This window comes from Streptomyces sp. NPDC008079, from assembly GCF_042957385.1.
GTDB lineage: Bacteria > Actinomycetota > Actinomycetes > Streptomycetales > Streptomycetaceae > Actinacidiphila.
Map to the genome: position 1 here is coordinate 230,372 of NZ_JBIBIC010000003.1, position 57,671 is coordinate 288,042.

Sequence of the window (57,671 nt, forward strand, 5' to 3'; positions counted from 1 at the left end):
GCCCGTGGCGTGCAGCTCGGTCGCCCATGAGGAGGAAACAGCCGTAAGTCCGACGCACCGCAACTGCAACGCGGGGGCCATGACGTCTCGTCTACTAGATGTTCGACGAGGAGGAGCTGCGTGGAGTTCGAGGAGTTCGCCCGCACGGAATGGGCTGCGCTGCGGCGTACGGCGTTCTGGCTGTGCGGCGACTGGCACACCGCCGAGGATCTGGTGCAGGCAACGTTTATCAAGGTGTACGTCCGCTGGTGGACGCTACGCCGGGCCGCCCGAGCCAACGCTTTCGCACGTACAACACTGACCCGCACCTGGATCGACTGGCAACGCAAAGGATCAGCAGGGGAACTCCCCGCCGAAGACTTTGCCGACCAGCTCCTCGACGACACCGACATAGCACTGCGTCAGACGCTGCTGACCGCACTGCAATCACTGCCCGCGATACAGCGCGCCGTCGTGGTGCTGCGGTACTGGGAGGACATGCCGGTGGACGAGGTCGCACGAATCGTGAACCGCAAACCCGCCACCGTCCGATCGGACGCGACGCGAGGCCTGGCCGCGCTGCGGGTAACGCTGGGGGAGAAAGGAACCGTCAGGTGATGAACGAGAACGACGTGAAGAACGCGATGCGGCAGGCCCTGAACGCCGAGCCCGACGGCGGACCGGACATGGAGGAGATCATCCGGGGAGGCAGGAAGCAGCGGCGCGCGATCGTACGGCAGGTCGCGCTGGGCACCGCGGTCCTGGCCGTTGCGGGGCTCGGCGTGGGATACAGCCTGACGCACGCCCAAGCAGGCTCGAAGGATCAGAGCGTGACAACGGATCTGGCGGGTCAGGCCCGAACCCCCTCGCTCCCGCCCCACGACAACAGCCGCGCCAACCTCGACAAGGCACACGCCGATTTGCGCGCGGCGCTGGTCGGCCGCTTGCCGGCGGGAATGACACTCGAAGACGGCTCCGGGCCAAGTGACTTCAACTTGGTGCGCTCCGATGGAACGGTGACAGAACTGGGGACGCTGGTCGGGCTGCAGAACCTCGCAGGCGCGAAGAACCCGTGCACCGATTCCCAGATCAACAGCAACTGCCAGCCCGTCTCGCTGGCGGACGGCTCCCGGGGCTGGGCCTGGGAAGCGGCCGCTCAACAGGACGGGTACACCGTGACAGTGCGGGTATACACCCAAGACGGTCAGGCATGGGGTCTGTCCAACGGCGCCACGGCGGTGAATCCCAAAACGCTGTCCCTGGAGAAGGGCCAGCCTCTTACCGCTGCCCAACTGATTTCCCTCGTCTCCGACCCCGAGGTGATGGCCGCCCTCAAGGAGGTCCCGACCGACCAGATCACCCCCACGCAGGCCGGACAGCCCTACCACCTGTAACAACTCAAGTCATGCGCAAACGGCCCCGCACACTCTGTGCGGGGCCGTCACCTGGACCTGTCAGTGCCAGGGTGTGCAGATGTACAGGCCGTGCTGGTAGTCCGTCAGGCACGCGCGGGAGACATAGGGCGGGCCGTCGAAGAGATAGCCGTTCCACTCCGTGCCGTTGATGATCTCGCTGATGTGCCCGGTCCAGGTGCTGCCGCCGTCAGCACTCCTGTCCAGGTACACCCCCCAGTTGTTGGAGTTTTTGCCCCCGCCTTGGGATTCGGCGTACTCGTGGCTGCCGCTGCCGAGGACGGTACCGAGCTTCACCCAGCCGATGGTGCTTGTGGCCTCGTAGCAGTAGTAAAACCCGCTGTCGCCGCAGTTGTTGAACATCGGTTGTGCTACGGCCGCGGACCTCGCCCCACTCTGGGTGAGAGCTAGCTGTTCCTTCGCTTGCGCCGAATCCTTCTGCTGCGCTTCTGTTAGCAGCGGGGATCCACCCCCGAGGATTATCGGGTTGTCAGCGCTCCCCAGGGGCGCACTGGCGTCGTAGGCATGAATTCCTTCGGCCGGATGCGTCGCGGCAGCGCTAGCAGTAGCAGCAGGGGCGACAGCAAAGCTGACCGCATATATCGCACAAGCAGCCAATAGCCCCGCCAGGTATTTTCGTGTTTTTTTTGCACGACTCATGTCGCCTCTCACTCCTCCCCCACGGTGCATCAAAATTGCACCGCAGTGTTAAATTTCTCGAATATCGAAGAACGGAATCACCGTCTCCGCTTCACAGGAAAGCCCCCCGGCTTTCACTGCGCCTCCACAATCATTTACAAGGCCAGCAGGTGAAGCAATAGTGCACCGACCAAACCGCGAGATCACGCCGCGCTGATGACCTCCAACAAATAACAAAGACGGACATATCGCCAGGGAGGTTGGCTCAAACGCGAAGCATGCCCGCACGGGCGCGGCGCGTACCGCCAGAGGGCAACCCACTCCTGGTGGTCCAGACGCAGCAGCTGGGCGACTTCGTGCAGGAGGTTCTGGCTGGTCCTCGTGCCGTTCTCCAGGCGGTCGCACGTACCTGGCTGCCGTCCCAGGAGAGCGTCGACCTGCATCTGCGAGAGGCCGCCCCGGCTGGCGCGTCTGCCCCGTCGGTCGCGCTGTTCCATCGCGGCGTGAAGGGCCGGGAACCCGGCAGGGTCGGTCCGGGCCCTGGCCGCACGCAGCAATTCGCGCAGGGCCGCCGGGTCGGCGGCCTCGCGTTCCACCGTCCGCCTCGCCGTGGCCGGTGCGGCCTGCGTGGTCAGGCAGACGTAACCCGAACCACACTCCTGCTGAGAAGTGGGCTTCTCAGGTATAGGTATCTGAAAGTTTGACAGTGATGGCAGCGCCGCTGTTATCGTTGGCCTTGGTCGAAGTGGTGAACGTCGCCCAGCCTCAACGGCTGTGTTCCGGGATACAGCTATGCCCCGGAGTCCGCCTGATCGCTGCGGGCGGACCTCGGGGCAGGGAGCCAGATCGTGCTTATTGCCTCGGGCTGTGTGCAACCACGTGCAGTGACAGAGGTTCCAAGGCGTACGCAGAAGAGCTTAGCACAGCTACCTGCCATCTGCGTCGGACACAGGGGGCGTAGCCATGCGAAGCGATGAGCAGGAACTGGTACGGGCCATGTCGGCCGAGCGTTTTCAACCGTTCCTAGCGGTATCCGAGCACGACGCCACGGTGGCGCTGCGCCTGTACGCGTGGGATGCCGAGGTCAGCCGGGCTTTATATAGCGTCTTGCGGGACCTGGAGATCTGCTATCGCAACGCCGTCCACCGACAACTCACGGGCAAGTACCGCCGGGACGATTGGTGGAATGACCGGCGCATCCGACTGCACCAGGTCGGTCAGGGCAACATCGCCGATGCCCGAGACAAGCTGCGCACGTTGCGCAGGCCGGATGCTCCCTGCGACATCGTGGCGCAGTTGTCGTTCGGCTTCTGGGTCGGCCTCTTCGCCAGGGGTGAGGGGCGCCATTACGAGATGCAGCTGTGGAACGCGTCGCTCCAGCACCTATTCCGGGCGCATGGCGTCCGCCGCGACACACTGCACCGTGACTTGAAGAAACTTCTGGAGCTGCGCAATCGGGTCGCCCACCACGAGCGCATCTTCCACCTACCGTTGGAGGCCCGCTTCGCCGCCGCACTCACGCTGATGGGTTACGTCAGCCCCGAGACGGCCGCGCTGCATGAGAAGTTCGGCCAAGTGCCGCAGGTGCTGGCCCGTAAGGCGCGGGTCCTGTCCGGAGAGGAGGAGATTCGGCTGTGAGCCAGGTGAGCGAGGCGGGCGAAGGGGCCCGGCAGGCGCGTACGCACCGGTTCGAGCCGGTGACCCTCGGCGAGATCAAGGAACTCGCCGGTGTGGGCCGCCCCACCGTCAGCAACTGGCGCCGCCGCCACGTGTCCTTCCCGGCCGCCATGGGCGGCACCGAGAGCAAGCCGCTCTTCGACGCCGAGGAGGTCGCCGAGTGGCTGGACGCCCGGCCCGTCCCCGAGGCCGAGCGGGAGGACGACGGACGTACGCCGACGTACGGCGACCGCTTCCGCGCGGCCCTGCGGCTGCGGCGGCTGGTCGCGCTGAAACACGACGGCGTCCCGGCGGAGACGCTGATCAGGTCCGCCCTAGCCGTGATCGCCGACAGCGCCGCGGGCGACCGGCCGGACCCGACCGCGGGCCGGGAGCCCGGAGGGCGCGAACAGGCCGGACAGCTCGAACAGGCGGTGGCCGAGCTGCTGGCCGGTACGCCGACGCCGGGCGCCGCCGCCGACGCCGTACTGGGCCTGGCCGGCCGGCTCGAATCCGACCTGGCGATGGACGCGACCCCGGCCGTGGTCGCGGACCTGGTCGCCGCCCTGGTCCGCCGTACGGCCGCCGGCTCCTCCGTGATCAGCCTGGACGCCGGAACGGGCGACCTGCTCTTCGCCCTCGACCACGCCCGGCACGGCCGGATCACCGCGGTCGAGCCGGACGGGCTGCGCCGCGAACTGCTCGGCCACCGCCTGCGGGCGCACGGCGTCCGGAGCATCGGCCTGCACACCGACGTCCCCACCCTGCGGGCCGAGGGGTGCGCGGCGGCCGACGTCGTCGTCGCCGACCCGCCCTACGCGGCGGCGGAGCGCGAGACGGCCGATGACGGGCCGCTGAACCGGGCCGTCGAGGCGGTGCGACTGCTCGCGCCCGGCGGCACCGCGTATGTGGTCGTGCCGTCGTGGACCCTGGTCCGCCGGCGGACGGGCGTCCGCAGCCCGAACGTCCACCTGCGGGAGTACCTGCTCCTGGAGGACGCGGTCGCCGGGATCGTCCAGCTCCCGCGCCGCATCCACCCGTTCCGCACCGGCGCGGAGCTGGCCCTGCTCGTCCTGCGGCGGGACGCCGAGCCCGGACGCCGCGGCCGGGTGCGGCTCGTGGACGGCGACCGGATCGCCCTGCGCACGGGGCTCGGGGAGCGCTGGACGCAGGGCGTCGCCGAGGCGCTGGGCGCGGCGGACGCCCCGGCGTCCGAGGAGGCCCGCGACCTTCCCGTGGCGGCCGCGGGCCCGCGCGACGAGCACCTGCTGGACGGCGGTTCGCTGCTGCCCGCCCACCGGCTGGCCTCCCCGGAGCGGGGGCTCGACCACTTCGGGGCGTCCCTGGACGCGCGCCGGGAGGCCGCGGCGGCGCTGCCTGACCTGCGGGAATGGATCGGCGGTCTGGGCATCGCCAAACGGGAGGGCCCCGTCCTTCACCGCAGGCTCGACGAGCACGTACGGGCCGGCCAGCTGAAACTCCTCCCGGGCCACCGCATCCGGGCCGAGGACGTCACCGACACCGGCCTGGTCGTCATCGGCCGGGAGGAGATGCTGGGCACCCTGCCCATCGGCCGGCGACGGATCGCCCTGGAGACGCTCGGTGGCTACCCGCAGGCCGCGGTGACCGAGCGCGGCGACGTCCTGCTGCTCACCGAGCACGGGGTGCGCACCCACGTGGACGACGCGGGCGGCTGCGTCCTGCTGGCACCGGTGCAGGGCTTGCGCATCACCGCCTACGCGCAGCACCAGGAGCAGCGGGCGGCGGGTGGGCCGGTCCGGCCGGGCAGCCTGTGGATCGGCCCACACCCGCTGGCCCGGCTGCTGGCCGCACCCAGGAACCAGCAGCGCGGCAGCGGTTCGCTGGTGCGGCGGGTGAGCGTACGCGACATGGACCTGCCGCAGTTGCCGCCCGAGGAGATCACCGAACTGGAGGCCGTCCTCGTCGAGACCGACCGGCATCGCGCCGAGGTGCGGCGCCAACTGGACGCGCTGGACGCGCTGGCCGAGCGCCTGGCCGCCGGGGTCGCCGACGGCGCGCTGGCGTTGCGGCGGCGGCCGAGCCGGTAGCCGGTGGTCCCATGGGGGAAGCACGACGTCGGACACGAGAGAAGCGAGGCACCTGTGCCGCCACGAAAGAAGCGATCCCCGGAGGAGATGAAGGACATCCTCTGGCGTGCCGCCGACAAGCTGCGCGGCAGCCTGGACGCCGCCGAGTACAAGCACTACGTGCTCGGCCTGGTCTTCCTCAAGTACGTGTCCGCGGCGATGGCCGAGAAGCGGCGGCAGTTGGAGGCCGAGCTGCGTGCGGAGGGCGGATGGGAGGAGGCCGATCTGCTCGCGACCCTGGAGGAGCGCCGTGAGTACACGGGCTCCGGTGTCTACTACGTACCCCCGGCCGCCCGCTGGGAGAACGTGGTGGACCTGGCGAGGGGCACGGGGGGCGGGGCCGGCATCGGCGAGGCGATCGACTCCGCGATGCGCGCGATCGAGGGCTACAACCCGGCCCTGCTCGGGACCCTCCCGAAGATCTACGCCGACAGCAGTGTGGACGGGCGGCGCCTGGCCGACCTCGTGGAGCTGCTCGACCGCGTGGTGTTCCAGGAACAGGCCAGCGGTCCCGTCGCCACGGACCTCGTCGGCGAGGTCTACGAGTTCTTCCTCGTCCAGTTCGCCGCCTCGGAGGGGCGCAGGGGCGGTGAGTTCGTCACCCCGGACAGTGTGGTCCGGCTGCTGGTGGAAGTCCTCGGCCCCCGGGAGGGCGAGCGGGTGTACGACCCGGCGTGCGGCTCCGGCGGCATGTTCGTCCAGGCGGCGCACTCGGTCAGCCGCCACGGCGGCGACCGGCTGAACGTGGCGTTCTACGGCCAGGAGCGGAGCGCCACCACCTGGCGGCTGGCGCACATGAACCTGGCCGTCCACGGGATCGAGGCCGGTCTCGGCAGCGGGCCGGCCGACGTCTTCCGCGACGACCGGCACCCGGACCTCAAGGCACAGGTGGCGCTGACCGCCCCGCCGTTCAACCTCTCCGACTGGGGCGGCGACTTCCTCGCGATGGACCGGCGCTGGGTCTACGGCACTCCGCCGGTCAACAACGCGAACTACGCGTGGCTCCAGCACACCGCGAGCAAGCTCGCCCCGGGTGGGCGGGCGGGCGTGGTGCTCGCCAACGGGTCGCTGAGCAGCAGGCAGTCCGGTGAGGGGGACATCCGCCGGGCGATGCTCGAAGCGGACCTGGTGGCCTGCGTGATCGCGCTGCCGGGCCAGTTGTTCCGCACCACGGCGATCCCGGCGTGCGTGTGGCTGCTTGCCGAGGGCAAGGGGCGGGGCGCCGGCTGGGCGCGGCAACGCGGCGGCGAGGTGCTGTTCGTCGACGCCCGGGAGCTGGGGTTCATGGCGGCCCGCACCCTGCGGACGCTGAGCGACGAGGAGATCGTCCGCATCGGCGACCTCGTCCGGGCCTGGCGCGGCGAGCCCGGCGCCGGCCCGTACGCGGACGTGCCGGGCCTCTGCGCGACCGTGCCGCTGTCCGCCATCGCCGAGCAGGACTTCGTGCTGACCCCCGGCCGGTACGTCGGCGCGGCCGAGACGGCGGCGGACCCGGACGCCGAGCCGCCGGAGGCGAGGGTCGCCCGGCTGACCGCCCTGCTGCGCGAGCAGTTCGCCGAGTCCGAGCGGCTGGCCAGGGCCGTCGACGCACAGTTGCGGAGAGTGTCGTGACGGCCGTCCGCACGCGACCCCTGAAGGACTTCGCCGCGCCGGACGGCCTCGTCGGCGGACCGCTCGGCTCCCGCCTCGGGAAGCGGGACTTCGTACCGGAGGGGGTTCCGGTCATCCGCGGCCAGAACCTGGCTGGCGACGGGTACTTCGCGTCGGCCGGCCTCGTCTTCGTCCCGGCCGCCGCGGCGGACGGGGCACTCGCCCGCCACCTCGCCGTTCCCGGCGACCTCGTCCTCACCCAGCGCGGTACGCTCGGCCAAGTGGGAATCGTGCCCGCCGAAATCCATGAACGGTACGTCCTGTCACCGGCCCAGGCCCGGATACGGGTGGACCCGGACCGCGCGGACACCAGGTTCCTCTACTACTGCTTCCGGGACCCGGCCATGGTGGCGCTCCTGCATTCCCGTGCCGTGAACACGGGCGTCCCGCACGTCACCCCGGAGGTCCTCGGCGGTCTCCCGGTCCCGGCCCGGCCGCTGCCCGAGCAGCGGGCCGTCGCCGAAGTCCTCGGGGCGCTGGACGACAAGATCGCGGCCAACGCGCGCACGGCCGCCACCTGTCTGGAGCTGGCCGACGCGTCGTTCGCGGTGGCCCCGGCGGGCCCTCCGGCCCGGCTGGGCGAGGTCGCGGAGCTGCACGACGGCCCGCACGCCACGCCGGTGAAGACCGCGTCCGGCCCGTGGTTCCTCAGCATCAGCAGCCTGGACGCCGGCCGCCTGGACCTGACCGCCTCCGCCCACCTGTCCGAGGAGGACTTCGCGCGCTGGACCCGGCGCGTCCAGCCGCGAACCGGCGACGTGCTGTTCTCGTACGAGACCCGGCTCGGCCATGCCGCGCTCATGCCCCCCGGTGTCCGCGCCTGCCTGGGCCGCCGGATGGCACTCCTGCGGGCGAAGACCCCTTCGGCGGGTGGCGCGCTGCTTCTGCACGCCTACCTCAGCCCCGCGTTCCAGGACGAGATCGGCCGCCGCACCCTTCGCGGCGCCACCGTGGACCGGCTTCCGCTGGGGGACATGCCCGACTGGCCCCTCCCCCTTCCGGCCGAGGGCGAGCGGGCCGGGCTGTCCGCGAGGCTGGAGGCCCTGCACGCGAGCGCGGCGCAGGCCGCGGCCGAGAACGACACCCTCGCGGCACTGCGCGACACCCTGCTCCCCGGACTGGTCTCCGGCCGGGTGCCGGTCGGGGACGCGGCCCGTGCGGTGGGGGCGGCCGGATGAGCGAGCGCGGCGCGGGCACCGCCGGGCCGACCGAGCGGGAGCTGGAGGGGCACACCCTGGAACTGCTCGGCGAGTACGGCTGGCGGCCGGTCGACGGGGCCGAGCTGGGGCCGTCCTCCGGGGAGCGGAGCGGCTGGGACGACCTGGTCCTGCGGCCGCGCCTGCACCGGGCGATCGCCAGGCGGTACCCGCACCTGCCCGGGCCGTCCGTGGACGACGCGGTCCGCCGCCTGCTGGAGCGGGCCGCCGGGGACGACCTCGGCGAGAGCCACCACTTCCACCAGCGGCTGGTCAGCGGCGTCGCCGTCCGCTACCAGGACGCGGCGGTCGGCGGGGAGCGGCACGCGGTAGTACGCCCGGTCGACTTCGCCGACCCGTACGCCAACGACCTGCTCGCCGCCCGCCAGGTCAGGGTCCGCAGTGCCCAGGGCCGCGCCGCCGTCTTCGACATCGTGCTGTACGTCAACGGCCTGCCGCTCGCGCTCGTCGAACTGAAACGGGCCGGCACCGGGGACGGCACACGGGACGTGTACGACCAAGTGCAGTCCTACCGAAGGGAACTGACGGAGACCGACATCTTCGCCCACGTCCCGGTGACGCTCGTCTCCGACGGCGCGACCGCCCGGATGGGCACCCCGTTCACCGCCTGGGAGCACATGGCGTCCTGGCACGCCGACGGTGACGGCAGGCTGCTGCGCAGGCACGAACGGGGGGACGGGCGCGCCTTGGAGCGGATGCTGACCGGCGCCTTCGCGCCCGCCCGGCTCCTCGATCTTGTGGCCAACTTCCTCTCGTACTCCGCACGCTGGACGGGCGTGGTGGACACCGTTACCCTCGCCAGGGCCCATCAGTTCTTCGCCGTCAACGCGGCGGTCCGCGCCACCGAGACCGCCGTCGCCACGGACGGCCGGGCCGGGATTGTCCGGCACGCGCCGGGCGCGGGCCGAAGCCAGGAGATGCTGTTCTACGTCGGCAAGGCCGCGCGGGCGCCCGAACTTCCGCATCCGATGTTCGTCGTCCTCACCGACCGGCTCGAACTCGGCGACCGGCTCTACAGCACCTTCACCGCCAGCAGTACCCTGACGGCGGCGGTCGGCGGTGTCGTACAGGCCCAGGACACGACGCAGCTACGGCAGTTGCTGCGGGGCGACGCCCGCAACGGCGTCGTCTTCGCGACCATGCAGAAGTTCCGCCTCACCCACGAGGAACGCGACGCGGGCGCCCGCCACCCCCTGCTGTCCGCCCGCCGTGACCTCATCGTCGTTGTTGACGAGGCGCACCGCGGTCAGAGCGCTCTGCACGCCCTCTACCTGCGCGAGGCACTTCCGAATGCCACCTTCATCGCGTTCACCGGCGCCCTGACGAACGACCGGAACGGCCGCACGCACGCCGTGTTCGGCGACACCATCCACACCTACGACCTGGAACAGGCGGTGGACGACGGTGCGACCGTGCCCGTCTTCTACGAGTCGCGCCTGCTCCCGACGCCGCAGGACGACGTGGACTTCGGCTCCGACCTGGATATCGGCTTCGTTCCCGATGTCGCCGACCGGGCCGCTTCCCCCGCGCGAACTGAGGCGCTGGCACGGGATGTCCTCGCGCATTGGGACGTGCGGCGTACCGAGATGGCCAAGCTCACCGGCCGGCCTGGCAAGGGCATGGTGGTGACCTCGTCACGGTTGGCGGCGGCGCGGCTCTTCGACGCCTTCATGCGGCTGCGGCCGGAGTGGGCTGGGGGGCGGGATCCCGGAACCAGGTACCTTTCCGACACCGAGGGGCGCGTTCGGGTGGCCATCACGAGCCATTCAGGCGACTCCGCCGAGATCACGCCCCGCGTCCAAACGCAGCAAGGGCTGGCGATCATCCAGCGGCGGATCGTAGACCCCGACGACGAACTGGAACTGGTCATCGTCCGGTCGCAGCTGCTGACCGGCTTCGACGCCCCGCCGCTGCACACCCTCTACTTGGACAAACAGATGCGTGGCCCCGCACTGCTGGAAGCGGTAGCCATGGTGAACCGTAGTTGGGACAGCAAACCGTCCGGCTTGGTCGTGGACTATCAAGGCGTCGCCCCACAACTCGCTGAGGTGCTAGCGGATGCCAGTCGGCGGGATGGGGACGGCGGCTCATTTATCACGGACGTCGCGCACGCGGTGGAATCCGTACGGGACAATCACCAGCTGCTCCTGGATGTCCTCGCCAGCTGCCCTTGGCGGGAGAGCCGCGACAGCAATGGCCCGGACGCGTACCGGGAAGCCGTGACGGCGGTACTTGACCACCTCGCCGCCCCCGAGCCCGGCGCGCGGCTGGGAATAGCCCGGCGCGGCGACCGGTTCATGCGGCATGTGAACCTCATGCGGGGCGCGTTCTCGCTCTGCTCGGCGGACGCGGGGGTTCGGGACCTACTCGCGGACATCCGCTTCTTCGAGGCCGTGCGGACCGCGCGAGAGAAGCTGACTGTGTCCGCCGACGACAACGGCGGCCTGGCCGACCTGTACGACGCTGCTGGCCTGACGGAAGCGGACTTCTCCTGCCCGGACGACACGCTGCTGACCCGACTCCGGGCGAGCCGCCGCCCGCACCTCGTCATTGAGGCGCTGCGCCGCACGCTGATCAGGGACATCCGGCGGGCATACCCGGACAACGTCGTCCGACAAGAGGCCCTCACCGCGAGGACGCGGCAGGCCGTGGACCGCTACGCCAACGGCCTCGTGACGGCCGCCGAGGTCATGGCGTCCCTGGTCGCCTTGGCCCGCGAGGTGTCCGACGACCGTGCGCGGGGGGCGCGGTTGGAGCTCACCGAGGACGAACTCGCCTTCTACGACGCGCTCGTGGTCGACCCGCTCGTGACCGACATGATGGGGGAGCCCGTCCTGGCCCGGCTCGCGCGCGCGCTGTACGCCCAGGTCAGGAGCGTCACCACGGTCGACTGGCGGCTGAAGGACCAGGCCCGGGACCGCGTCGTGGCGCGTGTGCTGCGGCTGCTGCGCAGGCACGGCTACCCGCCGGACCGGCTCCAAGCGGCTGTCCAGCGAGTGCTAAGGCACGTGGAGGAGCAAGCCGACGAGTGGACGTGACGCGCCACTCAGGCCGGTTGAGGGCGGACTGGGCCGCGTCCGCCAGTTCTAACAGAAATGCCAGACGTGGCGTTCCTGTTCGCCTTGGCCGTGTAGCTGCGGAGGGTCGACGTTCGCGGAGATGCCGTGGGCCTGGACGGCGTATCCGCCGGCGAGTACGGAGCCGTCCCCGGCTGCGGCCGCCAGGGCGAGCCGGGTCAGACGGGCGTGGAGGTGGTCCATGCGGATCACACTAATGCGGCGGCGGACCTCAGCTGGGGGAATCTCTCCTGCCACAGCGATTTCGCGCGTCCGGGCAGCCAGAGCGAGGGCCACAGGTGCAGCAGCAGTCCTTCGTCAAGAAACCGCCGCAGTTCAGAGACGTCCATGGCTTCGCGGATGACTGTCTCGTAGAGGCGACGCCTGTCCTTGTCGACGCTGAGGTCGTAGCGGCTCTGCTGGGACCAGTCCAGGCTCAGGGGCAGGCTGACGATCCCGCTTGTCGGCCCGGCCAACTCGCTGAGCGACTCGGGAACCGTGTATGGGCGGATGTCCGCGTAGCGCACCCCTGGCTGCATACAGGCAGTATGCCCTGCGCGGCTAGGGAGGGGCGAGCCTGCGGGAGGCGGTCCTGTACGGCGTTGCGCTGAAACCGTTAGCTATTGGATTTTCGCCAGCAGATCGTTTGGTCTGCGGATCCCGCTGACCGGCACGCCTCCTCCGCGTCGATCGTTGAACAGGTAGAGAGGCGGCGAGCGTCATGCGGCGGAATGAGGCAGGACGTGCCAGGAAGGTGAGTGCGGGGAAGCGTCCAGGGAGACCGGGCGCGGTGGGGCGGGGCAGAGGCACGTCGGCGCGTGTCAGGCGCGTTGCCGATGAGCTGGCGGCTGAGCTGGTGAGCGCTGTGAGGCGCGAATCCGGCGCGGGCGGGGGCACTGGGGCGGCCGTGGCCGGTCGTAGCAGTTCGCCTTTTGCTGGTCGGAGTTGGTATGACTTCGCGCTGGAGTACTTGGACGTGCGCTGGCGGCAGACCGCGGCGAAGACACGTTGTGAAGACAACGACGGACTGTGCGCCCTCACTTTGGCCATGATCAGAGGACGGACGCTGCGGCCCGACGAGGAGCTGTTGCGCCGGGCGCTGCGGCGTCGGGCGTTTGTGGTGCCGCGTCCGGCGGACCGGGAGGTGCCGGGCGACGAACGGATGGCGTTGCGCTGGGTGGCTCGGGCGACGCGGCCTGTGGACGATCTTCTGGATCCGGAAGTGATGAAGGGGGTCATCCAGTCGCTGAGCGTTCGAGCGGATGGGTCCGCGGTGCCGGGAAGTACACAACGGTACTGTAAGAAGGCGCTGGTGAATGCGGTCGGCTGCGCGTTCGGCGGGGGCGGCGCCGGTGAGGACCTGGTTCCCGAGATTCGCTGGCAGGTGCCGGCGGACGACGAGGAGGTCGATCCGTGAGTTTTGGTGAATCCGGGCCAGGTTCGCTCTCTGCTGGATGCCCTGTCGTATGTGGGGCTGTACGGGCGGGCTCGGGGGCGCCGGCTGGTGGGGTTCTTCGCGGGGATGTACTACGCCGGTCTGCGGCCCGAGGAAGCCGTGGCCGTGAAGTACCAGGACTGTGTTCTGCCGACTCACGGCTGGGGCAGGTTCGTGCTGCACGAGACTCGTCCCCAGGCGGGCAAGAGGTACACGGACAGCGGCCGTAACCACGATGAGCGCGGTCTTAAGAGCCGGAGACGCGGAGCGGTTCGTGTGGTGCCACTGCCGCCACAATTGGTGACGATCTGGAGGCAGAGCGTCGACACGTTCGGTACGGCGGCCGACGGAAGAATGTTCTTCACCGAGCGGGGGCGAGTGCTGGGTTCCAGCGGCTATTGCACGACCCTGCGAGACGCGCGCGTCTTGGCGCTCCCACCGGATCTGGTGGAATCGCCTCTTGTTGCTCGCGCGTACGACCTTCGGCACTCGGCGCTGTCGACGTGGCTGAACGCAGGAGTGGATCCCACCGAGGTCGCCGAGCGGGCCGGCAACACCGTCGAGACGCTGCTGCGCACCTATGCGAAGTGTCTCTACGGGCGCCAGACGGTCGCGAATGACCGCATCGACAAATTCCTGGGCGAGTACGAGTAGCGCGACCCTTCGCCGCGGCTGACGCCGTCGCACTCCGTGACGATGCGGGCTCCTTTTCCGCAGCAAGAGAGCCGGGATTTCAAAGCGCTCCAGCAGGGTCTACCCGCGGCACGTCTCGCTCGTATACGCCCTGGGCGTCCTGCCCGGCGGTCTTCCTTCCGCGTCACGAATACGCCACAGGCTGCCGAAGTGCCCCTCGCCTGGGTGGTCGATGAACCACTCGCGTCTGAAAGTGCCTGGTCAGCGGCCTGGCCGATTGTGCGTGGCGAAAAGTGCAACAGCCTCGTTGGCCGTGTGTCTTGGCAAAAATAAAAGCCCGTCAGACTTGTGTTTCCGCAGGTCAACGGGCTTTTCCGGAGTGCCCCCGGCAGGATTCGAACCTGCGCACACGGCTCCGGAGGCCAGCGAGGCCGTTGACTGTCGCGGGGCGTTGAGCTGGGCAGGAGCCGTGGCTGTCGCTTGCCGTGGGGAAGATCATCACGTCCCTATGACGTGAGGGCCTGTAGGGGTCCCCGTACACCCGTATCGTCAGTCGCATGGTGTCTGGTGCGGCTGGCGACGGTCAAACAGGTAGTGGAGCCGTGGAGTTCACGGCCGAGACGACCCTCGCCGTGTTGCGTGAGGCATGCGCGTCGATCGGCCTGGACTCGACCGGTGCCCGGTTGCTGAGGCTCGGCTCCAACGCGGTGTACGCCCTTGCCGACCGGCCGGTGATCGTACGTATCGCTGCCGATCCCGATGCGCTGGCAGAGATGGACCGTGCCGTACGGGTAGCCCGATGGCTGGGTGCGGAGGACTTCCCGGCGAACCGCGTGCTGGCGGGGGTGTCGCAGCCAGCGGTGGTCGACGGGCGTGTGGTCACGTTCTGGGAAAGCGTCCAGGACGCGGAAGAGTACGCGACCGTGACCGAGCTGGCCGACCTGTTGAAGCGGCTTCACTGGTTGGAGGAGCCGGAGTCGCTGGGGCTGCCGTACTTCGATCCGATGGCGAAGGTGCGGGCCTCGCTGAATGGTCTCGGTGACGGCGTCCACCCGGAAGACGCGGCGTTTCTCGCTGAGTTGGCCGACCAGTTGGAGAAGGATTACGGCCGGCTCGACTTCGTTCTGCCCTTCGGCCTGATCCACGGCGACGCGAACATCGGCAACGTGCTCCGCGCCCGCTCCGGGCAGGCGGTCCTCATCGACCTCGACGGCTTCGCGCTGGCCCCGCGTGAATGGGACCTGATCCTCACCGCGATTTACTACGACCGGTACGGGTGGCACACGCGGGAGCAGTACGAGTCCTTCGTCCACCACTACGGCTTCGACGTCATGAACTGGCCCGGCTACCCGGTCCTCGCCGACCTGCGCGAGCTGATGATGACGCTCTGGATGGGTGGGAAGGCCGCGGTCGAGCCGAGGGCAGCCGAGGAGTTCGCCCGCCGCGTGAAAGCGATCCGCACAGGCGCCACACGCCGTGATTGGCGTCCCTTCTGACTACGCACTCCTACGCACTTTCGCGGCCGGTCGCCAGCCATAGCCGGTGGTCTGCCGCCTGTTCGTGCAGCTCACGCACAGCGGTGGTCGTGCCATGCGGGGTCAGCGCGGCACGAAACTCGCGTAGGTAACTGACGCACCGGGCGGACCGTAGCTGCTCGCCCAGGTCCAGCGCGTCCAGGGCCACCCGGCACGCCTCCTCGACGTCGCCCGCCCGGAGATGCGCGTCGGCGAGCACCATCGTCACGAAGAAGTCCGGCCGTACGTGGCTGCCGCTCATCGCGTTCCCGGCGTGCTCGACGGCCTGGCGGGCGCTGTTGACGTCGCGGAAGCAGTGCGCGGCCTCGGCGGCGAGTTCAGCGTCATCGAAATAGGTGATCCACTCCGGCTCGTCGCCGGAGTTGCGGCGGTCCAGGAAGCGCGCCGCCTCGGTGAGGGCTTGTTCGCAGCCGCGCTTGTCGCCGGTCCGGGCCAGGGCCCGTGCCTCCATTGCGTGGAACTGCGCCATGAGCGTGGGCGTGGCCACGCCCGAGATGCCCATACGTGCCGCACGGGCAAGTGTCGCCGCCTCCGTATGGCGGCCGAGGAACGTGGCCTGGTGGCTCATCGCCGACAGGATGCTGCCCGCGAGCCGGCGGTCGCCGCCGTCCTGTGCGAAGCGGAGCGCTTGCAGGAAATACCGCTGAGCGAGTCCGTGGTGGCAGGCGTCGTACGACATCCACCCGGCAAGGAGCGTCGCTTCGGCGACCGTGGAGAACAGTGCGCGACCAACGCCCTCGGTGTACCGGCCGCCGAGCAGCGGCGCTACATCGCGGCTGAGGTACTGGATCACCGCATGCCGGGCGTGCTCGCCCCCAAACTGGTCGTCCAGCGAGGCGAACGTATCGCTGGTGGCCTTTACCATGGCTACGTCCGCCAGACCGACGCGCGAACTCGTACGGTCGGCGGCCTGCGTCGGCGCCGGCTCGGGCGCGACCAGCCACCGTAACGACGCGTCGCTCCAGGCATGTTCGGATGGCTCTGAGGTCAACAGTGGCTCGTAGCCGTTCAGATCGGCTCGCCACAGGCGGTCAACGGCCGAGACCGCCGTGTCCGGCGTCGGCGGATAGCGGGCTTCGAGGAGTTGGGGCTCACCGTCGACCGCGCTCGGCCGGAGCCCCAATTCGGTTCCGGTGACGCCGAGCGCATCGCAAAGGAGCGGACCGTAGAAGTCGTCGGGCTGGCTGTGCCCGTTCTCCCAACTCGCAATGCGACGCTTCACGCTGGCGTCCGTAGGAAGTGCGCTTCCACGCTGGTGCGCAGCCCGACGCAGCTCGTTGACGAGCCTCAGTTGGCCCCATCCTCGTTGCTTTCGCGCTGCCCGGATCTGGGCGCCGTCTCCGCCGATCACGTATCCCACCCGGCCTCTTCGCTGCGTCGCGCGATTAGTGGCTGACTCATCACCTTACGTGATCGATGCGTTACGCGCTTGATCTCGCCGCAGACTGAGGGACCGGCGGGGGGACGGCGGATGACGCGTACTGCTCCTGCTCGTCACCTACCGTCATCTGTCGTCATCTGCCCAGCTCAGGGGGCGCGGTTCGAGGCTGGTCGTGGTGGCGGACAGTCCGCGGCCGGACGCTTTGGGGTGATGGCGCGTGCAGATGATGACACGCCGCGGAATCGAATGGCTGAGTTTGGCGTCGGAGGACCCGACGCAGTGCCGGATGATGTGGCTCGACGAGCCGCGACAGCCCCAACTCGTCGCCACCGGAGCGCTTTTCGATGTCCTGGCCGTCGATCAACAGACGGGGATGGAGACGTTCGACCAACTCCGGCGCCGCGGAATGCCGGTCGGCGCGGTGATGGTCGACCGCGGCGCGAGCCGAATGGGCTTCTTCCTCCCGCCCGAGTCCGGCCCGCGCTTCGCGGACTCCCTGTCCCGCGAGACCTCGACCCCGCCCGACTACCGCATCCTCAGCGAGGGTTCGTACGTCGTCGTCCCCGGCCCGATGGCCCTGACCGGCGACCGCTTCGAGTGGCTGAACGCACCCACCCACTCCCAGCACGGCTCGCCGCTGCAAACCGTCGCCCTGGCCGTGATGCTCGCCGCCTCCGCCAAACTTCTCGCCCGCGCTGAAAAGTACGGCCAGGAGACAGCCGATGCCGAGTGACGGGCGACAGGAGCGTGACGCGGCCCTCTGGTCGCCGATCGACAGCCACGAGTGGTACGCGGCCCGCGATGCCGTGACTTCCCTCCGCCGCGTGCTGGTCGCCCTTGGCATGGAACGGGACTTCCCCTTCCTCCGCGCCGACATGAACGCCTTCGGCCACGGCTTCATCGACCTCGGCCGCATCTCCCCAGAAACCGCCGAACGCCTCGCCGGTCTTGTGCGTCGGGCGGTGGCGTCAGGATACAAAATCCCATGCGCTGGAACGTCCTTCGATCCCCCGGCAGGTTCTGAGGAATGGTGGAACGAGGCATGACCGACCCTCGCGGAGTGTGCGCCGAGCGCGCCGAAAGGCTCACGCCTGGAGTTCCCTACGTCCGTGGATGGGCTGCCGCCAAGCGCGGCGCCGACGACTTGGCGCGCGAACTGAGCTTTCTCGGCCTGGCCTCCGATTTTCCGGGTCTCAGACCGGACGTGAACGTATCCGGTGATGGTCTGGTGTGCATCGGAGTCGTCAGGCCGGAGGCGGCCGAGATCCTGGCTCGGCTGATCAGTGCCGGACTGGCCCATGAGATGGCGGAGGGCGTTGCTCCTGCCGATCGTCCGCAGTAGCAGCGGAGAAGACCCTGCGTGTCCGAAGCCGTACGGCGGGCGCTCACTGGTTCCGGTTCCTTTGCCGCCCGGCCGGGACCGGCGCCCCAGCGCCGCAGCCCGGAAGGGCGGCAGGCAGACCGGCGAAACGCGGTACCGCCGATCATGCGCGGCGCGTCGGATGGCGGTGACGCCGCACGCGTCTCAACACGTCGTTGTTCATTCCAGCAGACCTGGCGAGGATCACAGTGACCACACCATTACGACCCGCTGACGCGCGCGTTTACAGTCACGTCGAGATGAGCTGCGAGGAATTCCAGGCATTCGTCTCTCTGTGGAGGCCGTCCGAGACCTGCGCCCCGAAGGTCTACCTGGAGCCCCTGCTCGCCGGCTGGCTCTCGGAGGGTTCTGGAATCGAGTGCACGGCGGCCAACTACGACCACTTCCTCCAGGCGGTCGTGCTGATCATCGACGCGATCCTGTCGGGCCGTCTCAGCCTCGACTACCGCGGCCCCCACGCGGCCCCTTACGCCCGCTCCCTGGCCGGACTGCACGACCCCAACGTCGGCGGCAACGTCCTCAGCCGTATGGGCTTCGACTACATCGTCCGGCAGACCGCGAAGGACCGCTGCTCGAAAGACTCCTGAGGCTTGGCGCGTTAGACAACAAACTGCCCATTTACGTATCGGTTCCCGTGACCATCGGTGATCGGGGTCACGGGCCAGGGCCAATGTCCACGGTTGTCTGTGGTTGTCCAGCCGAATCCGTGGCCGTTGATGTCAGCCGTAGATGTCACACTGCCGCAAGGCCGCGACCCTAGATCATGTGGCCAGTATGGCCCGGTCACCCACTATGTGACACCCGTACGTCCAACCACGACGCTCCCGAGCCGAGCGGAGCGCCCCCACCGGCCCCGGCCCCATCGCGGCAGCAGAAAGTTCCTCCACAGTCACGGACGGTGGCACGATGCGGTCATGAAGAAGGTGACCGAGGTGCTCGCCGAGTGGACTCCCCCGCCTCGCCCCACGTATGACCCTGGCCTGTATCCCCACCAGTACGCCCTCGACTTCCTCACCGGGCCTGGCGGTTCCGTGATCCCAGAGGAGATCCGGCTCCGGATCAACCACGAGATCATGGCCAAGCCGAACAGCAGGGGGCAGGAGCGGAAGAGGAAGCACCCCACCGGCTATATGGCGCGCCTGATGTTGAACGCGTGGCTGAAGGAGACTGGCGAAGACGAGGACTCCACGTACACCGCACTGGCAGACAAGTACTTGGAGGTTTGCGGTATCCGGCGGCCGTAGAACCAAGTCACGGTATCGCATCTGCTGTCGACCCGTGCTTCGGGCACGGCCCCAGTGCCCAGCCAGAGTCCGCCAGAGGACGAACGCCCCCTGTGCCCCCCTTAGGTCCATGGCGCTCTCGAACATCAGGTTTTCCGCACCTCGGAAGAACCGCGGGTCACAAACAGTCATGCAATCGTCCGCACTGACACTGTCCGATCCCTCGCACGGCGCTAGCCGAAACGCAGCGACGGCGGTCCATGCGAGGGCGTCACGAGCCGATGTTCGGCTTCCAGTCGGCTACCTTGCACTCCAGCACCTCTATGAGGACAAAATGTCGCCCGAGCGAGAGGGTTTTGGCTCCAACTCGGTAGTGCTTATTCAACTCAGGGACAATGGGATTTTCAAGGATCGCTATAAGGTCAGACAGCGAGGCTGTCTGACCGAGTCGTGAGACGTATCGAAATGACGTCGCGAACATGTCGGATTCCGGAAGCGGTTGAGAAGTAAGCTGCTGCGGCGCGCCAATTCCCCACGACCAATCTATGTCATTGAAATCAGGCCACCCATCGGGAAATTTTACGTGCGCGACACCAGCCCTAAGCAACCCCCTAACCCTTCCTAGCTGCACACTGGCGCGAATAATCAATTCATCCGTCTTCGAATTTTCCCGAAGCGTGACAGCGTCAATAGGCCACTTAACTTCTAGAACAAGCCCCTTGCGTGAACTCGGGTCTACCGCAACGACGTCAAGATCTCCCGCAATGCGTCTACCCGGATCCCGCACTCCCACGCTCTCGGCAATCATTGCACCTGGAATATCAGTGAGCCAACGACCCCACGCCACGGCACGCTCACCCAATCGTTGACCTATTGGACCGTAGCGTGCACGGTCGGCCGCAGCAGTGCGAAGGACGATTGCATCAATAGCCCGAGGGAACATCACAAGCGGAAGAATCGTAATGAGGCCGCTATTAGGGATAAGAAGAGAGGTTCGCATTGATTTCCCTGGCCCGGCCATCAAACGGCGTATAGCCTGCAAAACCACTTCCTGAGAAAGGTCGTCACAGAGCCGACCCACAGACTCAACGATAGCTTCTTCTGTGGCATGCTGGAGCGTCGTGCCTCGAACGCGACCCTTTGAATGGGCCATCTCACCAAGCTCTGCAACGGCCATAAGTGCTGCTAGTACATTTGCCATGACACCGACTGTTAGACCATCGCCAAGGTCGATGGAATCCGACAGCGGAGACTCTTGGGATGCATCACGCCACGCCTGAACTGAGCGACGGGTTCGCTCAAAGGTGGCACGGATAACATCACCCGGAGGGTCAAACGGATTCAGTCCGGCACGCGATTGCCCAGAAGCCCATTCCATTTCCTTTTCTGTGGGGCCTTCCAAACCGACGGGTGCAGCCTGCCGCTCAAGATACAAATCGGCAACTTCAAGACCCATGTCCCATTTATATGTGACCCTGAAGTTATTTCCTGTCTTTCTCACACGGTAAGCTCCGATTTGCAGAGCGGCAGAGAGTGACTCGAATCGCATTGCCTGCATCGCAGCGAATACGGCATCGTGTACACCCTCCTCAGTGCACGGCTCATCACCGAAGGGGTGTCTGAAATGCCACGACAGGAGGTAATCGAGGAGAACCTCCCAAGAGAACTCTGGAAAATCTACCCCACGCTCTGCTACTGCAATTTTCCCACCAAGAACCGCAGACATGAGCGCATGAAGCCGCTCTTCCCCGGCGGACCAAATCGGCAATTGGTCAACGTGATTGCGCCAGTCCGATACGAGTTCTATTAGTTCCTGCTCCGGCGTCATAAAGAATCTCCATACTCCGACATCCGCTCACCGACGCAGAAATCTCCTCCCTCAAACACGCATGAATGACGCATCGCGAAAAAGCCGATAACCGCATTCTGTATCAAGGATCCTCAGGTATGAAGTATAGAACAGCTCCAGCTGCGCGACGGCGGTAATACGGTAATCGGTGAGGTCTGCCGAGCAGCACAACACCCCACCTCTCCCATCCCGTCTGCCGTCGGCCCGCACTTCTGTGGAGCGGGCGTGGTTCAGGGCGTCAAGGTGGAGCGCCCCGCTGGACGAACGACCTTGACGCCCTGAGCCGCGACTGCTCGGCTTGCCCGGGGCGATGGCAGGTGGGATGAGAGCCCCCACCCCACCCCGACGAACCTGCGGACGCCAGCGGGTGAGGGCATATCTCGGAGCCGGAGCGCCCCCGCCGGAGGCATCGTCTTGACCTCGGCTGTACGGGATCACCTCATGCCGCCGGCCAATCCATCGCGGGCGCGCGCGGCGCGGCCGGGCCGGAGCGGGGCGGAGACAGGAGCGGCGGCGCGGCCGGACGCCGGACGCGCGCCCGGCGGAGCGGTAGCGGAGCCGGGTGCCTTGAAGACGTAGAGAAAGTTTGAGCCAGGGAGCTGGTGGGTCAGAGGGGGTAGGCGAGTTCTAGGTCGTCGCCAGGGAGCTGGAACTCCTCCAGGGCAAGGGGCTTGTCGTCCTGGTTGAGGGTCACGCGGAGGATGGTCAGGACGGGGACGCCTTCGGGGAGGCGGAGGGCTTGGGCCTGGTCCGGGAGGGGCATCCGGGGGCGCAGATATTCGGTGAAGTGGAGTTCGTGGCCCAGGTCGGCTAGCGCTGTGTAGAGGTCCGGCGCCGGCGGGGGCGGCTCTTCCTCGTATTTGGTGCCGACCATGACGGAGAACGGCACGTAGGTACGGTGGAGTTGGCGGAAGCGGCCCGGCTCTGCCGTCTGCAACGCGTCGTACGTGAACAGCGGCTCACCTGGCGGGATGCGTAGGAGATCGGCCAGGGCGAGCGGGGCGTCCGTGCGGGTGGCGACCGGTTCCTCGGCGTTGAGCCAGTGGATGCCGTCTGCCTCGGCGTAGGTGCCGTCTTTCGTTCGGCGTACGCCGCGGGGGCGACTGTGGCTGGGGCGGCTGTGCGGCGAGCGGGCGAACGTACCGCGGCCCATGATGGCCTCGACCAGTCCTGACGCGCGCAACTCGGTGAGGCCCTGTCGTACGGTCGGGCGCGTCACACCGAACTGCTTCGCCAGCGCCTCTTCGGAGGGAAGGGGCTGGCCGGCGGGGTACGTCCCATCCAGAATGCCGCGGCGCAGGTAGTCCGCGATCTGGCGGTACTTCGGCTGCGTGTTCTCCGCTGGCATCGGGCCTCCGTTGCGTTCGGTCGTACTTGCTCGCGCGCAAGCAAGCAGAGCGCTTACTAGCTCGCGAGCAAGTAGCGTCCCGCATCTCGAACCGCTTGACAACCCGTACTACGGGTCGCACTCTGGACTCTCAACCCGTACTACGGGTTGTCAATCAGAGTCGGCGTACGCCGACTCACCCCTGATGGCAGAGGAGTTCAGAGAAGTGGTAAGCCTTCCGATCGACACCACCAAGTACACGGCGATCATCTGCGCGGTGCCTCCGGCACCGCGTGTCGCCAACCGGGAGACCGGGCAGCTCCGGGTCGACCGCGACACCGGCCGGACGGTCTTTCAGGTCGGCCTGTGCCTCATGTCCGCCGGGTCGGCGGACGTAGTGAACGTGAGCGTGGCGGGGGAGCCGAGCGGTGTGCAGCTCGGGATGCCGGTGCATGTGCGGGATCTCGTGGCCACGCCGTGAGAGAACGACGGTCGGCACGGAGTCGCCTTCCGGGCCGCGGAGATTCTGCCGTTCTCGGCCCCGTCGGCTCCTGCACCGACCGGCAAGGGGGCCGGCCAGTGACGAATCACGCGGCCTTATCCGCCGGGCACGCTGCCGCGACCCTCGTCTTCACGGGCCTCCTCGCGCTGGTGACCGGCCTCATCATCACCGGGCCCGCCCTGCGCCGCCGATACCCGGTGGCGTGGTGGCTCCTCGTCGGCTTCCCCGTCGCGTCGGTACGCGTCAGTCGTACATGGCGGCCCTTGATGGCCGGGTGCGGTTTGGCGGTGAGCCGTAAGGCTGCGCTGACCGTCGTGTCCGGTCTCGTAGGCAACGGCGCACCTCCGCCGCAACCGCGGGTTCCCCGGCGGGGGACCGTACGCCCCACGGCAGGCGGCTTCTGGTTCGTCGTACGCCTCCTTCCCGGCCAGATACCGCAGGACTTCGCCAAGGCGGCGCCGGCCTTCGCCGAGACCTGGCTCGTACACGCCGTACGCGTCACGCCGTGGAAGCCTGGCTTCGTACGGATCTCGGCCTCGGCTGCCGATCCGCTCAAGGAACCGCGCCTGCCCGCGGCCCGCAGTAGTGATCGTCTCCTGAGCGTTGCCGTTGGCGTGCTGGAAACCGGCGCCCGGTGGGTGATCGACCTCCGCCAGATACCCCATTGGCTCATCGTGGGAGCCACGCGCTCGGGCAAGTCGACCTTGATCAACGCGCTCGTGGCCGGGTTGGCACCGCAACCCGTCGCCCTTGTCGGGATCGACTGCAAGGGCGGCATGGAACTGTCGCTGTACGGTCCTCGGCTCTCCGCGCTGGCCACCAACCGCACGCAGGCGGTGACGCTGTTATCCGCTCTCGTCAGCCTCACGCAGGAGCGCATGGCGATCTGCCGGGCGGCGCACGTCCGGAACGTCTGGGGCCTGCCGGAAGACAAGCGGCCCGTCCCGGTCGTCGTCATCGTGCACGAGTTGGCGGAGCTTTTTCTCATCGCCAACCGGACCGAGAAGGACGAAGCGCACGCGGCCGGTACGGCGCTCATCCGGCTCGCCCAACTCGGCGCCGCGCTCGGGGTGTTCCTCATCGTGGCGGGTCAGAGAGTCGGGTCCGACCTCGGGCCGGGGGTGACTGCGCTGCGCGCCCAACTCGGCGGCCGGGTGTGCCATCGGGTCGCCGATCCGGGTACGGCGGAGATGGCGCAAGGTGACCTCAACCCCGATTCCCTCAAGGCCGCCCAAGCCATCCGTCCCGACCAGGCCGGCACCGCCGTACTGGCCTCCGGCGACGGTTGGGAACGCGCCCGCTCGCACCTGATTCCGGAGAAGGACGCGGAGTCAATGGCCGCCGCATACGCACCCTTGACGCCGTATCTCGCCGAACTGCACGACGCGGCAAGCGACTTCAGCTCGGCCAAGGGTGCCGCCGCGACCGCCGTCCTGGAACGCCTCGACCGCGACGACGCTTGAAAGGGGGAGAACGGTGCTGGTGTCCATGTCGGCCGTCGTACTGCTCGGCCTCCTCATCTGGTTCCTGCTGCGCATCCGCTACCTGCGGTTCCCAGACGTCCTGATCAGCGGGATCTTCGGCTTCCTGCTCGCCGCGACCGGTGCGGCCCCGCTCATCACCACCGCGCTGACCGGCCTGAGCACCTTCCTCGGCCAACTGCGCTTCTGACGAACCCCTCCCGCACGACGAAGGGGACAGCCATGCCCAGATCCAGGCCCCCGCGCCTACGCGCGAACGGCTCCTAGCGGGGCGCGAAGTCGCCAAACCCGACCCCGCCAGGAGCCCACTCCATCCGCCACATGAGCAGTGAAAGGAGCACTCACACTGTGTCCACCGCCAATCGCCCGCGCAAATCGCGCCCGCCCGAGTGCGAGTTGCGGGAGCCGGAACGACCGACGTGCGACGGCCGCGAACAGGTCGTCATGGTCGGCCTCGACAGCTTCGAACGCTGGCTGTGCCCGGCGCACGCCGCCGCACTCTGGTTGACCGACCCCACACTGAGGTTCAGCGCCAAGACCCGTCCGGAAGCCATCACGGCTGTCATGTGGCAGGCGTTCGGGGGCGGTCGTCGATGAACGCGACTCCGAATAGCGTGGCCTCCCTCATCGCCAGGGCGGCAGAGTCCGACTTCGCGGCCTGGCGCCGGAACATCCTCCGTCTCAACGGCTGCGCCAATCCGATTCACCTCGTCGGGCAGTCGGCGTTCATCGACCCCCGCACAGGCGAGGTGCTGTGGACGCACGACTCCCAGTCGTACGGCGGGCGCCTCCTGGTCGCGTGCGGCAATCGTCGGGCGAGCGTCTGCCCGGCCTGCGCGCGTACGTACCGGGCCGACACGTACCAACTGATCCGGGCCGGGCTCGTCGGCGGCAAGTCGACTCCTGTCGTCGTGGCGGGGCGCCCGCGGGTCTTCGTCACGCTGACGGCTCCCGGCTTCGGGCCGGTTCACACCCGACGCGAACGGAACGGCCGACAGCTTGCGTGTCGTCCGCGTCGGGCGGGGGAGCGGTGCCCGCACGGTGCTTTGGTCGGCTGTCACGTGCACCACGCGCCGGACGATCCCCGTCTCGGCGAGCCGCTGTGCCCTCGGTGCTACGACTACGCGGGGGCTGTCCTCTGGCAGGTCCACGCGGGTGCTCTCTGGCACCGCTTCGCCCTTGAACTGCGCCGCGAGCTTGCCCGTCGAGCCGACCTGTCACGCGCGGAGTTGGGGGAGTCGGTCCGGCTCTCGTACGCCAAGGTCGCGGAGTACCAGCGGCGGGGCCTGATCCACTTCCATGCCGTGGTGCGACTGGACGGTCCGGGCGGGCCGGGGATCGCGCCGCCCGGTTGGGCGACCACCACTCTGCTGACCGACGCGATTCACGCCGCTGCGGCTCTCGTACGCCTGGCGGCACCGGGTGCGCGTGTCATTGGCCCGCGGCTCCTCCGATTCGGTGCCCAGGTCGACGTACGGATCATCGCCGAATTCGCCATGGGAGATCTGACCTCGGGAGCCGTGGCGGGATACATCGCCAAGTACGCCACCAAGGGGGTCGAGGCCGCCGGCGCTGTCGACGGCCGTATCCATCGGGCGCGGGATCTGGTGCTGTTACCGGTACGGCCGCACGTGCTGCGCATGATCGCCACGTGCTGGTGGCTGGGCGGCCTGCCCGACTTCGAACCGCTCGGGCTGCGGCGCTGGGCCCACATGCTCGGCTATGGCGGACACTTCTCCACGAAGTCGCGGCTGTACTCCACCACTCTCACGGCTCTGCGGCAGGAGCGCGCCGACCACCGTGCGGCGGAGCAACGGGACGCCCTCGGGCTAGGCGAACGCCCGGTCGTGATGGCGGGGGAGTGGCGCTACGCCGGGCGCGGTTATTCGCCTGCGGCTGCCCTCATCGCGGCTTCGGTGCGGGAGGGCGGTGAACATCATGGCGCGTGAGCGCGTGACCGGGCTGCTGACCGTGCGTGAGGTCCTGGACGAGCTTGGCGGGATCTCCCGGCGCACCTTCTACCGCTGGCGCGAGCTGGGCATCGCTCCGGCGTGCATCCGGCTGCCGAACGGTGAGTTGCGGGTTCGGCGGTCCACGCTGAGCGCGTGGCTGGACGAGCGGGCGGAGGGGACGGCGTGAAGTCATACAAGGTCTCCGTCTGGAAGATCAGCGTCAACCGGTCGGCGAAGAAGCCGACACATCTGGTGCGCTGGTCAGTGGAGAAGGAGCCGTTCCACGAGGTCTTCAAGACGAAGGCGCTCGCGGACCGCTTCCGGGCGAAGCTGCTCGGCGCGGTGGAGAAAGGCGAGCCGTTCGACTCGGTGAACGGTCTGCCGGACTTGATGCGGGGCGGCAGGGCGTCGCTGTCGATCCTCGACCTGGCGGTGAGATACCTCGATCACCGCTGGGGAGAAGCGTCGGCGAAGCATCGGGACAGCATGACCGATGCGCTGGCCCTGATGGTGCCGGTGCTCGTCAAACCTCTGCGGGGGCAGCCCTCGAACGAGACGCTGAGGCGGGCGCTCAGGTCGTACGCCCTTCCTCCGCCACGTCGGGAACGGGATCGGCTGGAGGAAGTAGCGGCGGCCGTGAAGTGGCTGGAGCGTGCGTCGCTGCCGGTCGGTGAGTTGAACGAGTTGGCTCGCGTTCACGAACTGGTCGATGCTCTCGGGCGCAAGCTGGACGGTAAGCCTGCGGCGACGCAGACCTACCGGCGGCGGCGTGCTGTCGTCTTCAACGCGCTGGAGTACGCGGTCGAACTGGACCTCTTGTCGGCCAATCCGTTGACGCGGGTGCGACGGAAGCGAGGCAAGCGGGCCTTGCAGGAAGTCGACCGGCGCGTGGTGGTCAATCCGCGGCAGGCACGGGAGCTGCTGACCGCTGTCACGTACGTCGGCCGCTTCGACCGGGCCAGCGGTCGCCGGTTGCAAGCCTTCTTCGGCTGCCTCTACTACGCAGCACTGCGGCCGGCGGAGGGACTGGGACTTCGGCTGTCCGACTGCACCTTGCCGGAGACGGGATGGGGACGCATCGAGGTTGCCGAGACGCGGCCCTCCGCCGGGAGGGCATGGACGGACTCCGGTGAGGCTCACGACCGGCGCGGGCTCAAGCAGCGGGAAAAGAATGAGGTCCGGGTCGTGCCGATCCCGCCTCCGCTGGTTCGGATGATCCTCGACCACGTGAAGGTGTTCGGCACGGCGGATGATGGGCGCCTGTTCCAGAGCGAGTACGGCAACGTCGTTGCCGCCTCCTCGTACTCCCGTGTCTGGAAGCAGGCCCGAGAGCTGGGGCTCCTGCCCGCTCAGGTGGCCTCGGTGATGGCGGCCCGGCCGTACGACCTCCGCCACGCGGGCGTCTCCCAGTGGCTCAACTCCGGAGTGCCAGCACCCGAGGTCGCCGCTCGTGCGGGCCACTCAGTGGACGTGTTGCTCAAGATCTACGCGAAGTGCATCGATGGCCAAGAGGAGGAGATGAACGACCGGATCATGAGGGGTCTATCGGAGAGCTAGGAGGGACGCCCTAACGAACCAGGCTGCCCCCGTGTGCGGTGAGATCTTAACAACTAGCGCCGCACACGGGGGCAGCCTCTGAGCTTGTGCCGGGGTTGGATCGTCCACGCAAGGGAAATTCGCCAGCCGGTGGTCGGCGAGACGAGTATTGTCATCCGGCATGACGGACGCTGACGCGACAAACATCCCCACGGGTGATCAGCCGGCCCATGTGCCACACATCGGGCCGTCGTTTCTGGAACGACAGCGGGAACTTCAAGCGAGCCTGGGCTACCACGGTATGGCTCTCAAGGACCGCATCAAGCGCATTGGCTACGTCTTCCAGGGCAACGTGACCGACTACAAGGCTCTTGTTGCAAGTCTCCAGGATCCCGGGGTATCCCTGCCGATCATGGACATGCGCTACCCGGAAGCACACGATCAACTGCTGTCCGAAGCAGAGCGTCTACTACACAACGTACTAACAGCTATGAGTACGCGGGTAGACCAGCAACGAGCCTTTATGAGGAGGTACTTGGCGGAGGATACTGTGCTTACGGGGGAGTATCGGGACAGAATTGGTTCTTCCTTCTCCAGGGATCCGGGTGCAAACTTCCTGAAAGGCTTGCGCAACTACATAGCGCATCATTAGTTGCCGGTTGCGCAGTCGCAACAGGTGTTCGGAAGTGAGTCCTTCTCGATCACATTCATTCTGCCGGGCGAACCGCTCCTCAGGTGGGATAGGTGGGCCAGTGATACTCGGGAATGGATTACTGGCTTCGGCGGCGCGGTTCCCATTGTCGATGTCGTTGACTCCTATGCGCGAACCGCTGGTGCAGTTGACGAGTGGCTGTATGGGCGGATTGGGACGAAATACGCCGATGAGATCGCGGACTTCCTCCGCGAGCGAGAGGCGCTCGATCGTGACGTGTCTGGTGTGTTCGACGCGTAGGAGTGGGTGCTCGGAGCGACAGGACGCCCCGAAAGATCATTACGTCGTCATTACGTGATCACTGGCAAGCACTTGCCCCGAGCCGCATCCGGCCGCACATACACAAAGACCCCGCATCCAGCCTTGAGGCTGGTAGCGGGGTCTTTAGGCACCTACTAGGAAGTGCCCCCGGCAGGATTCGAACCTGCGCACACGGCTCCGGAGGCCGTTGCTCTATCCCCTGAGCTACGGGGGCGACGGGAAGAACATTAGCAGGTTGGGGGAGGTGGGCCGGACAGGGTTTGGGTGGGGGAGGGGAGGTGGGGGGTGCTGGGGGGAGGGGGGTTCACCCGTGGCGGGGAAGAAATGGGCAAAACGCGGACGCATCGAGAGGGGCACGCCTACTCTTCGAGGTGTGGCGGGTGCGTCCGGCCGGGTGCTTGTTGTGGATGACAACAAGGTGATCCGGCAACTGATCAGGGTCAACCTGGAGCTGGAGGGCTTCGAGGTCGTGACCGCGGCTGATGGTGCCGAGTGCCTGGAGATCGTGCACAGTGTGCGGCCGGATGTGGTGACGCTGGATGTGGTCATGCCGCGGCTGGACGGGGTACGGACGGCGGCGCGGCTGCGGGCGGACCCGGATCCGGAGACGCGGCGCGTGGGCATCGTCATGGTGAGCGCCGGGTCCCTGCCGGAGGGGACGGGCGGGGTGGACGCCTATGTCGCGAAGCCCTTCGAGCCCGCCGACCTCGTGGAGACCGTACGTGGGCTGGTCCGGCGCGGCCCCGTGCCGCCCGAGCCCCGCGGGCAGACGGCTTCCGCCCCCGGTTCCGCGTAAGCCCGGTGCCTGGACAGGGCTGGGGGACCGTACCCGAGCCCGTTCGGCTGGGGCCCGTTCGGCAGGGGCCCGTTCCGTTGGCCGAGAATGCCGCGCCCGCCCCGCCCTCGTAACGCCGCTGCGGGCGGTGGCGCCTGCCCCCGCGTAGAGCTAGCGCCGCACCCCGCACCGGCCCGTGCGGCCCCCGCCCCGCCCCCCCCGCGTCGAAAGACGCCCCCCCGCCCCCCCGCAAAGCCGCGGCCGCGACCCCCCTGGGAAAACCCGGTCGCCCCGAGGCCCACCCCCTCGCCTAGGCTTTGCCGCGTGACCCCCGCTGAGCTGTCCCGCACCGTGCTGAGTACGGTGCGCCGTGCCGTCGCGGCGGGGGAGCTGGGGGTGGAGGTGCCGGAGCGAGTCGTGGTGCAGCGACCGCCGCGGCCAGGATGCGGGGACTACGCGACGAACGTGGCGTTGCAGCTCGCGGGAGCCGCGGGGCGCCCGCCGCGACAGGTCGCGGAGATCCTCAGCAGGCGGCTCAGCGCCGAGCCCGGCATCGCGCTGGTCGAGATCGCGGGCCCCGGCTTCCTCAACATCACCCTCAACGCGTGGGCGTACGCGGACGTCGTCCGGCAGGTGCGCGCCCAGGGCCCGGAGTACGGGACCGGGGACGGCCTGGCCGGTGAGGCCGGCGGCGTGGCCGCGGACGAAGGGGCCGTACGGGCCCAGGCCGTTGCCGAGGCCGTGAACCGGCTGCTGCGCGCCGCGGGCGCCGCACCCGGAGCCGCCGAGGAACGCGTGACGGCGGCCGAACCCCAGGACGACCCCGTCGCCCGCCTCGGCCCCGACGCCGCCGGCTGGTCGCTGCTCCGGCCGCCCGCCGAGGACCCGCCCCGTACGGACGACACGTTCCTCGCGCAGCGCGAGAGCAACCCGCTCTTCCGTATCCGCTACGCCCACGCCCGCACCCGCGCGCTGCTCCGTAACGCCCATGACCTGGGCGTGGAGATCGAGAGCACGGTGGACGACCCGTACCACCACCCCGCGGAGACCGAACTGCTCGGCCTGATCGCCGACTTCCCCCGCGTCATCGAGACCGCCGCACGGCGCCGCGCGCCCGACCGGCTCGCCCGCCATCTGGAACGGCTGTCCGACGCCTTCCTCCGCTTCCACGACGAGTGCCCCGCGCTGCCGAAGGGCGACGAGAAACCCTCGGCCGTCCACGCCGCCCGGATCCGGCTCGCCGACGCCACCGGCATCGTGCTCGCCAACGGCCTCCACCTCCTCGGCATCAGCGCTCCCGACCGCGTCTGAGGGCCGGAAGCCCGGCGAACGACAGCGGGCCGACGACGAGGCCGGTCCACAACCCAGCACCCCATAAAACAACCCCCGATCTGCGAAGAAAGACGACACCGTGAGCCGTTCCGCACACCCCGCCGGGCCCCGCCACGCCGATGTGCTGCCCGAGGGCCACTACGCCGCCCCGCCCGCCGACCTCAACACCCTCGACACCCGCGTCTGGTCCCGCACCGTCACCCGTAACGCCGACGGCGCCGCCGAAGTCGGCGGCCTGGACGTGCGCGCGCTCGCCGAGGAATACGGCACGCCCGCGTACATCCTCGACGAGGCGGACTTCAGGGCCCGCTGCCGCGCGTGGCGGGCGGCCTTCGGGCACGACGCGGACGTCTTCTACGCGGGCAAGGCGTTCCTGTCCCGCGCGGTCGTGAAGTGGCTGCACGAGGAGGGGCTGAATCTGGACGTCTGCTCCGGTACGGAGCTGGCGGTGGCGCTGGAGGCGGGGATGCCCGCCGAGCGGATCGCGCTGCACGGCAACAACAAGTCCACCGCGGAGATCGAGCGCGCGGTGGAGACCGGCGTCGGCCGGATCGTGCTGGACTCGTTCCAGGAGATCGCCAGGGTCGCCGCGGAGGCGGACCGGCAGGGCAAGCGGCAGCGCGTGCAGATCCGGGTGACGGTCGGCGTCGAGGCGCACACCCACGAGTTCATCGCGACCGCGCACGAGGACCAGAAGTTCGGTCTCGCGCTGGCGGGCGGGCAGGCCGCGGAGGCGGTCCGCCGGGTGCTGAAGCTGGAGAGCCTCGAACTGGTCGGCATCCACAGCCACATCGGCTCGCAGATCTTCGACATGGCCGGCTTCGAGGTGGCCGCCCGCCGTGTCGTGTCGCTGCTGGCGGAGGTACGCGACGAGCACGGCGTCGAGCTGCCCGAGATCGACCTCGGCGGCGGCCTCGGCATCGCGTACACCACCGACGACGACCCGCGCGAGCCGCAGGAGATCGCCAAGGCGCTCGGCGAGATCGTCACCCGCGAGTGCGAGGCGGCCCGGCTCGCGGTGCCCCGGCTTTCGGTCGAGCCGGGCCGCGCGATCGTCGGACCGACCGCCTTCACGCTGTACGAGGTCGGCACGATCAAGCCGCTGGACGGCCTGCGCACGTACGTCAGCGTCGACGGCGGCATGTCGGACAACATCCGCACCGCGCTTTACGACGCCGAGTACAGCGTCTCGCTGGTGTCCCGTACGAGTGACGCCGAGCCGATGCTCAGCCGGGTCGTCGGCAAGCACTGCGAGAGCGGCGACATCGTCGTCAAGGACGCCTTCCTCCCCGCCGACCTCGCGCCCGGCGACCTGCTCGCCGTACCGGCCACCGGCGCGTACTGCCGGGCCATGGCCAGCAACTACAACCACGCGCTGCGGCCCCCGGTGGTCGCGGTCACCGACGGCCGGGCGCGGGTGATCGTCCGCCGCGAGACGGAGGACGACCTGCTGCGGCTGGACGTCGGCTGACCCCGAAGCCGCCGAAGAGCCGCCGAAATGCCGCCAGACGCCGCCGGGACGCCGGCAGCGCGAAGCGCCCGCGATGGTGAAGAATTCACCGTCCCCGCAAGCACGTTGAGGCGATTCGGCAGTACGAGGGCCCGCTGACGCGTAATCTCACGGGCCGAACGCGCTCGGTGACGTGAAATATCGCCGGGTGAACGGCCGGTCTCACTCACCGGACAGGGCGTGGCATCTCCCGTCCGGTGAGTGAGACTGGTTCCCATCCAAGAGCTGTACGGACCCCGGGTCCGCACGGAGCTGTACGAGAGACGAGGTCGGATGATGCGTACGCGTCCGCTGAAGGTGGCGCTGCTGGGCTGTGGAGTGGTCGGCTCAGAGGTCACGCGCATCCTCACGACGCAGGGCGCCGACCTCGCCGCGCGGATCGGTGCCCCCATCGAACTGGCCGGGATCGCGGTACGCCGCCCCAACCGGGTCCGCGAGGGCGTCCCCGCCGAACTCCTCACCACGGACGCGACCGCCCTGGTCAAACGGGGCGACATCGACGTCGTCGTCGAGGTCATCGGCGGCATCGAGCCGGTCCGCACGCTGATCACCACCGCCTTCGAGCACGGCGCGTCCGTGGTCTCCGCGAACAAGGCGCTGCTCGCCGCCGACGGCGCGAAGCTGCACGCCAAGGCCGCCGAGCACGGTGTCGACCTGTACTACGAGGCCGCCGTCGCCGGGGCGATCCCGCTGATCAGGCCGTTGCGCGAGTCGCTCGCGGGCGACAAGGTCAACAGGGTGCTGGGCATCGTCAACGGCACGACGAACTTCATCCTCGACAAGATGGACTCCACCGGCGCCGGGTACAGCGAGGCGCTGGACGAGGCGACCGCGCTCGGATACGCCGAGGCCGACCCGACCGCCGACGTCGAGGGCTTCGACGCCGCCGCGAAGGCCGCGATCCTCGCCGGAATCGCCTTCCACACCCGCGTGACCATCGACGACGTGCACCGCGAGGGCCTCACCGAGGTCACCGCCGCCGACATCGCGTCCGCGCGGAAGATGGGCTGCACGGTGAAGATGCTCGCCATCTGCGAGCGCCGCCCCGACGGGCGCTCGGTGACCGCGCGCGTCCACCCCGCGATGATCCCGCTCAGCCACCCGCTGGCCTCGGTGCGCGAGGCGTACAACGCGGTCTTCGTCGAGGCGGAGGCGGCCGGGCGGCTGATGTTCTACGGTCCTGGTGCGGGCGGTGCACCCACCGCCTCCGCCGTCCTCGGCGACCTGGTGGCCGCCTGCCGCAACAAGCTGGCCGAGACCACCGGCGCCGGCGAGTCCGCGTACACGCAACTGCCGGTGAGCCCGATGGGCGATGTGGTCACCCGCTACCACATCAGCCTCGACGTGGCGGACAAACCGGGCGTCCTGGCTCAGGTCGCGACGGTCTTCGCCGAGCACGACGTGTCCATCGACACGGTGCGGCAGCAGGGTAAGGACGGCGAGGCCTCCCTCGTCGTCGTCACTCACCGCGCGCTCGACTCCGCCCTCTCGGCGACGGTCGCCAGCCTGCGGAAACTCGACACCGTACGCGGCGTCGCCAGCATCATGCGCGTGGAAGGGGAGTAGGGCCCGCTATGAACAGCACCATGAACAACGGAACCGTCGACCGGCCCCGAATGTCGGGCACCCACCAGTGGCGCGGCATCATCGAGGAGTACCGGGACCGGCTGCCGGTCGCCCCGGGCGCCCCGGTGGTCACGCTGCTGGAGGGTGGCACCCCGCTGGTCCCCGCCCAGCTCCTGTCCGAGCTGACCGGCTGTGACGTCTTCCTGAAGGTCGAGGGCGCCAACCCCACCGGCTCCTTCAAGGACCGGGGCATGACCATGGCCATCTCCAAGGCCAAGGAAGAGGGCGCGCAGGCCGTCATCTGCGCCTCGACCGGCAACACCTCGGCGTCGGCCGCCGCCTACGCGGTGCGCGCGGGCATGGTCTGCGCGGTGCTGGTGCCGCAGGGCAAGATCGCGCTCGGCAAGATGGGCCAGGCGCTGGTGCACGGCAGCCGCATCCTCCAGGTCGACGGCAACTTCGACGACTGCCTCGACCTGGCGCGCGGGCTGAGCGAGAAGTACCCGGTGGCGCTGGTCAATTCGGTCAACCCGGCCCGTATCGAGGGGCAGAAGACCGCCGCCTTCGAGATCGTCGACGCGCTCGGTGTCGCCCCCGACATCCACCTCCTCCCGGTCGGCAACGCGGGCAACATCACCGCGTACTGGAAGGGGTACAGCGAATACGCGGCGGACGGTGTGTCCGCCTCGCGGCCGCGGATGTGGGGCTTCCAGGCGCACGGCGCCGCGCCGATCGTCAACGGCGCGCCGGTACGTCAGCCGCAGACGATCGCCACCGCGATCCGGATCGGCAACCCCGCGTCCTGGCAGCAGGCCGAGCAGGCCCGCGACGAGTCCGGCGGCCTCATCGAGGCCGTGACCGACCGTCAGATCCTGGCCGCCTACCGGCTGCTGGCCGCGAAGGAGGGCGTCTTCGTCGAGCCCGCCTCCGCCGCCTCGGTCGCCGGGCTGCTCAAGGCCCGCGAGGAGGGCAAGGTGGATCCCGGTCAGCGGATCGTCTGCACGGTCACCGGGAACGGGCTCAAGGACCCCGGGTGGGCCGTGGAGGGTGCTCCGCAGCCGGTGATCGTGCCGGTCGATGCCGATGCTGCTGCGCAGCGGCTCGGGCTGGTCTGAGCCGGGCCGTTCCCGGGCGGTGAGCCGATCTTTTCCGGGGCGCCGGTGCGCGGTGTCGCGCTGACGCGGGGCCAGGTTTTCAGGGGCGCTGGGGGTACCTCCCGGCCGAAGGCTGGGGGAGGAACTGCGCGCTCAGCCACCGACGGTGGCGCGGCCTAACAACCGGCCCCAGCGGGGCAGTTGCGGCTGTTTCCGGGCTGACAGCCCGGTGGGGGCTTGTCGCGCAGTTCCTCGCGCCCCTGAAAAGATCGGCTCGCCGTTCTCGGCGGTGCGGCGGCTCTGAAAAGATCGGCTCGCCGTCATGGGGAAGCGTGCCGCAGGCACGGGGCGCACAGGGGAGGGGCGACACGCATCACGCGCTCTTCGTGCGCCCTATGTCGCAGGAGAACCTTCCTTCGATAGGCTTACCTCAGCGGCACCGCAGTGTGCCCGACTCCGGCAGTTGCCAATGGGCAGTGCCTCCCCCGCCCCGCCGCCCGGCGATGACGCCGCGCCCGCAGGGCGAACCGCACGAGGAGATTCGTCGAACGATGGCCGGTCCCGCGTTCCGCGCCGCCGCAGTACGAGTGCGCGTCCCCGCGACCAGCGCCAATCTGGGCCCCGGTTTCGACGCCTTCGGCCTGGCGCTCGGCCTGTACGACGACGTCGTGGTCCGCGTCGCCGACTCCGGCCTGCACGTGGACATCGCGGGCGAGGGCGCCGACACCCTGGCCAGGGACGAGAAGCACCTGGTCGTACGGTCGTTGCGGACCGCCTTCGACCTGCTGGGCGGTCAGCCGCGCGGCCTCGAGGTGGTGTGCGCCAACCGCATTCCGCACGGCCGCGGCCTCGGTTCGTCCTCCGCCGCCATCTGCGCGGGCATCATCGCCGCCCGCGCGGTGACGATAGGCGGCCCCGCCGTACTCGACGACATCGCACTGCTGGAGCTGGCCACCGAGATCGAGGGCCACCCCGACAACGTCGCCGCCTGCCTGATGGGCGGCTTCACCCTGGCGTGGACCGAGGGCGGCGCGGCCCGCGCGATCCGGCTGGACCCGGCGCGCTCGCTGGTCCCCGTGGTGTTCGTGCCCGCCACCCCCCTGCTCACCGAGACCGCCCGCGGGCTGCTGCCGCGTACCGTCCCGCATGTGGACGCCGCGGCCAACGCGGGCCGGGCCGCGCTGCTGGTGGAGGCGCTCACCCGGCGCCCCGAGCTGCTGCTGCCCGCCACCGAGGACCGCCTGCACCAGGACTACCGCGGGCCCGCCATGCCCGAGAGCCTGGCGCTGGTGAACCGGCTGCGCGCCGACGGCGTACCGGCCGTGATCTCCGGTGCGGGACCCACGGTGCTGGCGCTCACCGAGGAGGGCGCCGCCGACAAGGTCACCCGGCTCGCCGGCGAGGGCTGGGCGGCCAACCGTCTGGCGCTCGACACGGCCGGAGCCAGTGTCCTGCCGCTCGCAGGGGGGCAGTGACACGATTGCCGGTCGTAGAGAGGGGGAATGTTTGTTGGATCCGGTAGTGTTAACCTCAAGCCTGCATTCGACGCCCAATGGGCGCGATGCACTGTGTCCCTTCCGTGGGACCGCTTATCTTCCGGGAGCCTCCCACACCGCATAGGCAGCAGTCCTGCGCAGTGTCGAGCACGCTCCGGAGTCGGCACCAGAACCCTTGTCGTGCCGAGCCCCGAATGTATTTCTGCCGCCGTCAGGCGGACCACCGCCCCGGCTCTGAGCAGCGGAAACGCCCAGATCCGGACAGCACGACCGGTCGCCGAGCCAGACAGGCCGACGTCCGCTCCAGGGAAGGACCCTTCGTGAGCGACACCACCGATCTGATGGGCGTGCGCGCAGAGAACTCTGTCGCCGCGTCCGATGCCGACGCGCCTGCTACCGGTGCTGCCACGGCCAGTGCCTCACGGCGACGCCGGTCCGGGACCGGTCTTGACGGCATGGTCCTGGCCGAGTTGCAGCAGCTCGCCTCCGGTCTCGGGATCAAGGGCACCGCGCGGATGCGCAAGAGCCAGTTGATCGAGACCATCAAGGAGAAGCAGGCGGGCGGCGGCGCCGCGACGGCCCAGGCCGCCGCGCCCGCGGCAGAGGCCCCCGCGGCCGAGAAGCCCAAGCGCCGCGCGACGTCGCGGGCCCGGCTGGCCGAGGCGCCCGCCGAGGCGGACGGTGCGGCCAAGGCCGCCCCCGCCAAGGCCGCCGCCACCGCGCCCGCGGAGCCCCAGCAGATCGAGATTCCCGGCCAGCCCGCCGGTGAGCAGGCCAAGTCGGCCGCGAAGGCCGAGCGCGCCGCCGAGGCCGCCGCCGACACCGCGGAGGGCAAGACCGACAGCCGTACCGAGGCCAAGGACGCCAAGGGCGACGGCAAGCAGCAGCAGAACGGCGGCGGCGCCGCCGGGTCCGGCGACGAGCGCCAGGACCGGCAGCGCGGCCAGCGCGGCGACCGCCGTGAGCGGCAGCGCGACCGCCGCGGGCGCGGCGAGGACGGCGCCGAGGGCGGCAACCGCGATGGCGGCAACCGGCAGAACCGCGACCGCGGCGACCGGGGCAACCAGCAGCAGGGCGGCGGCCAGGGCGGCCAGAACCAGCAGCAGGGCGGCCAGGGCGGCGGCGGCAACGCGCAGGACGACGACGAGTTCGGCGACGGTCGCGGCCGTCGGCGCGGGCGCTACCGCGACCGCCGCGGGCGGGGCAACCGCCGCGACGAGTTCGGCGGCGGCGAGGTCCAGGTCTCCGACGACGACGTGCTGATCCCCGTCGCGGGCATCCTGGACATCCTCGACAACTACGCCTTCATCCGGACCTCCGGCTACCTGCCGGGTCCCAATGACGTGTACGTCTCGCTCGCCCAGGTCCGCAAGAACGGCCTGCGCAAGGGCGACCACGTCACCGGCGCCGTACGGCAGCCCAAGGACGGCGAGCGCCGCGAGAAGTTCAACGCGCTGGTCCGGCTGGACTCCGCGAACGGGATGGGCGCCGACTCCGGCCGCGGCCGTCCGGAGTTCAACAAGCTCACGCCGCTGTACCCGCAGGACCGGCTCCGTCTGGAGACCGACCCGGGCGTGCTGACCACCCGGATCATCGACCTCGTGTCGCCGATCGGCAAGGGCCAGCGCGGTCTGATCGTGGCCCCGCCGAAGACCGGTAAGACCATGATCATGCAGGCCATCGCCAACGCGATCACCACGAACAACCCCGAGTGCCACCTGATGGTCGTCCTGGTCGACGAGCGTCCCGAAGAGGTCACCGACATGCAGCGGTCGGTGAAGGGCGAGGTCATCTCCTCGACCTTCGACCGCCCCGCCGAGGACCACACCACGGTCGCCGAGCTGGCCATCGAGCGGGCCAAGCGGCTCGTGGAGCTGGGTCACGACGTGGTCGTGCTGCTCGACTCCATCACCCGTCTGGGCCGCGCGTACAACCTGGCGGCGCCCGCTTCCGGCCGCATCCTGTCCGGTGGTGTCGACTCGACCGCGCTCTACCCGCCGAAGCGGTTCTTCGGCGCGGCGCGCAACATCGAGGACGGCGGCTCGCTGACCATCCTGGCCACCGCGCTGGTCGAGACCGGCTCGCGGATGGACGAGGTGATCTTCGAGGAGTTCAAGGGCACCGGCAACATGGAGCTCAAGCTCGACCGCAAGCTCGCGGACAAGCGGATCTTCCCCGCGGTGGACGTCGACCCGTCCGGTACCCGTAAGGAAGAGATCCTGCTGGACCGGGACGAGTTGGCGATCGTCTGGAAGCTCCGCCGCGTTCTGCACGCGCTCGACTCCCAGCAGGCGATCGAGCTGCTGCTGGACAAGATGAAGCAGACGAAGTCCAACGCGGAGTTCCTGATGCAGATCGCGAAGACGACGCCGGGCAACAACGACTGACCTTCCGGTCAGGACAGACGAGAAACAGCTCGGCCCGCCGGTTTCCCGGCGGGCCGAGCTGTTTCTTTGCTCAAACATGTGTTCCCGGCTACCGGTGAGGGTGGTCCGGGCCAAGCTGGCAGTCATATGATCTGCCAGTCGCAGGTGGGGGGAACCATCTTCGGACGTCCGACCCGGCCGCAGGGCTGTGCTTCAGCCTGCCCGCGCCCCTTTTCGCCGACGTCCGGTCAGCTACTCGCTCCTGTGCACATCTCCCGTGCGGCCACCGCCCGTTGGCGGCCGTCGCGCATTTCTACGACAGGAGTTCTGAGTGTTCTCTGCCCATGAGGGCCGGGGGCGCTGGCGGCGCAGCCGTACAGCGGTCCTCGCAGCCACGGTCGCCGCGGGCGCCGTGAGTCTGTTCCTGGCGACGCCGGCCCAGGCCGGCGACCCGCAGCCGCCCGTTCTCCACCCGGCCGGGCACCCCAGTGCGCCGTCCCAGGCGGAACTGCGCGCCCGCGTCGCGGGCGCGGTGGCGGCGGACGACGGCCCGTCCCGCACCAAGCTCTCCGCCGGCCCGCACACGGTCGACCCGAAGATCATCGGCGGCACCACCACGACGATCTCCAGCGCGCCGTGGATGGTCCAGCTCTGGTACTTCGACGACAAGGGCACCGACTCGACGAAGGACGACGACAGCTTCTTCTGCGGCGGCACCGTGGTGTCCCCGTCGAAGATCCTGACCGCCGCCCACTGCGTCGCGGGCCTCAACTGGAATCTGCACGGTGTCGTCATCGGCGGCACCGACCAGCTCCCCACCGACAGCGCCGACGGCACCACCACGGATCTGCACGGCGGTACCGCCACCGGCGTGTGGCGGCAGTGGAGCAACCCGACGTACGACAACCCCGAGTACGACAACGACGTGGCCGTACTGACGCTCGACGTCCCCACGACGGCCAAGCCGCTGCCGATCACCACGGCGACCGACAGCGCCTCGTACGTCACCGGCACCCAGGGAACCGTCTACGGCTGGGGGCGCACCAGCTCCGGCAGCCCGGACCCCTCGCAGACGCTGCGGAAGGCGACCCTGCCGGTCGCCGCGAACACCGCGTGCACAACGGTGTACGGGTCGAGATTCGTCGCGGGCCACATGGTCTGCGCGGGAGCGCCCGCTTCCGGCGCGGACGCCGGGACCACCGCGACCTGCAACGGTGACTCGGGCGGTCCGCTCGTGGTCGCCGGGAAGCTGGTCGGCGTCGTCTCGTGGGGCACCAAGGACTGTGTCGCGCAGGGCACGTACAGCGTCTTCAGCCGGGTCAGCGCCTACGTCGGCGCCGTCAACCCCCGGATCGACGACGCGAATCTCAGCCTGGACGACAAGGCCGACCTGGTCGCCGTGACACCGGCCGGATCGGCGTACGAGTACGTGTCGACCGGCGGCGCCTTCGCCCCGAAGGCGTCGATGGGCGACTTCAGCGGACTGAACCTGGTCCGTCAGAGCGACCTGGACCGGAACGACTACCAGGACCTGGTCGTCCGCACCACGGACGGCCGGCTGTTCTGGCTGGACGGATACAGCGGTAACAATGTGCTGATCGGTCCGGGCTGGAACGTCATGAAGTCGATCATCACGCCGGGTGACGTCAACGGCGACGGTCTGCCGGACGTGGTCGCCACCGACACCAGCGGGAACTCGTGGCTCTACCCCGGCAACGGCAAGGGCGCCCTCGGCGCCCGCGCCAAGATCGGCGGCGGCTGGGACATCTTCAACGGCCAGATCTACGGCAAGGGCGATCTGACCGGCGACGGCCGTCCCGACATCATCGCGCGGGACAGCGCGGGCGCCCTGTGGCTCTACAAGGGCACGGGCCTCGCGTCCGGGCCCTGGGCGGCCCGTACGAAGATCGGGACCGGCTGGAACGCGTACAACGCCTTCGCGGCCGTCGGTGACATCACCGGCGACGGCAAGGCCGACCTGGTCGCCCGGGACGCCTCGGGCACGCTGTGGCTGTACAAGGGCACGGGCTCCGCGTCCGGCCCCTACGCGGCCAAGGTCAAGATCGGGACCGGCTGGAATGCGTACAACCTGTTCGGCTGAGTTTCACGCAGGGTGATCAAAAGAGCGCCCGCGTACCCCCTGACCTGGGGGTACGCGGGCGCTCGCACGTCTTCTCCCGGTCTCCCCGGATGCCGGGAAGGGGAACCTCGGCGGAGGATGGAGCGTCTGACACTTCGGGACGAATGCCCGCGAAGCCCACGAAGACCGTGACGCCGGCGAAGCCCACGAAGACCGTGCACGCCCACGACGCCCAGGAAACGGAGGGAGCCATGTCCGAGGACCAGCTGCCGACCGGGGCCACTGCCGTCAGCGACGGCAAGGGCAGCAGGCGGCACCAGCGCACCCGGCGCCGCCGGGTGCTGCGCGTGGTCGCCTGGGGCACCGCGGGCCTGGTGCTGCTCGGCGGCGCGGGCGCGGGCTATCTCTACTTCCGGCTCAACGGCAACATCAAGAGCGTCGACATCGACTCCGCGCTCGGCACCGACCGCCCCGCGGCCCTGGGCAACGGCGCGATGGACATCCTCGTGCTCGGCTCGGACTCCCGGTCCGGCGCCAACAGCGAGTACGGCCACGCGGGCGGCGGCGCCCGCTCGGACACCGCGATGATCGTGCACCTGAACAAGGGCCACAAGGCCGCCAGCGTGGTCAGCATCCCGCGCGACACCCTCGTCCCCCGGCCCGTGTGCGCCAAGCCCGGCGGGGGCACCGCACCGGCCGTGCGGAGCGTCATGTTCAACAGCGCCTACGAGGTCGGCGGCCCGGCCTGCGCGGTCAAGACCGTCGAGGCCATGACGGGCCTGCGGATGGACCACTACATCGAGGTCGACTTCACCGGCTTCAAGAACCTCATCAACGCGCTGGGCGGCGTCCCGCTCACCACCACCCAGGCCATACACGACACCAAGAGCCACCTGGACCTGGCCGCGGGCACCCACACCCTCAACGGCGAGCAGGCGCTCGGCCTGGTCCGCACCCGGCACGGCGTGGCCGACGGCAGCGACCTGGGCCGGATCCAGCTCCAGCAGGCGTTCATGAAGGCGCTGATGAACCGGGTGAGCGGGCTCGGCCTGCTGACCAGCCCCACCAAGCTGATCGACGTCGCCGACACCGCCACCAGCGCCATCACCACCGACTCCGACCTCGCCTCGGTCGGCTCCCTGATGGGCTTCGCGGAGAGCGTGCGCGGCCTGGACTCGACGAATGTCCACATGGTGACACTGCCGGTCCAGTACGCGGTCAGCGATCCCAACCGGGTGGAGCCGATGCCCGCGCAGGCCGCGATGGTGTGGGCCGCGCTGCGGGCCGACCGGCCGATCCCGGCCGCCGCCACCAAGGGCTCGGCCGCCGACGAGGTCAACGCCAAGAAGGTGGTCGGGGCCGGCGCCACCGCGGACCCGGGCACCTCGCCGAGCCCGGGCCTCAGCCCGAGCACCACGCCCTGACCTGGTCGGACCCGCCCCGGACCCGCTCCGGGGCCCGCGCCCCGGACCCGCTCCGACCTGCGCTTTCGGGCCGGGAATTATCCGGGCCCACCCCTCGTTTTGGGAGATACGGCCAGTCCTGGCAGACTGGACCGCTGGCTCCGGTTCACGTGCACGCAAACCCGCGGTACGACCCGGCGCCCTCCCGAACCTAGGAGCATCCCTTGAAGCAAGGCATCCACCCCGAGTACTTCGAGACCCAGGTCACCTGCACCTGTGGCGCCTCGTTCACCACTCACAGCACCGAGAAGAGCGGCCAGATCCGCGCCGACGTGTGCTCCGAGTGCCACCCGTTCTACACGGGCAAGCAGAAGATCCTCGACACCGGCGGCCGTGTGGCCCGCTTCGAGGCCCGCTTCGGCAAGGCCGCCGGGTCCGCCAAGAAGTAGCGACCCGCAAGCGCCGGTTCCCGGTCGCCCAGTCATGGGTGACCGGACCGGCGCTTTGTCGTCCCGGGCCAGCCAGGCCAGGCAGCCACTTCATCCAGCTAGGGAACCGAAGATGTTCGAGGCGGTCGAGGAACTGATCGGCGAGCACGCCGACCTCGAAAAGCAGCTTGCCGACCCCGCGGTCCACGCGGACCAGGCCAACGCCCGCAAGCTGAACAAGCGTTACGCCGAGCTGACCCCCATCATCAGCACGTACCGCTCCTGGCGGCAGCTCGGCGACGACATCGGTACCGCCCGCGAACTCGGCGCCGACGACCCGGACTTCGCCGCCGAGGTGAAGGACCTGGAGAAGCAGCGCGACGAGGTGACCGAGCGGCTGCGGCTGCTGCTGGTGCCCCGCGACCCCAGCGACGACAAGGACGTCATCCTCGAGGTCAAGGCGGGGGAGGGCGGCGAGGAGTCCGCGCTGTTCGCCGGCGACCTGCTGCGGATGTACCTGCGCTACGCCGAGCGCGTCGGCTGGAAGACCGAGATCCTCGACGCCAACGAGTCCGACCTCGGCGGCTACAAGGACGTCCAGGTCGTGGTCAAGGCCAAGAGCAACCACGAGCCCGGCCAGGGCGTCTGGGCCCGTATGAAGTACGAGGGCGGCGTGCACCGCGTCCAGCGGGTGCCCGCCACCGAGTCGCAGGGCCGTATCCACACCTCCGCGGCCGGTGTGCTGGTCACCCCGGAGGCCGAGGAGGTCGAGGTCGAGATCGGCCCCAACGACCTGCGGATCGACGTCTACCGCTCGTCGGGCCCCGGCGGCCAGTCCGTCAACACCACCGACTCCGCGGTCCGCATCACACACCTCCCCAGCGGCCTGGTCGTCTCCTGCCAGAACGAGAAGAGCCAGCTCCAGAACAAGGAGTCGGCGATGCGCATCCTGCGCTCCCGGCTGCTGGCCGCCGCGCAGGAGGAGGCCGAGAAGGAAGCCTCCGACGCTCGCCGCAGCCAGGTCCGTACCGTCGACCGCTCCGAGCGCATCCGTACGTACAACTTCCCCGAGAACCGCATCTCGGACCACCGGGTCGGCTTCAAGGCGTACAACTTGGACCAGGTGCTCGACGGGGACCTGGACGCGATGATCCAGGCCTGCGTGGACGCCGATTCGGCGGCCAAACTGGCCGCCGCTGGCGACGGCAGCTAAGGGGGGAAGGCAGAGTGAACCTGCTGCTCGCCGAGGTGGCACAGGCCGCCCAGCGACTGGCCGACGCGGGCGTGCCGTCGCCACGCTTCGACGCCGAGGAACTCGCCGCGTACGTCCACGGGGTCAAGCGCGGCGAACTGCACGGCGTCGCCGACACCGAGTTCGACGCCCGGTACTGGGAGGCCGTGGCGCGCCGCGAGGCACGCGAACCGCTCCAGCACATCACCGGCCGGGCCTTCTTCCGCTACCTCGAACTCCAGGTGGGGCCAGGGGTGTTCGTGCCCCGCCCGGAGACCGAGTCGGTGGTCGGCTGGGCGATAGACGCCGTACGCGCCATGGACGTCGCGGAACCGCTGATCGTGGACCTGTGCACCGGCTCCGGCGCCATCGCGCTGGCGCTGGCCCAGGAGGTGCCGCGCTCGCGGGTGCACGCCGTGGAGCTGTCCGAGGACGCCCTGGAGTGGGCCCGCAAGAACGTCGAGGGCAGCAAGGTCGACCTGCGGCAGGGCAACGCGCTGACCGCGTTCCCCGAACTCAACGGCCACGTCGACCTGGTGATCTCCAACCCGCCCTACATCCCGCTCACCGAGTGGGAGTACGTGGCGCCCGAGGCCCGCGACCACGACCCCGAACTCGCCCTGTTCTCCGGCGAGGACGGCCTGGACACCATCCGCGGCATCGAGCGCACCGCGCACCGGCTGCTGCGGCCCGGCGGCGTCGTCGTCATCGAGCACGCCGACTCCCAGGGCGGCCAAGTGCCGTGGATCTTCAAGGAGGACGCGGGGTGGGCGGACGCGGCCGACCACCCCGATCTCAACAACCGCCCCCGTTTCACCACGGCCCGTAAGGCGACACCATGACGGGGACACAGCATCTTCTGGAGGTCAGCTAATGGCACGGCGATACGACTGCTCGGATGCGACCGACCGGGCCACCGGCCTGCGCGAGGCCACCTCGGCCGTCAAGCGCGGTGAACTCGTCGTCCTGCCCACCGACACCGTGTACGGCATCGGCGCGGACGCCTTCGACGCCGAGGCGGTCGGCGACCTGCTGGAGGCCAAGGGCCGCGGGCGCAACATGCCCTCGCCCGTCCTGGTCGGCTCCCCGAACACCCTGCACGGCATCGTCACCGACTTCTCCGAGCAGGCGTGGGAGCTCGTCGACGCCTTCTGGCCCGGCGCGCTCACCCTGGTCACCAAGCACCAGCCGTCGCTCAACTGGGACCTCGGCGACGCCCGCGGCACCGTCGCCGTCCGGATGCCGCTGCACCCGGTCGCGATCGAGCTGCTGACCGCCACCGGGCCGATGGCCGTCTCCAGCGCCAACCTCACGGGACACCCCTCGCCGCAGGACTGCGACGCCGCCCAGGGCATGCTCGGCGACTCCGTGGCGGTCTACCTCGACGGCGGCCCCACCCCGTCCGCCGTCGCCTCCTCGATCGTGGACGTGACGGGGAAGGTCCCGGTACTGCTGCGGGCCGGGGCGATCAGTGCGGAGGAGCTGCGCAAGGTGGTCCCCGACCTGGAGGAGCGCAGTTGACTGCGCCCGACGGGCGTGGCATACCGGGCCTCGCCGCCCGCGCGGGGACCCTCCCCGGACAGGGCGGTGACGCCTTCCGCATCCTCCACGTCTGCACCGGCAACGTCTGCCGCTCGCCGATGGCCGAGCGGCTGACGCGGCATGGGCTGGCGCGCCGCCTCGGCGACGGCGCCACCGGCATCGTCGTGGAGTCCGCGGGCACCTGGGGCCACGAAGGCGCGCCGATGGAGGCGCACGCCGCCGCCGTACTCGCCGAGTACGGCGCCGACCCGACCGGTTTCACCGGCCGGGAGCTGCTCGACGACCACGTGATCGACGCCGACCTCGTCCTGACCGCGACCCGCGACCACCGTTCCCAGGTGATCTCGATGGGACACGCGGCGGGTCTGCGTACCTTCACGCTCAAGGAGTTCACCCGCCTGGTGCGGGCCATAGACCCCACCACGCTGCCCGAGGGCAGTGTCACCGACCGCGCCCGCGCCCTGGTCGGCGCCGCCGCCGCGCTGCGTGGCTGGCTGCTCGCGCCCAGCCCCGACGCCGACGAGGTCCACGACCCGTACGGCGCTCCCATCTCGTACTTCCGCAGCATCGGCGACGAGATCCACACCGCGCTCGACCCCGTCGTCACCGCCCTGACGGGCATCCCCGCGGCCGTCTGAGCCCGCGACGGCACGCCCGGGACAACCCCTTCACATTCCCCGTACAGCCGGTGTGCAACCGTGGGCGCTCCCTGTGAGTCTTGATTGATGTTCGCCGTCTCGGCCCGGCCACCACTAGGGTGTGACGCTGTGAGGATCCCCCGGACGTGTGCGCAGCGCTGCTACGCCCCCGAAGTCGTCGGAGGCTGCTCGTGCGCGAGTATCTGCTGACCCTGTGCGTCGCCGCCGCCGTCACGTATCTGCTGACCGGCCCGGTACGGAAGTTCGCCATCGCGGCGGGCGCCATGCCGCCGATCCGCGCGCGTGACGTGCACCGCGAGCCCACGCCCCGGCTGGGCGGCATCGCGATGTTCGGCGGGCTGTGCGCCGGTCTGCTGGTCGCCGCGCACCTGAGCAACATCGGGGACGTGTTCTCGCAGTCCAACGAGCCGCGCGCGCTGCTGTCCGGCGCCGGGCTGATCTGGCTGCTCGGTGTGCTGGACGACAAGTGGGGCGTCGACGCGCTGGTCAAGCTCGGCGTGCAGATGATCGCCGCGGGTCTGATGGTCTTCCAGGGCCTGACCATTCTGTGGCTGCCGGTGCCCGGCGTCGGCCCGGTCGCGCTCACCCCGATCCAGTCGACGCTGCTGACGGTCGCGCTGGTCGTCATCACCATCAACGCGGTCAACTTCGTGGACGGCCTCGACGGTCTGGCCGCGGGCGTCGTCTGCATCGCCGCCATCGCGTTCTTCATGTACGCGTACCGCATGTGGTACGGCTACGGCGTCGAGGCCGCCGCGCCCGCCACGCTGTTCAGCGCGATCCTGATCGGCATGTGCGTGGGCTTCCTGCCGCACAACATCCACCCGGCGCGGATCTTCATGGGCGACTCGGGGTCGATGCTGATCGGCCTGGTGCTCGCCTCGTCCGCGATCTCCATCACCGGGCAGGTCGACCCGGACGCCATCACCGACTTCACCGGCTCCAGCCGCAGCACCGTGCACTTCATGGTGCCGGTCTACATGCCGCTGCTGCTGCCGCTGACGATGATCGCGATCCCGGCCGCCGACCTGGTGCTTGCCGTGGTCCGCAGGACGTGGAAGGGGCAGTCGCCGTTCGCCGCCGACCGCGGCCACCTGCACCACCGGCTGCTGGAGATCGGGCACTCGCACAGCCGGGCCGTGCTGATCATGTACTTCTGGTCGGCGCTGTTCGCCTTCTCCGCGGTGGCGTTCTCGGTGAACTCCTCCAGCCTCGGCATCGTCATGGTGATCGTCGGCCTGAGCGCGCTGGGTCTGCTGGTCCTGCTGCTGCCGCGGTTCCGGCCGCGCGCGCCGCACTGGGCCGAGGCGTTCGTACCGCCGCGCTACCGGCGCCGACGCCGCCGGCTGGCCGCCGCCGCTGCCGCGGCCGAGCGGGAGATGCGCTCCGAGGACCGGCCGCCGCTGCACGGATCGACGGCGATCGGCGACCGTTCGCGGCTGCCGGACCGGCGTCCCGTCGAGAGCCGCCGGTAGTCGCGGGCAGGCTCTGAGCGGCGTCGGCGGCCGGTAGTTGACCGTCATCGATAAAGTCCTTTAAGTCCGGCATATCCGGCAATTTCCCCGAAGTGGGCAAATAGGACGTCAGTTGAACGGCGTGTCGATACCTCTCCCGTGTGACAGTGAGCACATCTCCATGGTAAAGCCCTGGCTAAATACTTTGTGATACCGTTCACGAAACCCGGGAAACAAGCCGAAAGACCGTAGTGAGATGGTCTTCCGGCGTGAGGCACGTCCCCAAACCCGGATTACGCTCGTCTCCGACGACACCCGCTTTCCCCAACTCCCGCCGGAGGAGCTGCCACCATGCAGTCCAACGACGTCCGAACTCTCCTCAACTGCACCGTCCCCACTGCCGCGGCCGGTGTCATCGCCACCGCTGTGAGCGGAGCGGTGGCCGGTGGCAAGGGAGCGATCGGCGCCGCCGCCGGCACGTTGGTCGTGATCGCCTTCATGGCGATCGGGATGGTGGTGCTCCAGCGCACCGCCAAGGCGTACCCGTCGCTGTTCCAGATGATGGGCCTCGTGCTCTACACCGTGCAGATCCTGCTGCTGGCGATCGTGCTCGCGGTGTTCAAGCACACCTCGCTCTTCAACACCCGCGCGTTCGCCTTCTCGCTGCTGGCCGCGGCGCTCGTCTGGATCGCCGCGCAGGCACGCGCGCACATGAAGACCAAGATCCTTTACGTCGAGCCCGAGTCGGCGGGAACACCGTCGTGAGCCGCGGGTTCGGTAGGGCCGGTGTAAAGACCCTGCCGCTCGTTTGCTATCGTCCGGACTCAACTGCGGCGGAGCTGCCGCGAGCGGCACTCAAGCCTGCCCTGCCGCTCGGTTCAGCGCCGACTCGCCGCGTACACATCCGACCCACCAGTCCAGTGCCGTTCCGTGGCCGTCAGGCCCGCCGACACATCGAGGTTGCCGTACCCATGCGCCACGCTGAAGGAGCTCGCGGTGAGTGCTGACCAGGTTCTCGCCTTCGAGACGAACTGCCACCTCTTCGACGGGTGCGGCTTCCCGGCCCCCGGACTGCACTCGTTCGTCTTCGAGCCGATCTTCTCGATCGGCAGCTTCCACTTCAACAAGCCGATGCTGCTGGCGCTGTTGAGCACGATCGTGGTCGTCGGATTCTTCTGGGCCGCGTTCAACAAGCCCAAGGTGGTCCCGGGCAAGGTCCAGATGGTGGGCGAGGCGGGCTACGACTTCGTCCGCCGCGGCATCGTCTACGAGACGCTCGGCAAGAAGGTCGGCGAGAAGTACGTCCCGCTGATGGTCTCGCTGTTCTTCTTCGTCTGGATCATGAACATCTGGTCGGTCATCCCGGTCGCCCAGTTCCCCGTGACGTCGATCATCGCCTTCCCCGTCGGGCTGGCCGCGATCGTCTACGTCACGTGGATGTACCTGACGTTCAAGAAGCACGGCTTCGTCGGCGGCCTGAAGAACATCACCGGCTACGACAAGACACTCGGCGCCGTGCTGCCGCTCTCCATGACCATCGAGTTCTTCTCGAACGTCCTGGTGCGGCCCTTCACCCACGCGGTCCGGCTCTTCGCCAACATGTTCGCCGGTCACACGCTGCTGCTGCTGTTCACCATCGCGAGCTGGTACATGCTCAACGGCATCGGCATCGCCTACGCGGGCGTCTCGTTCGTGATGACCATCGTGATGACCGCCTTCGAGCTGTTCATCCAGGCCGTTCAGGCGTACGTGTTCGTGCTCCTGGCCTGTAGCTACGTCCAGGGCGCGCTCGCCGAGCACCACTGAGCACCGCCCCCACGACCCGATAGATGTCCGGTGGCCAACCCCCACCGGTCCGAGAAAGATAAGGAAGAACCGGCATGTCCGCTCTCGCGCACGCGACGCTCGCCGCCACCCAGATCAAGGGCAACCTCGGCTCGATCGGTTACGGCCTCGCGGCCATCGGCCCCGGCGTCGGCATCGGCATCATCTTCGGTAACGGCACCCAGGCCCTCGCCCGCCAGCCCGAGGCGGCCGGTCTGATCCGCGCCAACCAGATCCTCGGCTTCGCCTTCTGTGAGGCGCTCGCCCTCATCGGTCTGGTCATGCCGTTCGTCTACCCGGCCACCTGATCCCGGCCGACGAACAGAAACCTAGACGGAAGGCACTGATGTGATCGCCCAGGTACCGCTGGCGACAGCGGAGAACCCGCTCATCCCGCCGATCCCCGAGCTCATCATCGGCCTGATCGCCTTCGCCATCGTCTTCTTCTTCCTCGCCAAGAAGCTCCTCCCGAACATCAACAAGGTTCTGGACGAGCGCCGTGAGGCCATCGAAGGTGGCATGGAGAAGGCCGAGGCCACCCAGGCCGAGGCCCAGCAGACGCTGGAGCAGTACCGCGAGCAGCTCTCCGAGGCCCGGCACGAGGCCGCGCGACTGCGCCAGGAGGCGCAGGAGCAGGGCGCCGCGCTGATCGCGGAGATGCGGGCCGAAGGCCAGCGCCAGCGCGAGGAGATCGTGGCCGCGGGTCACGCGCAGATCGAGGCCGACCGCAAGGCCGCCGCCGCCGCGCTGCGCCAGGACGTCGGCAAGCTCGCCACCGAACTGGCGGGCAAGCTCGTCGGTGAGTCCCTGGAGGACTCCGCCCGGCAGAGCCGCACCATCGACCGCTTCCTCGACGGCCTGGACAACGCGGCTCCCGCCGCCGGTTCCGCGACGGCCGAGGCGGCGCGATGAACGGCGCGAGCCGCGACGCGCTGGGCGCGGCCCGCGAACGGCTCGACGCGCTGACGGACGTCCAGTCCGTCGACGTGGCCAAGCTCGCCGAGGACCTGGCCGCCGTCACCGGGCTGCTGGACCGCGAGGGCACGCTCCGTCGCGCCCTGACCGACCCGGCGAAGTCCGGCGAGGCCAAGGCGTCGCTGGCGCGGCAGCTCCTCGGCGGCCAGATCGGCGGCGAAAGCCTCGACCTGCTCACCGGCATGGTCAGGTCCCGCTGGTCGCGCTCGCGCGACCTGGTCGACTCGGTCGAGGAGCTGGCGTCGAGCGCCGACCTCGCCACCGCCCAGCGGGCCGGTCACCTCGACGACGTCGAGGACGAGCTGTTCCGCTTCGGCCGGATCGTCTCCGGCAGCACCGAACTGCGCTCCGCTCTCACCGACCGCGTCGTCGGCGCTCCGGCCAAGGCCGCACTGCTGCACACGCTGCTCGGCGGGCGGGCCAATCCGGTCACCGAACGGCTGGTCGTCCGGCTGGTCACCACGCCGCGGGGACGTAGCCTGGAGTCGGGGATCGAATCCCTGTCCAAGCTGGCCGCGGCCCGCCGTGACCGGATGGTCGCGGAAGTGGTGTCGGCGACTCCGCTCAGTGACCAGCAGAAGCAGCGCCTCGGCGCCGCGCTGGCCCGGATCTACGGCCGCCAGGTGCATCTGAACCTGGACGTGGACCCCACGGTCCTCGGCGGAGTCCGGGTGCAGGTCGGTGACGAGGTCATCAACGGAGCCATCTCCGACCGTCTCGACGAGGCGGCCCGGCGGATGGCGGGCTGACAGCCGGTCGCTCCACCAGGACCGCGCGGCACCAGCCACGCAGAACGCAGTACGAAGCACGACGACGCAGTACGAGCGGCCCGAGTTGGGCCGACGGAGCCTAACAGAGCCTTTCTGGGGGTTGACCCCAGAAACCCCCAAGAAGACTTTCGGGCCCAACAAGGAGAGCAGGGAACCCAGATGGCGGAGCTCACGATCCGGCCGGAGGAGATCCGGGACGCGCTGGAGACCTTTGTCCAGTCGTACAAGCCGGACGCCGCCTCGCGCGAGGAGGTCGGCACGGTCAGCGTTGCCGGAGACGGCATCGCGAAGGTCGAGGGTCTGCCCTCGGCCATGGCGAACGAGCTGCTGAAGTTCGAGGACGGCACCCTCGGTCTCGCCCTCAACCTGGAAGAGCGCGAGATCGGCGCGATCGTCCTCGGCGAGTTCAACGGAATCGAGGAGGGCCAGCCGGTGCAGCGCACCGGCGAGGTGCTCTCCGTCGCGGTCGGCGAGGGCTACCTGGGCCGGGTCGTGGACCCGCTCGGCACCCCGATCGACGGCCTCGGCGAGATCGAGACCGACGGCCGCCGCGCCCTTGAACTGCAGGCCCCCACGGTCATGCAGCGCAAGTCGGTGCACGAGCCGATGCAGACCGGCCTCAAGGCCGTGGACGCGATGACCCCGATCGGCCGCGGCCAGCGCCAGCTCATCATCGGCGACCGGCAGACCGGCAAGACCGCCCTGGCGATCGACACGATCATCAACCAGCGCGACAACTGGCGTTCCGGCGACCCGAAGAAGCAGGTCCGCTGCATCTACGTCGCCATCGGCCAGAAGGGCTCCACCATCGCGGGCGTGCGCGCCTCGCTGGAGGAGGCCGGCGCCCTGGAGTACACGACGATCGTCGCCGCCCCGGCGTCCGACCCGGCCGGCTTCAAGTACCTCGCCCCGTACACCGGTTCTGCCATCGGCCAGCACTGGATGTACCAGGGCAAGCACGTACTGATCGTCTTCGACGACCTGAGCAAGCAGGCCGACGCCTACCGCGCGGTCTCCCTGCTGCTGCGCCGTCCGCCGGGCCGCGAGGCCTACCCGGGCGACGTCTTCTACCTGCACTCCCGCCTGCTGGAGCGCTGCGCCAAGCTCTCCGACGACCTGGGCGCCGGTTCGATGACCGGTCTGCCGATCGTCGAGACCAAGGCGAACGACGTGTCGGCGTTCATCCCGACCAACGTCATCTCCATCACCGACGGCCAGTGCTTCCTGGAGTCGGACCTGTTCAACGCCGGTCAGCGCCCCGCGCTGAACGTCGGTATCTCGGTCTCCCGCGTCGGCGGCTCCGCGCAGATCAAGGCCATGAAGGGCGTGGCCGGACGGCTGCGCGTGGACCTGGCCCAGTTCCGCGAGCTGGAGGCGTTCGCCGCCTTCGGTTCCGACCTGGACGCGGCGTCCAAGGCCCAGCTCGAGCGCGGCCAGCGGATGGTCGAGCTGCTCAAGCAGGGCCAGTACGCGCCGTACGCGATCGAGGACCAGGTCGTCTCCATCTGGGCCGGCACCACCGGCAAGCTGGACGACGTACCGGTCGAGGACGTCCGCCGCTTCGAGCGCGAGCTGCTCGACTACCTGCACCGCGAGCACAAGTCGCTGCTCACCGCGATCGTCGAGACCGGCAAGCTGCCGGACGAGACCGTCGAGGTGCTCACCGACGCGGTCGCCGCCTTCAAGAAGCAGTTCGAGACGTCCTCGGGCGCGCTGCTGGTCGAGGGCTGATCGCATGGGCGCACAGATTCGGGTTTACAAGCGCCGGATCAAGTCCGTCACCGCCACGAAGAAGATCACCAAGGCGATGGAGATGATCGCCGCCTCGCGCATCGTCAAGGCGCAGCGCCAGGTGGCGGCCTCGTCCCCGTACGCCGATGAACTGACCCGTGCGGTCACGGCGGTGGCGACCGGCTCCAACACCAAGCACCCGCTGACCACCGAGGCCGAGAACCCGAGCCGCGCCGCGGTCCTGCTCGTCACGAGCGACCGCGGTCTGGCGGGCGGTTACTCGTCCAACGCGATCAAGGCGGCCGACCGGCTCATCGAGCGGCTGCGCGCGGAGGGCAAGGAAGTCGACTCGTACCTCATCGGCCGCAAGGCCGTGGCGTACTACAGCTTCCGCGAGCGGACGGTCGCCGAGTCCTGGACCGGCTTCTCCGACAGCCCCGGCTACGGCGACGCCAAGAAGGTCGCGGCGCCGCTGATCGAGTCGGTGCTCAAGGACACGGCCGACGGTGGCGTGGACGAACTGCACATCGTCTTCACGGAGTTCGTGTCGATGATGACGCAGTCCCCGGTCGACGCCAGGCTGCTGCCGCTCTCGCTGGACGAGACGGCCGCCGCCGGTGCCGAGGAGCGGGCCGCCAAGGGCGAGATCCTGCCGCTCTACGAGTTCGAGCCTTCCGCCGAGGGTGTGCTGGACGCGCTGCTGCCTCGCTACGTCGAGAGCCGCATCTTCAACGCGCTGCTCCAGGCGGCGGCTTCGGAGCACGCGGCCCGCCGCCGTGCGATGAAGTCCGCGACCGACAACGCGGAAGACCTCATCAAGTCGCTCACGCGGCTTGCCAATGCGGCCCGACAGGCCGACATCACCCAGGAAATCAGCGAGATCGTCGGCGGCTCCAGTGCGCTGGCCGACGCGAACGCGGGGAGTGACTAACCACTATGACCACCACTGTTGAAACCGCTACGGCCACCGGCCGCGTCGCGCGGGTCATCGGCCCGGTCGTCGACGTGGAGTTCCCCGTCGACGCGATGCCGGAGATCTACAACGCGCTGCACGTCGACGTGGCCGACACGGGCGCCGAGTCCGGCACGAAGACGCTGACGCTGGAGGTGGCGCAGCACCTCGGCGACGGCCTGGTCCGCGCCATCTCGATGCAGCCCACCGACGGCCTGGTCCGCCAGGCCCCGGTGACCGACACCGGCGACGGCATCACGGTGCCCGTCGGCGACGTCACCAAGGGCCGGGTGTTCAACACCCTGGGCCAGATCCTGAACGAGCCGGAGGCCGAATCCGAGGTCACCGACCGCTGGGCGATCCACCGCAAGGCGCCGAAGTTCGACGACCTCGAGTCGAAGACCGAGATGTTCGAGACCGGCCTGAAGGTCGTCGACCTGCTGACCCCGTACGTCAAGGGCGGCAAGATCGGTCTGTTCGGCGGCGCCGGTGTCGGCAAGACCGTGCTCATCCAGGAAATGATCATGCGTGTGGCCAAGCTGCACGAGGGCGTCTCGGTGTTCGCCGGTGTCGGCGAGCGCACCCGTGAGGGCAACGACCTCATCGCGGAAATGGCCGAGTCGGGCGTGCTGCCGCAGACCGCGCTGGTCTTCGGTCAGATGGACGAGCCCCCGGGCACCCGTCTGCGCGTGGCGCTGGCCGGTCTGACCATGGCGGAGTACTTCCGTGACGTGGCCAAGCAGGACGTGCTGTTCTTCATCGACAACATCTTCCGCTTCACGCAGGCCGGTTCCGAGGTCTCCACGCTGCTCGGCCGTATGCCGTCCGCGGTGGGTTACCAGCCGAACCTGGCCGACGAGATGGGTCAGCTCCAGGAGCGGATCACCTCGACGCGTGGTCACTCGATCACCTCGATGCAGGCGATCTACGTCCCCGCGGACGACCTGACCGACCCGGCCCCGGCGACCACCTTCGCCCACCTCGACGCGACGACCGTGCTTTCGCGGCCGATCTCGGAGAAGGGCATCTACCCCGCGGTGGACCCGCTGGACTCCACGTCCCGCATCCTGGACCCGCGCTACATCGCGCAGGACCACTACGACTGCGCCATGCGCGTCAAGGGAATCCTGCAGAAGTACAAGGACCTCCAGGACATCATCTCCATCCTCGGCATCGACGAGCTGGGCGAAGAGGACAAGCTCACCGTCTTCCGCGCCCGCCGGATCGAGCGCTTCCTGTCGCAGAACACCCACGCGGCGAAGCAGTTCACCGGTGTCGACGGCTCCGACGTGTCGCTGGACGAGTCGATCTCCGCGTTCAACGCCATCGCCGACGGTGAGTACGACCACTTCCCGGAGCAGGCGTTCTTCATGTGCGGTGGCCTGGACGACCTCAAGGCCAACGCGGCGAAGCTCGGCGTCAACTGACGCGGGAGCCTCGCGCAGGCCGCGCGTCCGCGTCGGTAGGAGCGCGCGCGACAGCGTGAAAGGGGGGCGGCGAGTCCCGTGGCGAAGCCCCGGGGCGCCCGCCCCCTCTCGCACCCCTTATTCTGTGTCTTACGCATCCACTGAGGACGGTGGGTGCCAACCCGAGGAGCCGTCTTGGCCGATCTTCACGTCGAGCTGGTCGCCGCGGACCGTAGTGTCTGGTCCGGCGAGGCCACCATGGTCATCGCCCGTACCACGTCGGGTGACATCGGCATCATGCCGGGACACGAGCCGCTCCTCGGGGTGCTCCAGTCCGGCCCGGTGACGGTGCGCACCTCTGACGGCGGCACTGTCGTGGCCGCCGTGCACGGTGGCTTCATCTCCTTCTCCGACGACAAGCTCTCGATTCTCGCGGAGATCGCGGAGCTGGCGGACGAGATCGATGTGGCGCGCGCCGAGCGTGCTCTAGAGCGGTCGAAGTCGGAGACCGACGCCGCGGCCGAGCGCCGCGCCGAGGTCCGGCTGGCCGCCGCCGCGGGAGCGCACTGACCGGTCCGCAGGACGGTCCGCGGGTCGGCGCGACCGGCTGACCGGGCAACCGCACCACCACAACCGCATCAGCAGACGTACCAGGCGTGACCGAACGACCACGGTGCCGCGGACTGCCCTCCTGGGGCGGTCCGCGGCTCCGGTACAGCAAGGGCAGTAACCCATTTCTAGGCGAGGAGGTCGGTGGACGTGATCCTCTCCTTTGAGGTGGGTGGCGCGGTGATCGCCGCCGCGCTGCTCGGACTCTTCGTCTTCGGACTGCGCCGCCGGCTGATCCAACGGCCAGGCGGCACTTTCGACTGCAGCCTGCGCCCCGCTCCCGAGCAGGACGCGGAGCCGGCCGGTGGTGGCGGCAAGGGCTGGGTGTACGGAGTCGCGCGCTACAGCGGTGACCGGGTGGAGTGGTTCCGGGTCTTCTCGTACGCGCCCCGCCCGCGGCGGGTGCTGCTGCGTCCGGCGATCGAGGTACTGGGGCGCCGGGACCCGCAGGGCTCGGAGGAGCTGGCCCTGCTGTCGGACGCGGTGGTGCTCTCCTGCGAGCATCAGGGCACCCGGCTGGAGCTGGCGATGAGCGACGACGCCCTGACGGGTTTCCTCGCCTGGCTCGAAGCGGCGCCGCCCGGCCAGCGGGTCAACGTGGCGTAGCACCTGTTCCTTGCCGTGCCTCTGGGAGGCGCGGCTTCGCGCGTTTCAGGGGCCGGTGCGTCGCTCGGCGCGGGTTTCGGCCGGGCGGATTCCCGGGCGCGCCCGGTGAGGACCGGAGGCCGACGGGCGGCGGTGTCGACCCCCGGCCGTATGGGTCAGCCGGAGCCTAGAAAGGTCTGGACCACCGGTCAAGAGGTCTGGACCATGTCGGGCCCCTGGTGTCAGCGGTTCTCGCCGGGGATCCACAGGACGTCCCCGCGGGACTTGTTGGCGGTGCGGGCGAGGATGAACAGCAGGTCGGAGAGCCGGTTCAGGTAGGTCGCGGTGAGCGGGTTCATCGTGTCCGCGTGGTCCTCCAGAGCGGCCCAGGTGGAGCGTTCGGCGCGGCGGACGATGGTGCACGCCTGGTGGAGCAGGGCGGCGCCGGGCGTGCCGCCGGGGAGGATGAAGCTGCGGAGCTTCTCCAAATCGGCGAGGAAGCGGTCGCACTCCTCCTCCAGCCGGTCGACATAGGTCTGCTCGACCCGCAGCGGCGGGTACTCCGGGTCGGGGACCACCGGAGTGGCGAGGTCGGCGCCGACGTCGAAGAGGTCGTTCTGCACGCGCACCAGGACGGTGGCGACCTCCTCGGGCAGCGCGCCGAGCGCGAGCGCCACACCGAGCGCGGCGTTGGCCTCGTTGGCGTCGGCGTAGGCGGCGATCCGGCTGTCGGTCTTCGCGGTCCGGCTCATGTCGCCGAGCGCCGTGGTGCCGTCGTCGCCAGTACGGGTGTAGATGCGGGTGAGGTTGACCATACGGTCGAGCGTAGAGCGTGCCCGCCCGACGGGCCGTCTCCCGCCCCCGTCCGACGGCCGGTTGACGCCCAGTGCGACGAAGGACACACGGTGACACCGCTTACTTCCTGCTGCGCGCGGAGGTGAACGGGCGTTAAGGTCCG

General features: G+C 69.2%; 55 protein-coding genes, 1 tRNA gene and 1 pseudogene. 49 read left to right on the forward strand and 8 right to left on the reverse strand.

Annotated features, from left to right (window positions below; all coding sequences use genetic code 11):
• Positions 1–120: 120 nt before the first annotated feature.
• Both ACFZAM_RS10350 and ACFZAM_RS10355 read left to right on the forward strand, forming a co-directional pair.
• Complete coding sequence (locus ACFZAM_RS10350) at positions 121–597, forward strand: SigE family RNA polymerase sigma factor (protein WP_391044516.1); 477 nt, start codon at positions 121–123, stop codon at positions 595–597.
• Positions 597–1,373: a hypothetical protein gene (locus ACFZAM_RS10355; protein ID WP_391044517.1), complete on the forward strand. Its 777-nt coding sequence runs from the start codon at positions 597–599 to the stop codon at positions 1,371–1,373. The genes ACFZAM_RS10350 and ACFZAM_RS10355 overlap by 1 nt, the downstream gene beginning before the upstream one ends.
• 60 nt (positions 1,374–1,433) lie before the next feature.
• Here ACFZAM_RS10355 and ACFZAM_RS10360 read toward each other — a convergent pair whose 3' ends face one another.
• Positions 1,434–1,754, reverse strand: a complete 321-nt coding sequence (locus ACFZAM_RS10360; RefSeq protein WP_391044519.1) for a hypothetical protein — start codon at positions 1,752–1,754, stop codon at positions 1,434–1,436.
• A gap of 1,239 nt (positions 1,755–2,993) precedes the next feature.
• Between ACFZAM_RS10360 and ACFZAM_RS10365 the strand changes: the two genes are divergently transcribed.
• From ACFZAM_RS10365 to ACFZAM_RS10385, 5 genes are all read left to right on the forward strand, one after another.
• A complete protein-coding gene (locus ACFZAM_RS10365; protein ID WP_391044522.1) occupies positions 2,994–3,668 on the forward strand; it encodes a hypothetical protein in 675 nt (224 codons plus the stop codon).
• Positions 3,665–5,755 (forward strand): hypothetical protein, encoded by a 2,091-nt coding sequence (locus ACFZAM_RS10370; RefSeq protein ID WP_391044524.1) that lies wholly within the window; start codon positions 3,665–3,667, stop codon positions 5,753–5,755. Before ACFZAM_RS10365 ends, ACFZAM_RS10370 begins: the two co-directional genes overlap by 4 nt.
• 87 nt (positions 5,756–5,842) lie before the next feature.
• Positions 5,843–7,405, forward strand: a complete 1,563-nt coding sequence (locus tag ACFZAM_RS10375) for an N-6 DNA methylase (protein WP_391044526.1) — start codon at positions 5,843–5,845, stop codon at positions 7,403–7,405.
• On the forward strand, positions 7,402–8,622 hold the full coding sequence (locus ACFZAM_RS10380) for a restriction endonuclease subunit S (protein ID WP_391044528.1): 1,221 nt from the start codon (positions 7,402–7,404) through the stop codon (positions 8,620–8,622). The genes ACFZAM_RS10375 and ACFZAM_RS10380 overlap by 4 nt, the downstream gene beginning before the upstream one ends.
• Complete coding sequence (locus tag ACFZAM_RS10385; protein WP_391044531.1) at positions 8,619–11,699, forward strand: type I restriction enzyme endonuclease domain-containing protein; 3,081 nt, start codon at positions 8,619–8,621, stop codon at positions 11,697–11,699. The genes ACFZAM_RS10380 and ACFZAM_RS10385 overlap by 4 nt, the downstream gene beginning before the upstream one ends.
• Before the next feature lie 48 nt (positions 11,700–11,747).
• Here ACFZAM_RS10385 and ACFZAM_RS10390 read toward each other — a convergent pair whose 3' ends face one another.
• Entirely contained in the window at positions 11,748–11,921 is a 174-nt protein-coding gene (locus tag ACFZAM_RS10390; protein ID WP_391044533.1) for a hypothetical protein, read from the reverse strand.
• 5 nt (positions 11,922–11,926) lie between these two features.
• On the reverse strand, positions 11,927–12,256 hold the full coding sequence (locus tag ACFZAM_RS10395; protein WP_391044535.1) for a hypothetical protein: 330 nt from the start codon (positions 12,254–12,256) through the stop codon (positions 11,927–11,929).
• 368 nt (positions 12,257–12,624) lie between these two features.
• Between ACFZAM_RS10395 and ACFZAM_RS10400 the strand changes: the two genes are divergently transcribed.
• The 3 genes from ACFZAM_RS10400 (at position 12,625) to ACFZAM_RS10410 (ending at position 15,281) form a co-directional block, all read left to right on the forward strand.
• On the forward strand, positions 12,625–13,134 hold the full coding sequence (locus ACFZAM_RS10400; RefSeq protein ID WP_391044537.1) for a hypothetical protein: 510 nt from the start codon (positions 12,625–12,627) through the stop codon (positions 13,132–13,134).
• A gap of 6 nt (positions 13,135–13,140) precedes the next feature.
• Complete coding sequence (locus tag ACFZAM_RS10405; protein ID WP_391044540.1) at positions 13,141–13,806, forward strand: hypothetical protein; 666 nt, start codon at positions 13,141–13,143, stop codon at positions 13,804–13,806.
• Between the two features lie 536 nt (positions 13,807–14,342).
• On the forward strand, positions 14,343–15,281 hold the full coding sequence (locus ACFZAM_RS10410; protein WP_391044541.1) for a phosphotransferase: 939 nt from the start codon (positions 14,343–14,345) through the stop codon (positions 15,279–15,281).
• Between the two features lie 10 nt (positions 15,282–15,291).
• On the opposite strand, the gene ACFZAM_RS10415 is transcribed toward ACFZAM_RS10410, so the two are convergent.
• Positions 15,292–16,542, reverse strand: a complete 1,251-nt coding sequence (locus ACFZAM_RS10415) for a hypothetical protein (RefSeq protein WP_391044543.1) — start codon at positions 16,540–16,542, stop codon at positions 15,292–15,294.
• Between the two features lie 382 nt (positions 16,543–16,924).
• On the opposite strand from ACFZAM_RS10415, the gene ACFZAM_RS10420 reads away from it, so the two are divergent.
• The 5 genes from ACFZAM_RS10420 (at position 16,925) to ACFZAM_RS10440 (ending at position 19,326) form a co-directional block, all read left to right on the forward strand.
• Complete coding sequence (locus ACFZAM_RS10420; RefSeq protein WP_391044817.1) at positions 16,925–17,434, forward strand: bifunctional DNA primase/polymerase; 510 nt, start codon at positions 16,925–16,927, stop codon at positions 17,432–17,434.
• Positions 17,424–17,747: a hypothetical protein gene (locus ACFZAM_RS10425; RefSeq protein WP_391044546.1), complete on the forward strand. Its 324-nt coding sequence runs from the start codon at positions 17,424–17,426 to the stop codon at positions 17,745–17,747. Before ACFZAM_RS10420 ends, ACFZAM_RS10425 begins: the two co-directional genes overlap by 11 nt.
• A complete protein-coding gene (locus ACFZAM_RS10430) occupies positions 17,744–18,043 on the forward strand; it encodes a hypothetical protein (RefSeq protein ID WP_391044547.1) in 300 nt (99 codons plus the stop codon). Before ACFZAM_RS10425 ends, ACFZAM_RS10430 begins: the two co-directional genes overlap by 4 nt.
• Positions 18,044–18,321: 278 nt before the next feature.
• Positions 18,322–18,669 (forward strand): hypothetical protein, encoded by a 348-nt coding sequence (locus ACFZAM_RS10435; RefSeq protein WP_391044549.1) that lies wholly within the window; start codon positions 18,322–18,324, stop codon positions 18,667–18,669.
• Between the two features lie 327 nt (positions 18,670–18,996).
• Positions 18,997–19,326, forward strand: coding sequence for a hypothetical protein (locus tag ACFZAM_RS10440; RefSeq protein WP_391044551.1), 330 nt, complete (start codon positions 18,997–18,999; stop codon positions 19,324–19,326).
• A 250-nt stretch (positions 19,327–19,576) separates the two neighbouring features.
• Here the strand turns inward: ACFZAM_RS10440 and ACFZAM_RS10445 are convergent, their stop codons facing one another.
• Together ACFZAM_RS10445 and ACFZAM_RS10450 are read right to left on the reverse strand one after the other, a co-directional pair.
• Positions 19,577–21,133: a hypothetical protein gene (locus tag ACFZAM_RS10445; RefSeq protein ID WP_391044553.1), complete on the reverse strand. Its 1,557-nt coding sequence runs from the start codon at positions 21,131–21,133 to the stop codon at positions 19,577–19,579.
• Between the two features lie 628 nt (positions 21,134–21,761).
• On the reverse strand, positions 21,762–22,502 hold the full coding sequence (locus tag ACFZAM_RS10450; protein WP_391044555.1) for a GntR family transcriptional regulator: 741 nt from the start codon (positions 22,500–22,502) through the stop codon (positions 21,762–21,764).
• A 205-nt stretch (positions 22,503–22,707) separates the two neighbouring features.
• Here ACFZAM_RS10450 and ACFZAM_RS10455 point away from each other — a divergent pair.
• The 9 genes and pseudogenes from ACFZAM_RS10455 (at position 22,708) to ACFZAM_RS10495 (ending at position 28,904) form a co-directional block, all read left to right on the forward strand.
• Positions 22,708–23,064, forward strand: a pseudogene (locus ACFZAM_RS10455) (hypothetical protein).
• A complete protein-coding gene (locus ACFZAM_RS10460) occupies positions 23,061–24,446 on the forward strand; it encodes an FtsK/SpoIIIE domain-containing protein (RefSeq protein WP_391044557.1) in 1,386 nt (461 codons plus the stop codon). The pseudogene ACFZAM_RS10455 and the gene ACFZAM_RS10460 overlap by 4 nt, the downstream one beginning before the upstream one ends.
• A gap of 13 nt (positions 24,447–24,459) precedes the next feature.
• A complete protein-coding gene (locus ACFZAM_RS10465; RefSeq protein WP_391044559.1) occupies positions 24,460–24,654 on the forward strand; it encodes a hypothetical protein in 195 nt (64 codons plus the stop codon).
• A gap of 158 nt (positions 24,655–24,812) precedes the next feature.
• Positions 24,813–25,061: a hypothetical protein gene (locus tag ACFZAM_RS10470; RefSeq protein WP_391044561.1), complete on the forward strand. Its 249-nt coding sequence runs from the start codon at positions 24,813–24,815 to the stop codon at positions 25,059–25,061.
• Positions 25,058–26,413 carry a replication initiator gene (locus ACFZAM_RS10475; RefSeq protein WP_391044562.1) on the forward strand — a complete coding sequence of 452 codons (1,356 nt, stop codon included), beginning with the start codon at positions 25,058–25,060 and terminating at the stop codon, positions 26,411–26,413. The genes ACFZAM_RS10470 and ACFZAM_RS10475 overlap by 4 nt, the downstream gene beginning before the upstream one ends.
• Positions 26,403–26,603 (forward strand): helix-turn-helix domain-containing protein, encoded by a 201-nt coding sequence (locus ACFZAM_RS10480; RefSeq protein ID WP_391044563.1) that lies wholly within the window; start codon positions 26,403–26,405, stop codon positions 26,601–26,603. Before ACFZAM_RS10475 ends, ACFZAM_RS10480 begins: the two co-directional genes overlap by 11 nt.
• The gene (locus ACFZAM_RS10485; protein ID WP_391044565.1) at positions 26,600–27,973 is read left to right on the forward strand and encodes a tyrosine-type recombinase/integrase; all 1,374 of its coding nucleotides are present in this window, start codon (positions 26,600–26,602) and stop codon (positions 27,971–27,973) included. The genes ACFZAM_RS10480 and ACFZAM_RS10485 overlap by 4 nt, the downstream gene beginning before the upstream one ends.
• 160 nt (positions 27,974–28,133) lie before the next feature.
• Complete coding sequence (locus tag ACFZAM_RS10490; RefSeq protein WP_391044567.1) at positions 28,134–28,604, forward strand: hypothetical protein; 471 nt, start codon at positions 28,134–28,136, stop codon at positions 28,602–28,604.
• Positions 28,605–28,904, forward strand: a complete 300-nt coding sequence (locus ACFZAM_RS10495; protein WP_391044569.1) for a hypothetical protein — start codon at positions 28,605–28,607, stop codon at positions 28,902–28,904.
• Between the two features lie 163 nt (positions 28,905–29,067).
• Here ACFZAM_RS10495 and ACFZAM_RS10500 read toward each other — a convergent pair.
• Positions 29,068–29,139 (reverse strand) — tRNA-Arg (locus ACFZAM_RS10500).
• 159 nt (positions 29,140–29,298) lie between these two features.
• Here ACFZAM_RS10500 and ACFZAM_RS10505 point away from each other — a divergent pair.
• The 25 genes from ACFZAM_RS10505 (at position 29,299) to ACFZAM_RS10625 (ending at position 56,734) form a co-directional block, all read left to right on the forward strand.
• On the forward strand, positions 29,299–29,721 hold the full coding sequence (locus ACFZAM_RS10505) for a response regulator (protein ID WP_391044572.1): 423 nt from the start codon (positions 29,299–29,301) through the stop codon (positions 29,719–29,721).
• Between the two features lie 303 nt (positions 29,722–30,024).
• On the forward strand, positions 30,025–31,011 hold the full coding sequence (gene nrtL, locus ACFZAM_RS10510; protein ID WP_391044575.1) for an ArgS-related anticodon-binding protein NrtL: 987 nt from the start codon (positions 30,025–30,027) through the stop codon (positions 31,009–31,011).
• A 100-nt stretch (positions 31,012–31,111) separates the two neighbouring features.
• Positions 31,112–32,503, forward strand: coding sequence for a diaminopimelate decarboxylase (lysA, locus tag ACFZAM_RS10515; protein ID WP_355344221.1), 1,392 nt, complete (start codon positions 31,112–31,114; stop codon positions 32,501–32,503).
• Positions 32,504–32,815: 312 nt separating this feature from the next.
• On the forward strand, positions 32,816–34,108 hold the full coding sequence (locus ACFZAM_RS10520) for a homoserine dehydrogenase (RefSeq protein ID WP_355344218.1): 1,293 nt from the start codon (positions 32,816–32,818) through the stop codon (positions 34,106–34,108).
• 50 nt (positions 34,109–34,158) lie between these two features.
• On the forward strand, positions 34,159–35,223 hold the full coding sequence (gene thrC / locus ACFZAM_RS10525) for a threonine synthase (RefSeq protein WP_391044820.1): 1,065 nt from the start codon (positions 34,159–34,161) through the stop codon (positions 35,221–35,223).
• Positions 35,224–35,753: 530 nt separating this feature from the next.
• Entirely contained in the window at positions 35,754–36,677 is a 924-nt protein-coding gene (thrB, locus tag ACFZAM_RS10530; protein ID WP_355344212.1) for a homoserine kinase, read from the forward strand.
• 341 nt (positions 36,678–37,018) lie between these two features.
• A complete protein-coding gene (gene rho / locus ACFZAM_RS10535) occupies positions 37,019–39,085 on the forward strand; it encodes a transcription termination factor Rho (RefSeq protein ID WP_355344209.1) in 2,067 nt (688 codons plus the stop codon).
• Positions 39,086–39,395: 310 nt separating this feature from the next.
• Positions 39,396–41,165: a trypsin-like serine protease gene (locus ACFZAM_RS10540; RefSeq protein ID WP_355344206.1), complete on the forward strand. Its 1,770-nt coding sequence runs from the start codon at positions 39,396–39,398 to the stop codon at positions 41,163–41,165.
• A 230-nt stretch (positions 41,166–41,395) separates the two neighbouring features.
• The gene (locus tag ACFZAM_RS10545; RefSeq protein ID WP_391044579.1) at positions 41,396–42,568 is read left to right on the forward strand and encodes an LCP family protein; all 1,173 of its coding nucleotides are present in this window, start codon (positions 41,396–41,398) and stop codon (positions 42,566–42,568) included.
• Between the two features lie 203 nt (positions 42,569–42,771).
• The gene (gene rpmE, locus ACFZAM_RS10550; protein ID WP_188281959.1) at positions 42,772–42,996 is read left to right on the forward strand and encodes a 50S ribosomal protein L31; all 225 of its coding nucleotides are present in this window, start codon (positions 42,772–42,774) and stop codon (positions 42,994–42,996) included.
• A gap of 112 nt (positions 42,997–43,108) precedes the next feature.
• Complete coding sequence (prfA, locus tag ACFZAM_RS10555; protein WP_355344200.1) at positions 43,109–44,188, forward strand: peptide chain release factor 1; 1,080 nt, start codon at positions 43,109–43,111, stop codon at positions 44,186–44,188.
• A gap of 14 nt (positions 44,189–44,202) precedes the next feature.
• A complete protein-coding gene (gene prmC / locus ACFZAM_RS10560) occupies positions 44,203–45,048 on the forward strand; it encodes a peptide chain release factor N(5)-glutamine methyltransferase (protein ID WP_188281957.1) in 846 nt (281 codons plus the stop codon).
• A 31-nt stretch (positions 45,049–45,079) separates the two neighbouring features.
• Positions 45,080–45,727, forward strand: coding sequence for an L-threonylcarbamoyladenylate synthase (locus tag ACFZAM_RS10565; protein WP_188281956.1), 648 nt, complete (start codon positions 45,080–45,082; stop codon positions 45,725–45,727).
• Complete coding sequence (locus tag ACFZAM_RS10570) at positions 45,724–46,386, forward strand: protein-tyrosine-phosphatase (RefSeq protein ID WP_188281955.1); 663 nt, start codon at positions 45,724–45,726, stop codon at positions 46,384–46,386. Before ACFZAM_RS10565 ends, ACFZAM_RS10570 begins: the two co-directional genes overlap by 4 nt.
• A 191-nt stretch (positions 46,387–46,577) precedes the next feature.
• Positions 46,578–47,882, forward strand: coding sequence for an MraY family glycosyltransferase (locus tag ACFZAM_RS10575; protein WP_188281954.1), 1,305 nt, complete (start codon positions 46,578–46,580; stop codon positions 47,880–47,882).
• A 330-nt stretch (positions 47,883–48,212) separates the two neighbouring features.
• Positions 48,213–48,626, forward strand: coding sequence for a hypothetical protein (locus ACFZAM_RS10580; RefSeq protein WP_188281953.1), 414 nt, complete (start codon positions 48,213–48,215; stop codon positions 48,624–48,626).
• A 216-nt stretch (positions 48,627–48,842) separates the two neighbouring features.
• Complete coding sequence (gene atpB, locus ACFZAM_RS10585) at positions 48,843–49,667, forward strand: F0F1 ATP synthase subunit A (protein ID WP_391044822.1); 825 nt, start codon at positions 48,843–48,845, stop codon at positions 49,665–49,667.
• A gap of 74 nt (positions 49,668–49,741) precedes the next feature.
• Positions 49,742–49,993 carry an ATP synthase F0 subunit C gene (atpE, locus tag ACFZAM_RS10590; RefSeq protein WP_188281952.1) on the forward strand — a complete coding sequence of 84 codons (252 nt, stop codon included), beginning with the start codon at positions 49,742–49,744 and terminating at the stop codon, positions 49,991–49,993.
• Between the two features lie 40 nt (positions 49,994–50,033).
• The gene (locus tag ACFZAM_RS10595) at positions 50,034–50,597 is read left to right on the forward strand and encodes a F0F1 ATP synthase subunit B (RefSeq protein ID WP_188281951.1); all 564 of its coding nucleotides are present in this window, start codon (positions 50,034–50,036) and stop codon (positions 50,595–50,597) included.
• Positions 50,594–51,409: a F0F1 ATP synthase subunit delta gene (locus ACFZAM_RS10600; protein ID WP_355344188.1), complete on the forward strand. Its 816-nt coding sequence runs from the start codon at positions 50,594–50,596 to the stop codon at positions 51,407–51,409. The genes ACFZAM_RS10595 and ACFZAM_RS10600 overlap by 4 nt, the downstream gene beginning before the upstream one ends.
• 180 nt (positions 51,410–51,589) lie before the next feature.
• A complete protein-coding gene (atpA, locus tag ACFZAM_RS10605; protein ID WP_355344185.1) occupies positions 51,590–53,161 on the forward strand; it encodes a F0F1 ATP synthase subunit alpha in 1,572 nt (523 codons plus the stop codon).
• Positions 53,162–53,165: 4 nt separating this feature from the next.
• Positions 53,166–54,092, forward strand: coding sequence for a F0F1 ATP synthase subunit gamma (locus ACFZAM_RS10610; RefSeq protein ID WP_391044588.1), 927 nt, complete (start codon positions 53,166–53,168; stop codon positions 54,090–54,092).
• 5 nt (positions 54,093–54,097) lie between these two features.
• Positions 54,098–55,540: a F0F1 ATP synthase subunit beta gene (gene atpD, locus ACFZAM_RS10615; protein ID WP_355344179.1), complete on the forward strand. Its 1,443-nt coding sequence runs from the start codon at positions 54,098–54,100 to the stop codon at positions 55,538–55,540.
• A gap of 174 nt (positions 55,541–55,714) precedes the next feature.
• Positions 55,715–56,089 (forward strand): F0F1 ATP synthase subunit epsilon, encoded by a 375-nt coding sequence (locus ACFZAM_RS10620; RefSeq protein WP_355344176.1) that lies wholly within the window; start codon positions 55,715–55,717, stop codon positions 56,087–56,089.
• 189 nt (positions 56,090–56,278) lie between these two features.
• Positions 56,279–56,734 carry a DUF2550 family protein gene (locus ACFZAM_RS10625; protein WP_391044592.1) on the forward strand — a complete coding sequence of 152 codons (456 nt, stop codon included), beginning with the start codon at positions 56,279–56,281 and terminating at the stop codon, positions 56,732–56,734.
• A 221-nt stretch (positions 56,735–56,955) separates the two neighbouring features.
• On the opposite strand, the gene ACFZAM_RS10630 is transcribed toward ACFZAM_RS10625, so the two are convergent.
• Positions 56,956–57,528: a cob(I)yrinic acid a,c-diamide adenosyltransferase gene (locus ACFZAM_RS10630; protein WP_355344170.1), complete on the reverse strand. Its 573-nt coding sequence runs from the start codon at positions 57,526–57,528 to the stop codon at positions 56,956–56,958.
• Positions 57,529–57,671: the final 143 nt, after the last annotated feature.

Coding starts and splice junctions, on each gene's coding strand:
- ACFZAM_RS10355 (WP_391044517.1), top strand. CDS start 597: ATGAACGAGAACGACGTGAAGAACGCGATGCGGCAGGCCCTGAACGCC.
- ACFZAM_RS10360 (WP_391044519.1), bottom strand. CDS start 1,754: ATGTTCAACAACTGCGGCGACAGCGGGTTTTACTACTGCTACGAGGCC.
- ACFZAM_RS10365 (WP_391044522.1), top strand. CDS start 2,994: ATGCGAAGCGATGAGCAGGAACTGGTACGGGCCATGTCGGCCGAGCGT.
- ACFZAM_RS10375 (WP_391044526.1), top strand. CDS start 5,843: ATGAAGGACATCCTCTGGCGTGCCGCCGACAAGCTGCGCGGCAGCCTG.
- ACFZAM_RS10385 (WP_391044531.1), top strand. CDS start 8,619: ATGAGCGAGCGCGGCGCGGGCACCGCCGGGCCGACCGAGCGGGAGCTG.
- ACFZAM_RS10390 (WP_391044533.1), bottom strand. CDS start 11,921: ATGGACCACCTCCACGCCCGTCTGACCCGGCTCGCCCTGGCGGCCGCA.
- ACFZAM_RS10395 (WP_391044535.1), bottom strand. CDS start 12,256: ATGCAGCCAGGGGTGCGCTACGCGGACATCCGCCCATACACGGTTCCC.
- ACFZAM_RS10410 (WP_391044541.1), top strand. CDS start 14,343: ATGGTGTCTGGTGCGGCTGGCGACGGTCAAACAGGTAGTGGAGCCGTG.
- ACFZAM_RS10420 (WP_391044817.1), top strand. CDS start 16,925: ATGATGACACGCCGCGGAATCGAATGGCTGAGTTTGGCGTCGGAGGAC.
- ACFZAM_RS10425 (WP_391044546.1), top strand. CDS start 17,424: ATGCCGAGTGACGGGCGACAGGAGCGTGACGCGGCCCTCTGGTCGCCG.
- ACFZAM_RS10430 (WP_391044547.1), top strand. CDS start 17,744: ATGACCGACCCTCGCGGAGTGTGCGCCGAGCGCGCCGAAAGGCTCACG.
- ACFZAM_RS10435 (WP_391044549.1), top strand. CDS start 18,322: ATGAGCTGCGAGGAATTCCAGGCATTCGTCTCTCTGTGGAGGCCGTCC.
- ACFZAM_RS10440 (WP_391044551.1), top strand. CDS start 18,997: ATGAAGAAGGTGACCGAGGTGCTCGCCGAGTGGACTCCCCCGCCTCGC.
- ACFZAM_RS10445 (WP_391044553.1), bottom strand. CDS start 21,133: ATGACGCCGGAGCAGGAACTAATAGAACTCGTATCGGACTGGCGCAAT.
- ACFZAM_RS10450 (WP_391044555.1), bottom strand. CDS start 22,502: ATGCCAGCGGAGAACACGCAGCCGAAGTACCGCCAGATCGCGGACTAC.
- ACFZAM_RS10475 (WP_391044562.1), top strand. CDS start 25,058: ATGAACGCGACTCCGAATAGCGTGGCCTCCCTCATCGCCAGGGCGGCA.
- ACFZAM_RS10480 (WP_391044563.1), top strand. CDS start 26,403: ATGGCGCGTGAGCGCGTGACCGGGCTGCTGACCGTGCGTGAGGTCCTG.
- ACFZAM_RS10490 (WP_391044567.1), top strand. CDS start 28,134: ATGACGGACGCTGACGCGACAAACATCCCCACGGGTGATCAGCCGGCC.
- ACFZAM_RS10520 (WP_355344218.1), top strand. CDS start 32,816: ATGATGCGTACGCGTCCGCTGAAGGTGGCGCTGCTGGGCTGTGGAGTG.
- thrC (WP_391044820.1), top strand. CDS start 34,159: ATGTCGGGCACCCACCAGTGGCGCGGCATCATCGAGGAGTACCGGGAC.
- thrB (WP_355344212.1), top strand. CDS start 35,754: ATGGCCGGTCCCGCGTTCCGCGCCGCCGCAGTACGAGTGCGCGTCCCC.
- ACFZAM_RS10545 (WP_391044579.1), top strand. CDS start 41,396: ATGTCCGAGGACCAGCTGCCGACCGGGGCCACTGCCGTCAGCGACGGC.
- prfA (WP_355344200.1), top strand. CDS start 43,109: ATGTTCGAGGCGGTCGAGGAACTGATCGGCGAGCACGCCGACCTCGAA.
- ACFZAM_RS10565 (WP_188281956.1), top strand. CDS start 45,080: ATGGCACGGCGATACGACTGCTCGGATGCGACCGACCGGGCCACCGGC.
- ACFZAM_RS10580 (WP_188281953.1), top strand. CDS start 48,213: ATGCAGTCCAACGACGTCCGAACTCTCCTCAACTGCACCGTCCCCACT.
- atpE (WP_188281952.1), top strand. CDS start 49,742: ATGTCCGCTCTCGCGCACGCGACGCTCGCCGCCACCCAGATCAAGGGC.
- ACFZAM_RS10600 (WP_355344188.1), top strand. CDS start 50,594: ATGAACGGCGCGAGCCGCGACGCGCTGGGCGCGGCCCGCGAACGGCTC.
- atpA (WP_355344185.1), top strand. CDS start 51,590: ATGGCGGAGCTCACGATCCGGCCGGAGGAGATCCGGGACGCGCTGGAG.
- ACFZAM_RS10610 (WP_391044588.1), top strand. CDS start 53,166: ATGGGCGCACAGATTCGGGTTTACAAGCGCCGGATCAAGTCCGTCACC.
- atpD (WP_355344179.1), top strand. CDS start 54,098: ATGACCACCACTGTTGAAACCGCTACGGCCACCGGCCGCGTCGCGCGG.
- ACFZAM_RS10630 (WP_355344170.1), bottom strand. CDS start 57,528: ATGGTCAACCTCACCCGCATCTACACCCGTACTGGCGACGACGGCACC.